The organism is Kocuria nitroreducens (assembly GCF_042879195.1).
GTDB classification, from domain to species: Bacteria; Actinomycetota; Actinomycetes; order Actinomycetales; family Micrococcaceae; genus Kocuria; species Kocuria nitroreducens.
The window spans coordinates 1-48,840 of sequence record NZ_JBHZTC010000024.1 but is presented as its reverse complement, the minus strand read 5'-3'; the positions used below and the strand labels follow the sequence as shown (position 1 = coordinate 48,840).

Below are 48,840 nucleotides of genomic sequence, written 5' to 3'. Positions count from 1 at the left end.
GAACGCCACAGGCACTCACCACCGCTGGAAGCTAGCCACCATGACTGGAAACCAGGCTGTAGGTCAGGTCAACCTGTCACCTATCGGTGCGGCAGTCCCGACTATTGAAACCATCCCATATTCAAGGCTGGCAGATTGAGTTGGCGAGACGCCCATTCATGGCCTGGGGTCACACGGCAAGCTCTATGCGCGGTTCGTTACAGGGACGTGACATACCGAAATCAATGTTCTTCACTTCTTGCTTTGGCTTGTTGCCATGCTCTGAATAATCTTACGTTGTTCCCACCTACCTCACAGGTACGACCAGTTCTACTGGTTTTGAGTTCTGTCACTGATCGGGTGCTTCCCGGTAGTGAACCACGTTTACATGGGGGAATCATGCAAAATCGTAAGAAAGTATTGGCTGCAGCGGTGATGGTTGGCGCACTCACGGCACCACCTTTGGCTACCGCATCATTCGCCGCACCGTACACACCCAACGAACAGGTCAACGAGCTTCTTGACTTTGCACCCTCCGACGAACGGGGCGAGGAGCGCCGCGGCCAGGGCAACAACAACGGCCAGGGCAACAACAACGGCCAGGGCAACAACAACGGCCAGGGCAACAACAACGGCCAGGGCAACAACAACGGCCAGGGCGAAGAGCGGACCAAGCCCACCTACACCAAGCCCACCACCACGCCCACCACCAAGCCCACCTACACCAAGCCCACCTACACCAAGCCCACCTACACCAAGCCGACCACCTCGCCCACCACCTCGCCCACCACCTCGCCCACCACCAAGCCCACCTACACCAAGCCCACCTACACCAAGCCCACCACCTCGCCCACCACCACCAAGACCAAGACCGTCAAGCCGACAACCACGGTCACCAAGCCCACCACCACCAAGACCAAGACCGTCAAGCCGACAACCACGGTCACCAAGCCCACCACCACCAAGACCAAGACCGTCAAGCCGACAACCACGGTCACCAAGCCCACCACCACCAAGACCAAGACCGTCAAGCCGACAACCACGGTCACCAAGCCCACCACCACCAAGACCAAGACCGTCAAGCCGCCCAAGGCGACATACAAGCCCGCGCCGACAAGTGACAAGACGGAAGGAGCCTTCGAGCGTCTTGTTAGCAGAGTGAAGTCCTGGTGATGGGACTGATATCACAGTCCATCTAATACTCGCTGCCTAGGGGGAGGTCCCATCCATGGATGGGACCTCCCCCTTTGGTGGTAGCTACAGCTTGTAAGCCCGGAACCATTACCGCAGAAAATTAGGAGAGTGAGCCCCGCAAGAACTTAACTTCCGCGAATAATGCAATCTGAACCGTCACGGGTTTGATGCCGCTTCCTTGTGATGAAGGATGACGACAGGGACTGATGCACCGATAGGTGACAGGTGGGGTTTCATGCCGCGAGAGTCACGGCGGGCTTCATCATGGTCTCGTACTCGATGGGGGTCAACCGCCCGAGACGGGCTTGCCGACGGCGCCGGTAGTAGGTCCGCTCGGTCCAGGTGACGATCGCGATCCGCAACTCGTCCCGAGTCGCCCAGGACGGCCGGTCGAGGACGTTCTTCGGGACTGCCCCGGCTTTCCTTGACTCTCGGGGTTGATAGGTTTCAGGCGGCTTTAAGGCCGTGATTGATGGTCTCAAACTCGACCGGTGTGAGACGACCCAGACGGCGTTGCCGGCGCCGGCGGTGGTAGGACTTCTCGATCCAGGTCACGATCGCCAGGCGCAGCTCTTCGCGAGTGGACCAGCGCTGCCGGTCCAGGACGTTCTTCTGCAGCAGGGCGAAAAACGACTGTGACGCTGGGGGCATGCCGCGACCCTGCCCATCGACCCCACGAGGTCGTGGTGGGCGAGCTCGTGGACGAATTTTCGGGCTCGAAATTGACTACCCCTGTCCGAATGAACCACGCAGCCGATCACTGATCCTCGGCGAGCCACCGCGCTGCGCAGGGCCGTGACCGCCAAGGACGCCTTCATTCGGGAGCCGATGGAGTAGCCGACGATCCGGTTGGAGTAGACGTCCTTGATCGCGCAGAGGTAGAGCTTGCCCTCATCGGTGCGATGCTCGGTCAGATCGGTGAGCCACAGCCGGTTGGGCGCGGTGGCGGTGAAGTCGCGCTCCACCAGGTCCTCGTGCACCGGTGGACCGGGGCGGCGGTTCAGCCCGCGCTTCCTGGAGTGGACGCTGAAGAGACGCTGGGCCGAGCACAGGCGCTGCACGCGGTTCTCCCCGGCGGTGATGCCGTGGTCGGGCAGCTCGTCGGCGATGAACCGGTAGCCGAAGGCGGGGTCGTCGGCGTGGATGGCAATCGCGGCGTCGATCAGGTGCGCGTCGTCCCAGTCGCGGTCGGTGACGGGCTTGGCGCGCCACTCGTAGAAGGACTGCTTGGAGAAACCGAGCACCCGGCAGGTCACCGCCACGGGGATTCCATCGGCGGCCAGGTCGAGGACCAGCGGGTACGTCTGTAATGGGTTCAGGCGGGCCCGGGGCCGGCCTGACAGGCTGATGACCAGCGTGCTGGAAGTGACTCAGGGTATCTCCGACCCGCAGTCGCGGTGTCTTGAAAATGATGTGTCCCTCCCGTGCGCTGGGCATCGGTCTGTTGCGCCCGAATGACCTGATCAGAAGATTGTCCGCCCTCCCGGCGTGACCCATTACAGAAGCGTCTTTGTGCGACCCCGGCAGACCTGCCTCACCCACCTGGAACATCCAGTACGAGGAGGTCACGGTCATGACGATCGTCGCCGAGCATTACGACTACGTCGTCGGAGTCGACACCCACGCCAGAACCCACACCTACACCGCCCTGGCCGCGGGCACCGGAGCGGTGCTCGACACGGCCGTCTTCCCCACCACGACCACCGGCACCACCCGAGCCATCAGTTGGATCCGCCGCCGCACGACCAACGGCGACGTGCTGGCCGCGGTAGAGGGCACCTCCTCCTACGGGGCCCGCCTGACCTGCGCCCTGCTGGCCGAGGACATCCCGGTAGCCGAGGTGCGCCCACCGAACCGCAACGCGCGGGCGATGCACGGCAAGTCCGACGCCATCGATGCCCAGGCGGCCACCCGCTCGGTCCTGGGCCAGGAGGTGGGCCAGCTGATCGAGCCCCGGGCCGCCGGGGCGCGGACGGCACTGCGCGTTCTGCTGGCCGCCCGGCTGCTGATGGATCATCAGCGCACCGCCAACCGCAACGCCCTCACCGCGCTGCTGCGCGGCATCGACCTCGGCATCGACGCCCGCCGGCCGCTGAAGGACGCCCAGATCGCTACCATCGCCGCCTGGCGGACCGTGCCGCACGCCCAGGCAGACGTAGTGGTCGCCCGGGCAGAGGCCAAGCGCCTGGCGATCGCCATCCGAGCCGGCACCGAGCAATTGGCCGCCAACCGCACGTCTCTGCAGACCCTGGCCGAGGAACTCGCCCCCGGCCTGCAGGAGACCCCGGGGATCGGGCCGGTCACGGCGGCGATCATCGTCTGCGCCTATTCCCACCACGGGAGGATCCGCTCCGAGGCCGCCTTCGCGGCCCTGGCCGGAGTCGCGCCCCGGCCGGCGTCCTCGGGCAATACCACTCGCCACCGGCTCAACCGCTCCGGGGACCGTCAGCTCAACCGGGCCTTCGAGACCATCGTGCGCACCCGCATCAGCTTCGACCCCGTCACCCGTGATTACGTCGCCCGCGCCCGGGCCACCGGCAAGAGCTCACGTGAGATCCGGCGCAACCTCAAGCGCTATGTCGCCCGCTCCGTTTTCCGGCAGTTGCAGGCCATCATGGGTTGACAGCACCCATAGAAGAATCATTTTGGGGGCAGCTCGCGGGCGAAGAAGGCCGCGGCCCGGCGCAGGATCTCGTTCTCCTGCTCGAGCAGTCGGTTGCGCCGCTTCAGCGCCCGCAACTTTTCGGCCTCGGCGGTGGTGACACCGGGGCGTACGCCGTCGTCGACGTCGGCCTTGCGGAGCCAGTTGTGGAGGGTGGCTTCTGAGATCCCGAAGTCGCGGGCGATCTGGGACAGCGGGGCCTCGTGCTTGCGGGCCACCGCCACCACGTCGCGGCGGAACTCCTCGGGGTAGGGCTTGGGCACGGTTTCATCCTGACCGTGAGGAGAGATCCTCACAAGTCAGGAGTCAGGTGAACCGGGGGCAGTCCCTGCAGGCATGGTTAGCCCTCTCGGAACCGCGAGCAACAACACATCAGGTTCTGGGACCAGGCGCGAAGTTCGACGACGAGTACGTCGACGCCATCGTGATGACCCCCTCCGTCCCGGCCGGCACGCCCACATTAGCGGGCTTGCACCGGAGCGCCATTCACGTGTCTCCGTAGCCCCGAGGGAGCCCGAAATCCATGTGCAGCCTGGGGAGGCAGGATCGCTGGCACTTCGGCGGGGCGTCCGGGACGGATCCTCCGACTGACGGGCCGTCGGCGGTCTTCAGCCGGGATGCGGCCTTCTACCGGCACGGCCGTCGACTACCCCACGCCCCCGGGCCACGATCCCACTGCGTGCCGTAAGTCCTCCGGCCTCGCAGTCCGCTCAAATCCATGCGTCGAACCACATCCGTTCCGACCACTGCTCGTAGGTTATGGTCTCGCCAGTCCAAATCGGCATGAAGTACAAGCTCGCAAGCAAGGTGGCGGCTGTGAAGACCCCGACCATTACAAGGCCTGCCAGGCGGTGCGCCTGCTTCCCAGAACGGCCGAGAACCAGGCCGAGCATTCCCGCGAGCATTAACATGAGGTACGGCACGAAAGGCAAAGCGTAGAAGAAGAACATCGTGCGCTCCGGGTACAGGAACCAGGGCAGATACCCGGCGGCGAACACCCCCAGCAACGCCCCAAACCGCCAGTCCCGACGGACCGCCCACAGCCACACGGACATGACGATGGCGAGGATCGCGGTCCACCACAACAGCGGGTTACCTACGTTGAGAATGGCCTGCGAGCACTCCTCTACAACGCAACCCTCAGATCCCAGCCCGGGAGCCTCGTAGTAGTAGGCCGTGGGCCGCCCCAGAATCAGCCACAGCCACGGCAACGCCTCATAGTCGTGGGGATCTCCCAGTCCGCTGTGAAAATTGTAGTTCTCCACGTGATACGTCCACAGTGAGCGCAGGGATGCCGGCAACCACAGCACTCCCTCTCCAGGGTATTCCACAGCCCAGTTGCGATAGGCCCCGTCTGGCGAAGCGAACCAGCTGGCCCATGTGGCCAGGTAGACCGCCAGGCTCGTGCCCACCACGGCGACAAACGCGGGCACCCCGTCTTTGAGCACCCCGGCGAGGACCCAGTGCCGGATCCCAGCGGTGCGGCGTGCGTTGAGATCCCACAACACCGTCAGGACTCCTAGACCGGCTACAAGAAACAAGGCGTTCCACTTTACACCGAGTGCCAGGCCACAAGCCGCCCCCGCAGCAATCCGCCACCATCGCACTCCCAGCCACGGGCCCCATTCAAACCGGCGCAACAGTTCATCCTCCGGCATGCGGGCGGCCTCCTCGGGGGGCACGCCCAGCCGCGCGGCCAACCGCCTCCGCCCGTCTGAGCGGTCCATGAGTAACAGGACGAAGGCCAGCAGCACGAAGAACATTAGGAACACGTCCAGCAATGCGAGCCGAGACTGGACCAGGTGAAGTCCGTCCACCGCAGTGAACAGGCCGGCGAGCGTCGCAACCGTCGCGGAGCGGAAGAGCAACCACCCGGCCATACAGACCAGGACAATCGACAACGTCCCGAAAAGAGCTGCGGCGAACCGCCAGCCGAAGGGGTCGACGCCGAAAAGCCATATACCGGCGGCAATCAACCACTTCCCCAGTGGTGGATGGGCAGGATTGGCTGCCTGGGGTAGCGCCTCGGGGGGCGTCCCCACCGCGAACAGCTCGTCAGGTTGTTCTTCCTCCGGTGGCCATTCGCGTTCATAACCGTGAAGGAACACCGAGTACGCGTCCTTGACGTAGTATGTCTCGTCGAAAACGATGCCATCCGGGTGGGAGAGGTGCCAAAAGCGCAACACGCCACCAAGCAACACCACCAACAACGGCGCCAGCCATATGAGGCGGGACGCTGGAGCCGCTGCCTGAAGGAGACGCGCCCGCAGGACGTCTAGGACGACGAACTCACGCAACCTAGTCACCGAAGGCAGCGGACGGGGTGCCAAGGTGAGGGCTGAGATCAGCCTCGGGGAATTCACGTTGTCAGGATAGGCGGATCCCTTCATGGAACCACAAGGCATTCCGTTTGATGAAGACGTGGCTCAAGAGATCCGTTTGCTGAACCCTAGAGTGGAGCCGTGAACACGGAACCCCAAGACGCCCTGCCCACAACTCGCGACGCCTCGCCGCACGACGCCGGATCCGACGCCGAGTTCAACGCGGGGACCGTGGTCCTGGCGGGCACCCCGATCGGCAACCTAGGCGACGCCCCGCCCCGGCTGCGGGCGGCGCTCGAGACCGCGGACGTGCTCGCCGTGGAGGACACCCGGCGGCTGCGCCGGCTCACCGCCGGGCTCGGGGTCACCACGCGCGGGCGGGTGCTCACCCACCACGAGCACAACGAGGCGGGCCGGGTCGCCGAGCTGCTCGACGCCGTCCGTGCCGGCGGCACCGTGCTGGTCCTCTCCGACGCCGGGATGCCCACCGTCTCCGACCCCGGCTACCGGCTCGCGGAAGCCGCGGCCGCCGAGGGCCTGACCGTCACCGCGATCCCCGGTCCCTCGGCGGTGCTCATGGCGCTGGCCGTGTCCGGTCTGCCCACGGACCGGTTCACGTTCGAGGGCTTCCTGCCGCGGAAGTCCTCGGAGCGCGCCGCGCGGCTGGCCGAGCTCGCCGGCGAGCGCCGCACCATGGTCTTCTACGAGGCCCCGCACCGGCTCGAGGTCATGCTCACCGCGCTGCGGGACGCGTTCGGACCCGGCCGCCGGGCGGTCGTCGCCCGGGAGCTCACCAAGCTGCACGAGGAGGTCGTGCGGGGCTCGCTCACCGAGCTCCTCGACTGGTGCGGGCAGGGGCAGGTGCGCGGGGAGATCGCCGTCGTCGTCGCCGGTGCCCCCGCCCCCGAGGCCGCACGCCCCGAGGACCTCGTGGCCGAGGTCGAGGCGCTCGTGGCCGCCGGGACCCGGCTCAAGGACGCCGCCGGCCGCGTCGCCGAGCGCACGGGCGTGGGCAAGCGGGAGCTCTACGAGACGGTGCTGGCCGCGCGCAAGGGCTAGCGGCGGGCCGATCCGGACGCCGCCTCACAGCCGGGCGCCGCCCCAGTGAGACCGAGTTGACCGAGGGCACCGGGCCGCGACACGGTGCCGAAACATGGCCCGGCCAGACTCGGACGTGCCGGGAGCCGGGCACGTGCCGCGCGGGCCCCGGCATCCTCCTGTCCGTCCAGCAACGGAGCCATGCCATGTCCTATGTGATGCCCGCCGACTTCGTCACGAAGATGATCGACGCCGGAGCGGCGAAGGCCAACATGTCCACCCGCGACACCCTGATCCGCGCGTTCATGGCCGGCGCCATCCTCGCGCTCGCCGCGGCGTTCGCGGTCACCGTGACCGTGCAGACGGGCCAGCCGCTGCTCGGGGCCGTGCTCTTCCCGGTCGGGTTCTGCCTGCTGTACCTGCTGGGCTTCGACCTCCTGACCGGCGTGTTCACCCTGGTGCCCCTGGCGCTCATCGACAGGCGGCCGGGCGTCACCGTCCGCTCGATGCTGCGCAACTGGGGCCTGGTGTTCACCGGCAACTTCGCCGGCGCGTTCGTCGTGGCCCTCCTGATGGCGATCATCTTTACCTACGGCTTCTCCCTGCCCCCGGACGAGGTCGGCCGCCAGATCGGGGAGATCGGCGAGGGCCGGACCGTCGGCTACGCCGAGTTCGGCGCCGCCGGGATGCTGACGCTGTTCGTCCGCGCCGTGCTGTGCAACTGGATGGTCTCCACCGGGGTGGTCGCCGCGATGATGTCCACCAGCGTCTCCGGCAAGGTGATCGCGATGTGGATGCCCATCATGCTGTTCTTCTACATGGGCTTCGAGCACTCGATCGTCAACATGTTCCTGTTCCCCTCCGGCCTGCTGCTCGGCGGCGACTTCTCGGTCATGGACTACCTCGTGTGGAACGAGATCCCCACCGTGCTCGGCAACCTGGTGGGCGGGCTGACCTTCGTGGGGCTCACCCTGTACGCCACCCACGCCCGCACCGGGGCTCCCCGTACCCGGCCCGCCCTGCCGGAGGATCGCGTCCCGGTCGCGTGAGCGCGGCATCCCAGCTCCTCCAGCCGCCCCGAGTCCCCCGGGCGCTCGGCGTTCGGCCGCCGGTCCTCAGCGGCGGGTCGTCACCGACCGGGGGAGCCACCGGGCGCGCCGTGCCCCGGGCCCGCCGCGCTCGGTGAGACCTGCCCGCAGCGCCGTGACGTCCTCCGGGCCGGCCTCGGGGAACCACGCCGCGGTGCCCGGCGCGTAGAGGGCCCGCTCGACGTCCCGGCCGAGCCGCCCCAGCGGCGCCGCGGCGGCCGGCACCACGGTGCCGAGCCGGTCGACGTAGGCCCTTGGCGTCTCCGCGGCGGCGCGGCCCAGCCCGTGGTCGACGCCGAGGTCCTCGACCTCCGCCCACCCCGCCAGGGCCCGCTGCGCCGTCGGGGCCCGCTCGTCGCCCAGCACCTGCATCCGGCGCCGGCGCCGCCGGGACCGGAGGAGCCGGGGGAGGGCGGTCAGCAGGCCCAGCAGCGCGGCGGCCAGGATCCCGCCCACCCAGGGCAGCCACGCGGCCGGGCCGGTGTCCTGCTCGGGCTCCGGGACCGCGGGGGCCTCCGGGGTCGGCACGGCGGTCGGCTCGGCGGAGGGCGCGTCCTCGTCGGGGCTGTCCGCCGTGCTCGCCGGGGTGGGGGCGTCGGTCGGCTCACCGGTCGGCTCACCGGTCGGCTCCGCGGTGCCCTCGCCCTCCTGCGACTGACCGTCCCCGTCCTGCGGCCCCTCGGCGGCGTAGCCGGGGAGGTCGCCGGTGCCGGGGGTCGGCTCGAAGCGCACCCACCCGGAGCCCTCGAACCACAGCTCCGGCCACGCGTGCGCGTCCCGGGGCAGGACCGCGAACGGGCCAGGGTCCGCCGCGTCCCCGAACGGATCGCCGGCGCCGGAGTCCGTGGCCGGGAGGTAGCCGACCGCCACGCGGGCGGGGATGCCGAGCTCCCGGGCCATGACGGCCATGGCCGGGGCGAAGTGCCCGGCGTAGCCCGTGCGCACGGCGAGGAACTCCTCGAGGGAGGCCATGCCGCCGGCGTCGTAGCCCTGCTCGAGCGGGGCGTCGACGTCGTAGCGGAACTCGTCCGAGCGCAGCCACTCCTGCAGGGCCAGCGCCTGGTCGAAGGCGGTGGGAGCGTTCCCCGCCTGCTCCCGGGCGGCGTCCCGCAAGGCGGCCGGGGTCTCGCCGGGCAGCTCGCGGAACGGGGCGAGCTCCGGGGAGTCCGGTGCGGCGGCGGCCTCGCGCAGCTGCGCGGAGGTGGGTTCGGGCACGATCGAGCGGACCTCGTAGGCGGTGCCCGCCGGCGGGACCTGCTCGCCGTGCACGGTGAGGTCCCGGGGGCTCCAGGCCCAGTCGCCGTTCCCGAGCCCCGCCACGTCCACGGGCGCCCACGGCAGCGGCAGCCAGCGCTCGGACCAGTCCCGCAGCTCCACGGCGGTGCTGCGCTCGGGACCGTTGCCCACCGGGTGCAGCGGGGTGGGCCCCAGGTCGTCGAGCTCGGGGTCCAGGCCGGTGGCGTCCGGGAACCACTCCGCCCCGGAGAAGTCGGCGAGGGTGAGCACCCGCAGCAGCTCGGGCTCGTCCGTGCTCGTCGTGTACTGCAGTCGTGGCAGCTGCTCCGCGGAGCGCAGGTCCTGTCCCACGGCGCGCAGCGGGCCCACCCCGGAGGCGCGCTCACCGGCCGGACCGCTGCCCTGGGGGAACGCGCCGTTGACGAAGCCGGGCACCAGGCCCGGCACGAGCAGGGTCACCGCGAGCACGCCGGCGCCCACCACGAGGGCCCGCGGCCAGCTGCCCGGGGCCGCGGCGGTGCGGGGCTCCCGCACCGCTCCGAAGCGCCGTCCGCCGCCGAGCAGGACCAGGGCGGCGAGCACGGCGGCCGCCGTCCCGGCCGCGCCCACGCTCTCCGGCAGCACCAGGGCGGGCACCACCAGCAGCGCCAGCACGCCGAGCGCGCTGACCCCCGGCAGCCGCAGCGCCACGAGCACGGTGTCCACGAACAGGGTCACGACGCCCGCCGCGAGGGCGGTGACGAACGCGAGCGCCGCGGCCTCCGGATACGGGGCGGGCCGCTCCGCGACGATCCCGGCGGCCTCCCGCCACAGCTCCGCGCCGAGGGCCATGCTCCCGGGGGTGGGCACGAGGCCGAGCAGGGCCGGTTCGCGCAGGAACAGCACCGTGAGCGCGAGAGTCAGGGCGCCGGCGCCGAACAGGGGTGCCAGCGGGCCCGGCAGCCGCAGCACCCGGGAGGTCGTGGTCGCGGCGACCACGGCGAGGGCGGTGAGCAGGGCCCCGGGGACCCAGCCCGCGCCGTCGAGGACGCCGGTCAGCGCCACGAGCGACAGCCCGACCGCCACGAGGACCGTGCCGGCCAGGCCCAGGACGGCGCGCAGGGGGCGGCGGCCCGTCCCGGGAACCTCCCTCGGCTCGGCGGTCTCCGTCGGCGGGGACGACACGGGGGCGCGGACGGCGGCGCTCACCGGAGGGCCCCGGCCGATCGGGCCCCGCTGCCCAGCTGCGCCCACGCGTCCTCGGGCGCGGCGGACGCGGGCACGACGACGACGGACCAGCCCGCCGCCTCGAGCACGCCCGCCCCGTCCGGGACCGATCCCGGGGAGGAGGTCACCAGCACCGCGCTGCCCGCGGCCGCCCGCTGCGTGCCGCGCAGGACCTGCTCTGCCGCCGCCGCGGGGAGGTCTCCGGACACCAGGAGCACGGGGTGGACCAGGCCGTCGCGGTCGAACCGGTCGGCCAGTGCGTCCCCCACGGGTCCATCGCTCGCGGTTCCAGCGGGCACCGTGCCGCCGGCCGTCCTCTCCCGGGGTGGGGGCTCGGGGCGGACCCGGGCCAGCCCGTGCCGGGCGTCCTCGGCGCCGTCGTCGGTGACGGCGGTGGCGCGGGTGCGGGCGGGAGCGGCGTCGTCGTCGTCCTCCCCGCCCCGGGGCAGGGGGCGTCCGAAGGTGTCGAGAGCGTGTACGGCGGTCTCGCGCTGGGTGAGGTGCTCGAGCACGGCGGCGCTGAAGGACACGGCCCACTCGAACTCGGCGGTGCTGGGGAGCACGCCGGCCCACAGGCGCTGCCCGGGCCAGGAGGTCTCGTCGCGGTCCAGGACCAGGGTGAGACGGCGGGTGCTGCGGGGGTCCTCCTGACGGACCATCAGCTGGCCGTGCTTGGCGGAGGCCGCCCAGTGGACCCGCCGCATCGGATCGCCGTGCCGGTACTCCCGGGTGGTGACGTTGTCCGGGCCCGGTTGCGGCTGCGCCGTCCTGGACGGGTCGGTGCCGGACTCCCGCAGCCGGTCGGCGCTGATCTCCGGCAGTTCCACGGCGTCCGGGGCCACGTGCAGGGACGTGCGCTCGGAAGCGTCGAGCAGCTCGGCGGCGAGCCCGAACGGGTCGGCGACCCGCACCGTGGCCGGCCCCAGGGCGTACACGCCGCGGCGGCGGGGGCGGACGGTGTAGGCGGCAGGCTCCCCGCCGGCCTCCACGCTCAGCTCACGGTCCCCGCCCAGCGGCTCCGGCACCGTCTCGTGCACGGCGACCGCCCCGGTGACCGTGCCGCCGCGCCGGGTCCGGTGCCGCACGCGCAGCCGCACCACGGCGGAGTCCCCGGCCGTCACGAGCGCCGGGTCCACGCCGCGCTTGAGCAGCACCCTCGGCTTCACCACGTACAGGGACAGCGCCGCGAATAGGGGAGCCCCGCCGAGGAACAGGGCCAGCGCCAGCACGTCCTTGCGGCCCAGCCAGGTGGCCAGCAGCAGGCAGAGGGCGCCCGCCCCCAGGAAGGCCCAGCCGCGCCCCGTGAACCGGGCGCGGGAGTCCACGGGCTGCTCCGCCCGCTCGCCCTCGGCCGTCCGCTCCGGCCGGCGCCTCATCGGGTCCGGGGGGTGTGCTCGGCCGGGATCCGCACCTCGTCCAGCACCGCCCGCACCAGCTCCTCGGCGGAGTCGGTGCCCGCGCGGCGGTCCAGGATCAGGCGGTGGGCGAGCACCGGCACCGCGACCGCCAGCACGTCGTCGGGCAGGACGTACTCCCGGCCGCTCAGGGCGGCCTCCGCGCGGGCCGCGGCCTGCAGCTGGAGCAGGGCCCGGGGGCTGGCGCCCAGCCGGATCTGGGGGTGCGAGCGGGTAGCCTGGCCCAGGGCCACGATGTAGGCGCGCACCGCGTCCGAGACGTGGATGCCGCGCACGTGCGCCACCAGACGGGCCGCGTCCTCGAGGGAGACCACCGGCCGCAGGCCTTCCAGCGGGGAGCCGCCGCCGTGGTCGGTGAGCATCGTCATCTCCGCCGCGGTGTCCGGGTAGCCCATCGAGATCCGGGCCGTGAACCGGTCCCGCTGCGCCTCCGGCAGCGGGAAGGTGCCGTCCATCTCCACGGGGTTCTGCGTGGCCACCACCATGAAGGGGGTCGACAGCCGGTAGGTGGTGCCGTCCGCCGTGACCTGTCCCTCCGCCATGCACTCGAGCAGCGCGGACTGGGTCTTGGCCGACGCCCGGTTGATCTCGTCCCCGATCACCACGTTGGCGAACACCGGGCCGGGCTTGAACTCGAACTCGCGTCGGGCCTGGTCGTAGACCGACACGCCCGTGATGTCCGTGGGCAGCAGGTCCGGGGTGAACTGCACGCGCGCGACCGTCCCGCCGACCGCAGTGGCCAGCGTGCGCGCCAGCATGGTCTTGCCCACGCCCGGTACGTCCTCGACCAGCAGGTGCCCCCCGGCCAGCAGCACGCTCAGGGCCGTGCGCGCCGCCTCCGGCTTGCCGTCGATCACCGTGTTGATCCGGTCCAGGATCGCCTGCGTGTACTGGGGGAAGGACTCCATGGGCTCCTCGGCTTCCTGCTCGCGTCTGCTGCTCCCAGTATGTCTGCCCGGGCCCAGCTCGTAGATTGGACCGTGCCCGCGTGTTCCCCGCTCTGTTCCCCGTCCTGTTTCCCGGCCAGTTGCCGATCTGTTCCCCGTCCTGTTCCCCGAGACCTCCTGAGGTGCCGCCCGTGACCGACCCCAACGCCACCCTCCTCGCCGCCTCCCTGTGGCCGGACCCCGCCGCCCGGCCCGCTCCCGCCCCGGGCGCGGTCCCCGCCGCCTACGAGCCCGAGCACTACGCCGTGCCCGAGGACGTCCCCGCCGGGGAGGGCACCCGCCGCCGTTCCGCCCAGGCCGACGACGGGCGCCGCCGCAACCTCGCCTACCCGCCCGCACCGGAGCCGCTGCCGCACCCGGTGGCCGACAACCACACCCACCTGGACCTGCAGGACGGCCAGGTCCAGGTCTCGGTCCGGGACGCCGCCGACGCGGCCGCCCTCGCCGGGGTGGGCGGGCTCGTGCAGGTCGGCTGCGACGTCCCCTCCTCCCGCTTCGCCGTGGCCGCCGCCCAGGCCGACCCCCGCGTGCTGGCCGCGGTGGCGCTGCACCCCAACGAGGCGCCAAAGCTCGCGGCCGCCGGGACCCTCGACGAGGCGCTCGCGGAGATCCGGGCGCTGGGGGAGCACGAGCGGGTCCGGGCCTTCGGCGAGACCGGTCTCGACTACTACCGCACCGAGGGGGAGGGGCGGGATCACCAGAAGCGGTCCTTCCGGGAGCACATCCGCTTTGCGAAGGAGACCGGCAAGGCGCTGCAGATCCACGACCGGGACGCCCACGCCGACGTCGTCGCCGTCCTGCTCGAGGAGGGCGCCCCCGAGCGCACCGTGTTCCACTGCTTCTCCGGGGACGAGGAGCTCGCGCGCACCTGCAACGAGCACGGCTGGTACATGTCCTTCTCCGGGACCGTCACCTTCAAGAACAGCCACGACCTCAAGGCTGCGCTGCGCACCGCCCGCCCGGAGCTGGTGCTCAGCGAGACCGACGCGCCGTTCCTCACCCCGCACCCCTACCGGGGCCGGCCCAACGCCAGCTACGTGGTCAACTACACGGTGCGCGGCATGGCCGGGATCCTGGAGCAGGAGCTGGCGCCCCTGTGCGAGCGCCTCTGGGCGAACACGGTCGAGGTCTACGGGCCCTTCTGACCCGCCAGGCTCCCTCTCCTCCAGAAAGTCCCCCGCCTCTCCTTCCCCCCTGACCGCCGAACCCCAGTACTCCGTCGAGCCCCCAGGGTCCGGTTACTCCGTCGAGCCCCCAGGGTCCGGCCGCTTTCTGACGCCGAGTCCCCACCTCCCGACGCCCCCACGCGTCGAGCCCCCAGGGTCCGGCCGCCCTCTGTTGTCGAGTCCCCACCTCCCGGCGCGTTCACGCGCCGAGTCCCCAATGCGTTCGCATTTCCCCAGGAAGTTCCTGGGGAAATGCGAACGCATTGGGGACTCGGCGGTACGGCGGAGGTGTGGCGGCGGTGCGATGGGAACCAGCGGCAATGCAGCAGGGAGCAACGGAGTCAGCGGGTGGATGCCGAGCGGCGCAGCGCGGCCTCGATCCGGTCGACGGTCGCGGCGGGGGTGCGTACGACGTCGTGCCACCCCACCCGGATGACGGTCCACCCCCGTTCCTGGATCTCGACCTCGCGCCGCCGTTCGTTGCGGATCACGGCGGCGGGGTCGTCGCCGTACTTGCCCTCGCCGTCGAACTCGAGAACCAATCGGTGCTCGGGCCACGCGAAGTCGGCCCGGTAGGTTCCCGTCCGACCTACGATCACCCACTGCAGCTCCGGCGCCGGCAGGACGGACTCCGCCAGCATGAGCCGGGTGAGCGTCTCACCCACGGACTCGGAGTGCGTGTCCATGGCGTCCAGCACGCGCCGGGCTCTGCGCACGCCGCGACGGCCGGCCCACTCCGGCAGGCGCTCCTCCAGCCGGGACCGCGTGACACCGAATCGGTGCCCCTGGTCCGCCAGGACCACGGCGTCGGGGAAGGGCAGCAGCCGGGCGCAGTCCAGCAGTGTTCTTTCGCCCGTGGTGGCGCGCAGGCCCTCGACTGTGACGATGTCGGCCTCCGGCAGCTGCTCCTGGTGCCTCACGACGCCGGCGTACCCGTTGTGGGTTCCCCGCCCCGGCCGGGTGAGGGTGTGCAGGCGGGCCGGGACGCGCCGGAGGTCCAGGCCGTGCACCACGGCGGCCGAGGCGAGACAGAAGATCGGCGGCACGGTGGCAGCCCGGCTGAGCGCCCGGTGCCTGAGCAGCGCCTGCTGCTCGGGTCTGAGCCGCAGATAGGCGTCCGACGTCGTGAAGTAGCCAGGGTGGACCCGGTGGAGCTCTCCGTCGCGGAGGCGGCGCCGGATCTCGTGGCCGCTGAGGCCGGTGTCGTGCAACTGGGTGAGGCTCATGAGGTCAGTCATCATGGCCCGTTGATAGCTCCGACGGAGGCCCAATGGGTCGGCCCCCGCCGTGACCGGGGAGAGAAACGCGAGTCGGACGCGCAGCCCAGCGATGTGGAGTGGAGATGGTATTTCTGCCGAATCCCCAATGCGGTCGCACATCCCCAATGCGGTCGCACATCCCCAATGCGGTCGCATGTCCCCATGCGGATTCGTGGGGACATGGCACAACATGGGGGGCTCGCCGCCCAAGGGAGCTGAAACATGGGGACTCGGTGGCACGGGGACGGGCGTGTGGGAATTCGCCGAAACCGAGGCGGCAGAGGGCGCCTGCACATGGGGCCTCGGCGCCAGCGGAGGCTCGAGTGCGGGGACTCGGCGGCAGGGGGTTCGGGTGTGGGGACTTGGCGGTAGGGGGCTCGGGTGCGGGGACTCGGCGTCGGTGCGGGCTCGGGTGTGGGGACTCAGTGGCAGGGGGTTCGGGTGTGGGGACTCGGCGGCAGCGGGCTCGGGTGGGTGGACTCGGCGAGAGAAGCGGCAGCGGGGTGGCGGGGCGGGCGGCCGATACGATGTCCCGGTGACAGAATCCACCGCGCCAGAGCCCGCCGCCCGCGCCCTGCTGGGCCCCGCGGAGATCCGGGCGCTCGCCGAGCAGCTCGGGATCCGGCCGACCAAGACGCTCGGCCAGAACTTCGTGATCGACCCCAACACGATCCGGCGGATCATCGCCGCCGCGCGGCTGGGCGAGCACGAGACCGTGCTCGAGGTGGGGCCGGGCCTGGGCTCGCTGACCCTCGGGCTGCTGGACGCCGCCGAGCGGGTCGTGGCCGTGGAGATCGACCCCCCGCTGGCGGCGCAGCTGCCTCACACGGTGGAGCGCCTGCGCCCTGGGCTCGCGGGCCGGCTGACCGTGCTCGAGCAGGACGCCATGCGCGTGGAGGAGCTGCCCGCCCAGCCGACCGCCCTGGTGGCGAACCTGCCCTACAACGTGGCCGTCCCGGTGCTGCTGCATCTGCTGGCCCGCTTCCCCTCGATCCGCCGCGGGCTGGTCATGGTGCAGGAGGAAGTCGCGGACCGGCTGGCCGCGGCGCCGGGCTCCAAGGTCTACGGGGTGCCGTCGGTCAAGGCCTCCTGGTACGCGGAGGTCACGAAGGCGGGGACCATCGGGAAGAACGTGTTCTGGCCGGCCCCGAAGATCGCCTCGGGGCTGGTGCGCTTCGTGCGCCGCGAGCAGCCGGTGGCGGACGTGGACCGGGAGCTGGTCTTCGCCGCGGTGGACGCGGCCTTCGCGCAGCGGCGCAAGACCCTGCGGGCCGCTCTGGCCGGGTGGGCCGGCTCCGCCGCGGCGGCGGGGGAGATCCTCGAGGCGGCCGGGATCGACCCGGGGGAGCGCGGCGAGAAGCTGGACGTCCACGGATTCGCCCGGATCGCGCAGGCCGGTGCCGCCGCGGGACTGACCGCCGGGGTGCGCGGCGCATGACCACGAGGCAGCTCGCGGAGCGCGCCGGTGCGCCCGGCAAGGTCAACCTGTTCTTCGCCGCGGGCCCGCCCCGCCCGGACGGCTATCACGACGTGGCGAGCCTGTACTGCGCGGTCGGCACGGGGGAGACCGTGACGGCCACGCTCACCCGGGGTGACGGCACCACCGTGGGCGTGGCGGCGGTCCCCGGCTCGCTCGTGGCCCAGCAGCTGGTCCGCGGGACGTTCTGCCTGCACGCGGTGCCGACCGACGGGTCCAACCTGGCGGTCCGAGCCGCCGAGGCCGTGCTCGCGCGCTTCCCACCGCTGGTGGGCGGTCTGCACCTGCAGATCGACAAGGCCGTCCCCGTGGCCGGCGGCATGGGCGGGGGCTCCGCGGACGCCGCGGCGGCACTGGTCGCCGTGAACCGGCTCGCCGCCCGCGTCTCGGGAAGCCCAGCGCTCGACGACGACGCGCTGCTGGAGCTCGCGGCCGGTCTCGGCGCCGACGTGCCGTTCGCGCTGACGGGCGGGGCGGCGGTCGGCACCGGGACAGGCGCCCGGCTGCGCCCGGTGGCGGTCGGAGCGCCGATGCACCTGGTCCTCGTGGCGGCGGAGGCGGGTCTGTCGACGCCCGCCGTCTACGCCGAGCTGGACCGCCTGCGGGCGGACGGCGACGTCCCGCCGCCGCGGCTGCCGGCGAGGCTCGAGGAGCGCCTGGGCACCGGCGCGGCGGACGAGCTGGCCCCTCTGCTGGCCAACGACCTGCAGCCCGCGGCCCTCTCCCTCGCGCCGGAGCTGGAGCCCGTACTGGCCGCGGGCGCGGCCGCCGGCGCCCTCGCGAGCTTCGTGTCCGGATCCGGTCCCACCGTGGCGCACCTGGTGGCGGACGCCGCCGCGGCCGAAGACCTCGCGGACGTGCTCAGGGGCCAGGGAGCGCCCGCTCTCGCGGTGCGTGCTCCCTGATCCCTGGCTTCCGGCCGCCGGCGCCTGGATCGGACCTGACCTCCCGGGTTCAGGCGGCGCCGGCGGACGATCAGCGGTGCTGCGGCCGGGCCTCCTGGGCCGGTGCAGCGTCCGTGCCCGGGCGTGCCTGGCGCTGCACGACGAACGCGGGGACCACCGCGGCGCCGCGGCCGCTGAGCCGCTCGAACCGCTCCTGGAACCGGCGCAGCCGGCCCCGGGGCTCCACGGCCAGCACCACGCCGTCCACCCGGTCGGTCAGGGCGGCGAGCTCGGCGGCACCGGCGCGCGGTGGGACCGTGGCCACGAGCAGCGAGGGCGTGGTCACGTCCATGCCCAGCCAGTCGGTGTCGGCCAGCGGGCCCACGGCGTCCGTGAGCGTGTGGGCGTCCACGACCTCCACGGTCCCGCCCCAGGAGGAGACCACGGCGTCCAGGGCCTGGACGACGACGCTGGCCTGTCCGGGCAGGGCCGAGTGCACGGCGATCCGGGAGCCGGACCGCGGCACCGCGCGGTCCTCGTCCTGGGAGAGCCGGCGCAGCAGCTCGAGCGCGCCGTCCTCGTCCTCCGCCGAGTTCAGCACCACGACGGGCGAGCCGGTGGTGTCGGCGAGCCGGTCGGGACGGCGGACGCTGCGGTCGGCCCGCTCCCGGAACGCGCCGGCGAGGGCGCCGAGGACCAGTCCGCCGACCAGGCCGCCGGCGATGAAGAGCGGGATGCCGGCGGAGGAGGGCTCCTGCGGCGGCGTGGCCTCGCTGATCACGCGGCCCGGCGTCGGGGCGATGAGGGCGAGGGCGGTGCGCTGCTCGCGCAGCTGCCGGAGGCTGGAGGAGTCGTCGTCGCTGCGCTCGAGGCCGGCGATGGACTTGTCGATGCGCTGCAGGGTGTCGTCGGCGGTGGTCTGCACGTCCTCGCCGCGGTCGGCGAGGTAGGCGGTGGCCAGGGCGTTGGCCCGCTCGGCGGCCTGGTTCGGGTCCTCGGCGGTGACCGTCACCCGGAGCACCTGGGTGTCGTCCGGGGCGGTGGTCGAGAGCCGCTCGAGCAGGTCCTCGGCCAGCGCGGGGTCGGCCTCCTCGACGGGGACGTCCTGCAGCAGGGCGGCGGCCCGCAGGGTGATGCGCTGCGACGCCATCGTGGCCATCTCCGTCTGCATCTCGACGTCGTCGTAGCCGGAGTCGCCCGTGAGCGGGTTCACCGCGCTCGGGGTGACCGTCATCGAGGCGGTCGCCTGGTAGGTCGGCGGCCACAGGAGACCCGCCACGAGGGCGGCGGCCAGCACGACGAGCCAGGTGCTGAGGATCGTGGGCCACCGGCGCAGGACACGGCGCCACGCCGGCGTCGGGTCCGACGGCTCCGGGCTGCGCGGCCGGGTCCGGACGGTGTCGTCCCGGGTTCGGCGCCGTTCGGAGCCGATGGTGTTCAGAGTCTCGCTCATGTGGATTTCCCCCTGGTGGATCGCGGGTCGTCTCGGAAGAAGCGGTCGTGCCCGGCGCCCGCCCCCCGGCGGATCGCCGACCCCGGCCTCGGGAAGCGCTGCCGGGTCCAGCCCGGCCGGCGGCGTCCTGATCCGATGTCGATCGATTGAAATGTTACAGATGCAAACTCATCGGGACCACAGGAGGTCCCTGGAACTGCGTGGTCTCTTCGGGCCACACGCCGCGGCGGCCGTCCCCCGGACGGCGGTGCGGCGCCGGAGCACGAGCACCGCCGCGGCGCCGGTCACGAGCAGGCCCGTCAGCGCGAGGTGGACGAGCAGGCCGGTGGTGGTGGTGCCGAGCACGGCGCGGAACAGCAGTCCGCTCCCGCCCGTGAGCACGGCCGCGGCCGCGGCGATGGCGCCCACCACGGACCAGCGCGGAGCGATGCCGAGCAGCCGCACGGACTGGAACAGGGCCAGTCCCGTGTCGGTGAGCACCGACGCCGCCCACGCCGTGGCCGCCCCCAAGAGGCCCCACTGCGGGATCAGCCAGAGGTTCAGCGCCACGGCCACGGCCAGGGCGGCGGACTTGTTCATCAGCTGCCACCGGCTGCGCCCGGCCATCAGCAGCAGGGACTGCACGCCGCCGGCCGAGACGGCCAGGAGCATGGCGGAGGCGATGACGAGCATCGCGGGATAGCCGGACTCGAAGCCCTCGCCGAAGAAGGACAGGACCACCGGCCCGAACAGCAGCAGGGTGAGGTAGAAGGGCCAAGCGCCGGCCACGAGCACGGCGGTGGTGCGGGTGAACACGGAGCGGGCGGTGGCGAGGTCGTCGACCGCGAGGGCCGCGCTGATGGACGGGCCCGTGACCATCCGCGCGGTGTGGTCGAGCATGGCGCCCACCCGGATGCACCGGTTGACCACGCCGTAGACGCCCGCCGCGGCGGGGCCCAGGAACGCGGCCACGAGGAGCACGTCGAGCCACTCGAGCAGCGCCTCGACCACCGCGGTCACGCCGCGGGCGGAGGAGAAGGACCAGAAGGCCCGCCGCTGCCGGCCGGTCTCCGGCGCGGGAGCGGCCCCGGGCCGGTCCCGCAGGTCCCGGAGGTGGCGGCGCAGCAGCAGGAGGGCGAGCACGGCGACCACGGCGACCGGCGCCGTCCACGCCGCCGTGAGGGCGAGCAGCCCCCCGCCGGCGACGACGACGGCGAGCACGCCGAGCACGCGCAGCGAGGGCAGCACGACGTTCTGGAGGAAGGAGAAGGTCGGCACCCGGTGCAGCCCGCGCAGGGCGCCGAAGGCGAGATTGAGCACGGCGCCCAGCACGAGGAAGGGCGCCGCCAGCAGCACGGCGGGGCCCACGCCGTCGGGCAGCACCCCGGGGAGGGCCGTGAGCACGGCCGCGGTGGCGGCGACGCCCGCGGCGAGCACGAGCACCGGCCGGCCCGCGATCCGCAGCACCGCGGGCACCGCGGAGCCCTGGCCCCGGGCGGTGAGGGCGGGGACCGCCCGCACCAGCCCGGTGTCGGCGCCGAAGGTGGACAGGGTCGTGGCGATCGCCAGCACGGCCACCACCTGGAAGAACTGGCCGGCCGCTGCCGCGCCCGAGGCGTTGGAGACCACCAGGGTGGCGGTGAAGGCGAGCCCCGCGCCGGTGACCACGAACGCGAAGGTCAGCGAGCCCGTGCGCGCCAGCGGCTGCGGGGTCACAATCCCTCCCCGTAGCGCCGGGAGCGCAGCAGCACGGCCAGGCTCAGGCTGATCAGGATGAACTGCACCGCGTCGAGGCCGTAGTAGGTGAAGAACAGGCACGCGGCCACGGGCGCGGAGTGCACGAGCAGCCCGGTGGTGGTGCGGACCTTCAGGGTCATCAGCGTGGTCCCGTGCAGGTAGGCCACGAACAGGCCCAGGCCCACGAGCCCGTAGCAGAACATCAGGGTCCAGACGTAGCCCTGGGTGCCCATCTCGATGCCGACGGTCTCGTCGTACAGGGGAGCCCCGTAGCCCAGCAGGGGCGAGTCCAGGGTGGCCAGGAAGGTGTCCCGGTACAGGTCGGAGCGCGTGCCCGTGCTGTCGCTGTACTCCTGGCGGCCCATGATCCGCTGGACGGAACCGCTGGCCACGAGCCACCCGCCGACGGCGGCCACGCCCGCGACCCCGGCCAGGGCGACCCCGATCCGGCCCCGCAGGACCATCCGGACCATCACGTACCCGAGCGCCACCGCGATGCCGAGGAACATGCCCCGGTTGGTCGTGGCCACGGCCGGGGCGAGCGAGGCCACCAGCCCGGCCACGATCAGCAGGTGCCGGGCGCGGAACCGGACGGTGGTGAGGTAGGCGAGCACCAGGGGCGTGAGGAGCACGAACCCGGAGCCCCACCCGTTGGTGTACGGGAACGGGGCGGCCGGCCGGTTGTAGGGCTCGGGCGCGCCCCAGGGCAGCTGGACCTCGGCCAGGGGCGGGAAGAAGAAGTTCTGCACGAGCGCGTTGGAGGTGATGCCCTCCGGCAGCAGCAGGCCGATCGGGGTGGTCAGCCGCGCCTCGGGGATCACGAACGTCAGCAGGCCGAGCCCCACGAGCGTCGCCCATGCGACCACGGCGGCCCGCAGGAACCGCCGGTGGTCCAGGGTCTCCCGGGCGTTCCAGTAGTAGACGACGTAGACCAGCGCGGCGAAGACGTTCACCCAGCGCAGCGCGAAGCCCATCCAGGAGCCGAGGCCCTCGATCTGCACCGAGCTCGCCGCCATCCACAGCAGGAACACCACGAGCAGCCACGCCGGCCACGGGACCGTCACCGAGCGGTGGAGCACGAGCAGGAAGAGCATGACCACGGCGAGCAGCGCCGGGGCGAACTGCAGGGCGCCGGAGGCCCAGATCAGGGGCAGCCCCCAGAACAGGACCAGCAGCGGCCAGGCGGGCAGGGCGCCGGTGCTGCGGCGGACCGGGGCCGGCCGCACCACCGAGGGGCTCAGGAGCGCCACGGCGGCCTCACACGCCTCTGCCGAAGAAGGACACGGCGTTCTGCAGCCGCTCGGCGCTGACCGCTCCGGTCGCCACGGCCAGGGCGCCCCACGCCCGCAGCTGCCCGCGGTCCCGGCGCAGCGCGGCCCGCGCCCACCGCACCGCCTCCCGGCGGTCGCCGCGGGCGGCGTGGGCGAAGGCCACCTGTCCCGCCATCAGGGCCGTGCCCCGGTCGGAGCTCTCGAACTCGGGGAACTTGCGCAGCATGTAGGTCAGGGCGCCGGCCATGTCCCCCCACTGCTGGCGGAAGAAGGAGGGCCGGTCCCAGCGCACGGTCAGCACGGTCTCGGGCACGGAGTGCACCGGGGCGTGCCGGGCCAGGCGCAGGAGCAGGTCGTAGTCCTCGCCGTAGGAGGAGGGCAGGTCCTCGTCCACGAGACCCACGGGCCCGTACAGGTCGGCGCGGCGGCAGATCAGCGCGGAGGGGTGGATCTCCATCATCCGGTCGGCCAGCAGCTCCGGGAAGGAGGCCACGGCCTGCGGGACGCGGTGGATGGTGCGCTCGTGGGAGACGATGTCGATCGCCCCGGCGATCGCCGAGGCCTCCGGGTGCCGGTGCCAGTGCGCCACCTGCCGGGTGAGCTTGCGCGGGGCCCACACGTCGTCGTCGTCGCAGAACGCGATGATCTCCCCGGTGGCCGCATGGATACCGGTGTTGCGGGCGCCCACCAGGCCCGGCGAGCGGGTGTTGGGCACGGTGAGCAGGTGCACGCCGGCCGGGACGTCGACGTCGGCGAGCGGGTCGACCTCGACGCGGTCGAAGACGACGACGACCTGCAGCGGGCCGGCGTAGTCCTGCCCGACGATCGCGCGGACCGCCTCGCGCAGCATCTCCGGCCGCCCGGCGGTGGCGATCAGGACGGACACGGACGGGTGGTCGGTGCGGAAGCCGGCGGCGGTGGTCGGGGCCGGGGCGAGGACGTCAGCGGACATGGTGGGTGCTCCTGTCGGTCGGGAGGGCGCCGGCGGCGCCGGCGTCCGGGGCGGTGTCGGCGGGCCGCGAGGTCAGCCCGAGGTACTTGCGCCGCATGGAGACCGCGCTGATCGCCGCGAGGGCGGCCAGCAGGATCGCGTAGGCGGGCAGGAAGAGCGCGGGGAGCCCCCAGAGGAGGAAGATCCAGCAGGTGACCCCCGCGTCGGTGGGCAGGTTGAGGAAGGAGCGCAGCGTCCCGCCCGCGGGCGGCCCGGCGAGGCCGCCCTTGCGCCGCAGCTGCTCGGCGAGGATCTGGCTCATGAACTGCCCGACCTCCACGAGGACGAACAGCGCGGCGAGCACCGCGAGCGCGGTGGCCGGGAACGCCTCGGGCCGCGGGTGCAGCAGGGCGGCGGCCGCCACGGCCAGGTGGAGCGCCGGGGTCCGGATCGAGTCGACCACGTGGTCGAGCCACTCCCCGGCCGGCGAGCCGGTGCCGGTGAGCCGGGCCACCTGTCCGTCGGCGGAGTCCAGGACGAAGCCGGCCGCGAGGAGCACGGCGACGACGACGCCCGTGGCCGGGGCCGGCGGGGCCGCCACGAGCACGGCCAGCCCCGCGGCGGAGAGGACCGCGCTGAGGGCGGTCACCCCGTTGGGGGTCAGCCCCGCCGCGGCGGCCCGCGCGGCGGCGTAGCGGGCCAGCGGGCGGTTCACCCACCGGGTGTACGCCGGGACCCCCTGGCCGGGCTTCTGCGCCGCGCGCAGCCCGGCCAGGGCCTCCTCGTAGCTCGGGCGCCGCCGCGGGGCGGTGGTGGAGGTGGTGCTCATCAGGCCTTCGCCTCCGTGCTGGGCACGAGCTCGAGGTCGAAGGTCGTGTCGGTGGTGTTCGTCCAGTTGGAGTGCACCTCGGCGGCGATCACGTTCTTGCCGTTGCGCAGCACGGACGCGGGGATCTCCACCACGACCGGGGCGGCCAGCGCGGTGGCCGTGCGGCGCGGCGCCAGCGCGTAGGTCCCGGGTCCCAGGTCCCCGTCCGGGAGGTTGTCGCGGACGACCTCCTTGCCGTTGACGTAGACCGCGACGGCGTCGTCGGCGCGGGTGGTGAGCGTCAGTTTCCCGTACTTCGAGGTGTCGGCCACGTCCAGGGTCCGGCGGTAGTACGTGGTGAGCGGACGCGTGCCGTCGGCCACGAGCGTGGTCCGCACCGAGGCGTCGCCCCAGCCGAGCACGGCCGAGCCCTGCTTCCACGCGGTGTCGACGAACGCCGTGCCGGCCCAGTCGTCGGCCGGCGGGTTGGCGCGGTCGTGGTGGTAACGCCAGGTGGCGCCCTCGGCGACCAGCGCGTCCGGCTCCTCGGCCGGGGGCTCCTCCGCCGCGGGCGGCGCCGGCTGCGTGCCGGGGGTGACGACCGCGGAGAGGTCGAAGGTCGCGTCGGTGGTGTTCGTCCAGTTGGAGTGCACCTCGGCGGCGATCACGTTCTTGCCGGTCTTCAGCGCCGATCCGGGCACCTCGACCACGACCGGCTCGGCCACCGCGGTGGCGGTCCGGCGCGGGGCCGTCGCGTACGTCCCGGGGCCCAGGTCGCCGTCCGGCAGGTTGTCCCGGGCGACCTCCTTGCCGTTGACGTAGACGGCCACGGCGTCGTCGGCCCGGGTCGTGAGGGTCAGCTTCGCCACTTTGGAGGCGTCGGCCACGTCCACCTCCTTGCGGTAGTACGTGGTGAGCGGGCGGGTGCCGTCGGCCACGAGCGCGGTGCTGACCGAGGAGTCTCCCCAGCCGAGCACGGCAGAGCCCTGCTTCCACGCGCCGTCGTCGAAGGCGGTGCCGGCCCAGTCCCCGGCCGGCGGGTTGGCGCGGTCGTGGTGGTACTTCCACGTCGCGCCCTCAGCGACGAGCTCGTTCGGATCGGCCGGCTCCTCGGCGGGCGGCTCCTCCGCGGGCGGCTCCTCGGCCGGGGGCTCCTCCGCCGGCGGCTCCTCCTCCGCGGGCGGCGCCGGCTGCGTGCCGGCCGTGACCACGGCGGAGAGGTCGAAGGTGGCGTCGGTGGTGTTCGTCCAGCTGGAGTGCATCTGGGCCGAGATCACGTTCTTGCCGGTCTTCAGCGCCGATCCGGGCACCTCGACCACGACCGGCTCGGCCACCGCGGTGGCGGTCCGGCGCGCGGACAGCGCCCACGGGTGGTCCTCGAGGGAGCCCTCCGCCACGTTGGAGCGGACCACTTCCTTGCCGTTGACGAAGACGGCCACACCGTCGTCGGCGCGGGTCGTGAGGGTCAGCTTGGCCACCTTGGAGGCGTCGGCGACGTCCACGGTACGGCGGAAGTGGGTGACGATCGGGCGGGTGCCGTCGGCCACGAGCGTCGTCCTCACCGCGGCGTCACCCCAGCCGAGCACGGCCGAGCCCTGCTTCCACGCGGAGTCGTCATAGTCGGTGGCAGCCCAGTTCTCACCGGGCGAGACGTCGCGGTTGTGGTGGTACTTCCACGTGGCGCCCTCGGCGATGAGGGTGCTGGTGCCGGGCTGGGGCTCGGGCTGCGGCTCCGGGGCCGGCTGCGAGCCGGCCACCACCACCGGGGTGGAGGCGGAGACGTTGCCCGCGGCGTCCGCCGCGCGCACCGCGTACCGGGCGCCGTCCACGTGCGGCACCTTGAGGCCGGTACCGGTGGCAGTGCCGATGGGCCGGTCGTTGCGCAGCACCTGGTAGGTCACGCCGGACTCGGGTGCCGCCGTCCAGGAGAGGGCGTCGGACGTGCCGTCCTGGGCGGCCTTCAGGCCCGTGGGCGCGGCCGGGGCCTTGGCGTCCCGCGGGGCGAAGCGGAGGAAGCCGCCGGACCACTGGGCGGAGCCGGAGGTGGCGACGCTGCGGTTGATGTCGCCACCGGTCCACAGGACCCCGTTGCTGTCCATGAGGGTGGCCCACACGCCCCAGCCGCCGAAGCCCTTGATCTCCGGGTTGAAGCCGGGCAGGTACTTGCCGCCGGCGGCGTCCCAGGCCCCGATGGCGTTGATCCGGTCGGCGACGGTCACGGGGAGGGTGTTGCCCCCCGCCTTGATCCACTTCGTGGCGCCGGCGTTGAACCAGTGGAAGCAGTGGCAGGCGCCGTAGACGGTGTCGTCGGTGGAGGTGATGGCCTGGATGTCCCCGCCCAGGGAGGTGATGCCCCAGGAGGTGCGCTTGAAGGTGGAGCGGTCGTAGCCGAACATCGAGTGCTCGGCGCCGCCGGCCCACACGGTGCTGCCCTGCTCGCGCACGGCGAGCTGGAAGGCCGTCTGGCCGGGGTTGGCGTAGTCCACGGCCACGGACGGCTCCCAGGTCCAGGTGTCCAGCGGGGCACCGGCGGTGGTGCGCACCGAGGCCAGGCGGAACGCCGAGGCGCCCTGGGACTGGTTGAAGTACCCGGCCGCGTAGAGCCGGTCGCCCTTCGCGGAGGCGTCGATGCTGGCCACGGTGCCGTTGAACTCGGGGTTCCAGCTCGCGTCCGGGGTGCGCGTGGAGATCTTCACGCGGGCGCCGCTGCGGGCGTAGACCCTGCCGGTGGCCTGGCCGCCGCTCAGGTGGGTGAAGGCCCCGGCGAGGTACAGGTGGTCGCCCTGCACGTCGAGCGCCCGGACCTGCAGGACGCCGTTGGTGAGGAGGTTCTCCACCTTGAGGTTCCAGGCGGTGTCGACCTTGCCGGTCGTGGCATCGAGCACCACGAAGCCGGGCGCGCTGACGCCGTTGACCGTGCTGAAGCGTCCGCCCACGGCCAGCCGGTTGTTCGGCAGCTCGGCAAGGGCCTTCACCTGGCCGTTGAAGACGGGGCGGAAGTCGGTGCGCAGCTCCCCGGAGTCGACGTCGAAGGCCGCCAGGTAGGCCTGGGCCACGCGCCCGGTGCCGCCCTGGTTGCGCTGCATCGCCTTGAAGTTGCCGCCGGTGAAGACCGTGCTCCCGATCTGCTCGAGGGCCTGCACCTCGGTGTTCATCTCGCCGTCCTGCCCGTCGGCGCGCTCCACGGCGCCCCACTTGGTGGGCTCGGCGCCGCTGTTGGGCAGGGCCCGCTGGGCGACCGCGGCGGTGCCGGAGTCGGGGATGGCCTTGCCGCTGAAGGCCTGCTGGGTGACCTTGGGTCGCAGGTACATCTGGGTGAAGGGGATGGCGCCCTTTCCGCCGGCGGCGGGCGTCCACAGGTAGGTGGTGCTCGTGTTGCTGCCGGTCACGCCGTCGCCGTAGCGGAAACCGCGCTGCCAGCTGGTCTCGGTGACGTCCTGGAAGCGCACACGGGCCGTGCCGGTGTTCGTGCCGAAGTCGTTGGTGGTGCCGGCGGTCCCGGAGGCCACGCCGGTGCCGTAGACCAGGGAGAAGGAGGTCACCGGGGTGCGGGAGCCGAACGTCCAGTTCCAGTACGGTTTGGCGGAGATCTTCATCCGCCCCTCCTGCCAGGTCGTGCCCGCGGCGTCACGGGCCCGGCGCAGCCGGATGCCGTCGTCGAGGGAGTCGGGCCGCTGCCCGTTCAGGAGCTCGTCGACCGTCTTCGAGGACAGCTGCTTGGGCGCGAAGGCCGCGGTGCCCGTGACCGTGGAGGAGACGTCCTTGGGCGTGCCCACGCCCTCGTAGTACTCCTTCCAGTCGTTGCGGCCGCGACCGACCATGACCCAGCCGCCGCCGTCGGTCACCTGGTCGCAGTAGAACTCCTCCGGCGCGGTCATGGCCGGGGTGACCAGCCAGTAGACGCCGGAGGCCGACTTCGGGTCCTTCTGCTTGATCTCCCAGCAGGACGCCGCGGCCGAGGCCGCGGACTTGCCGTCCACCGGCGGCGCCTCGGCGGCGCCCACCGGGCCGAAGGTCAGCAGCGTCGCGGCGACGGCCATCACGGTGCTGATGCTCAGCAACGCCTTGGTGCGAGCCGTGCGCGCCCGGCGCCGGCTCCGATCCGCCCGGGGCGGGGTGTTCGTGTTTCCCATGGTGTGGTTCCTCAACAGGTTCGTGCGGACGGATCAGCAGGTCGGGTCGTCGGGGAAGCCGTGCTGGACGACTTGCCAGGACTGGCCCGGTTGGCGGAAGAGGTCGTAGTTGTGCAGGGCCCGGCGGTCCTCCTTCTTGCCGCTGACGACCACGCCGTCACGGTCCACGACGGTGACCTCGGAGGAGTCCAGGCAGACCGTGACCCGCACGGCCTCGCCCTCGTCCGTGGGCAGCGGGGCGGAGACGGGATCGCCGACGACGACGGGCGCCCCGCGCTGCTCCCAGCCCTGGTGCTCGAACTCGGCCAGGGACGCGATGACCTCCTGGAGCGCGTCGCCGGAGGCGGACTCCTCGGCCGCCGCGACGGCTGCCGGGTCCAGCTCGGAGGTACCGAGCTCGGCGGAGGACTCCGGGTTGGCCGGGTCCGCCGGGGCCGGCAGCTCCGACGGGACGAAGGCCTCCTGGGCCTCGAGCACGGCCTCGATCGGCTCGACCTCCGGCGCGTCGGCGGCCACGGCTGCCGCCGAGGGCAGGTCCTTGGCGCGGACCTCCTGCGGCGTCTCCAGCTCCACCACGGTGCTGGCCTCGAGGGCGTCGGCCGCCGGGTCGTCGGTGGCGCCGGTGGCGCCGCAGCCGGTCAGGATGCCGGCGAGCAGGAGCCCGCCCAGCACCGTGCGGGCTGTACGGGCCGTGGGACCTCGAGTGCTCGATGTGCACGACAGGTCAAGGATCATGTCAGCTCCCCCCAGATCTGAACTTCCGGCGCCGATGGCCGGCGCCGCGGTGATCCGCCGCGGGTTGTGGGTCGAGGGACCCCCGCGGCGTTCCGGACGACCCCCCGTCCGGATTCATTGGATCGCATGGAGTCTAACCCCGGCGTTAACGATCGGGAACGCGATTCGATGTCCCCTTTTGTGACCCGCTTATTCAGATGCAAACGCAGGTTTCTCAGCAGTAGGGTGAGGCGATCACCGGAGTTCCCTGGAGCGAACAGGGGGTCCGGACGCAGCATGGGACGGCCGCGGCTCGGGGGAGCGCGGCGTCCGGCGAACGCAGGGGGACGTTGTGGCGGGGGAGACAGCAGGACCGGTTCCGGCAGGGGCGCGCCGGCGTCCGAGGGCGCAGCTGCCCGTGCGGCAGTTCGCGCACCTCGACGCGATGCGGGCCGCCGCGGTGATGCTCGTGGTGCTCGCGCACGCGGGGCTCGAGCTGGTGCCGGGCGGCAGCGGGGTGACGATCTTCTTCGTCATCTCCGGGTTCATCATCACGCACCTGGTGCTCAAGGAGCACCGGCGCACCGGGGGCTTCGACATCGCCGGGTTCTACCGCCGGCGGGCCCTGAAACTGGCCCCGCCGCTGCTGGTGGCCCTGGTGCTGCCCACCGCCCTGTACGCGTGGCTGGTCCGGCCGTTGAGCCTCGGGGACGTCCTGGGGCAGGTCTTCTTCTTCTTCAACTGGCGCTACACGGACTCCCAGGTGGACGTCCTGCCCGGCTCGATCGTGGTGTGGAGCCTGTCCATCGAGGAGCAGTTCTACGTGGCGTTCGCGCTGATCTGGCTGCTGCTCGTGGGCCGGAGCCGGCCGGCCACCGCGCTGGCGGTGCTGGCGGGCCTCGCCGCGGTGGCCTCGGCGGGCGCGCGGGTGGCCCTGCACCTGGGCGGGGCGAGCCCGGACCGGATCTACTTCGGCACGGACACCCGGCTCGAGGCCATCGCCATCGGGGTGCTCGCCGCCGTCTGGTACGCCCGCGTCACCGGGGGACCTGTCACCGGGGAGCCTGTCACCGGAGAGCGAGGTGTCGGGGAGAGTGCGGCCGGAGTGGGTGCTGCCGGCGCCCCGGCGTGGTGGGGCCGGGACCGGGTCCTGGTGCTGACGGTGGTGCTCTACCTGGCGTCGCTGCTGGTCCGGGACGAGTTCTTCCGGGAGACCTTCCGCTACACGGCGCAGGCGGTGGCGGCCTGCCTGGTGGTGCTCTGGGGCCTGCACGGGCCCACCGGCCGGATCGGGTCCCGGGTCCTCGCGGGGATGCGGTGGAAGCCAGTCCAGCTGCTGGGGCTGGCCAGCTACAGCATCTACCTGCTCCACCTGGGCGCCGGGCACGCGCTCACCGCACTGGTCGGGGAGATGCCGGGTCCGGCCGGGGTGGCCCTGCGCGTGGTGGTCGGCACCGCGGCCGGCATCGCCTGCTGGTGGTTCGTCGAGGAGCCCGTGGCCCGCTGGCACCACCGCCGCAGGGCCGGCCGGCGCCCCGAGTCGGCCGCCGTCCCGGTGCCCGCGGGGCAGGCGTCCGGCTGAGCTCGCACCGGCCCGTCCGCTCGGGGCGGCCGGGCCCACAGATTTCCGCCGCGCACCCACGGTGCCCGCGGCGAGCAGACCGAGAGGGACTTCCGGCGTCGTCCGGGCGGTTCACCGGGCCGGGGCTGAGGAGGTCCCGGCAGGATCCCGAGGGGGGAATGACTGACATGAGCACCGACAAGCACACGCCGCGCGTGGGGTACGCGGCCGGGGCGTTCGACCTGTTCCACGTGGGGCACCTGAACATCCTGCGCCAGGCGAAGCAGCACTGCGACCACCTGATCGCCGGGGTCGTCTCGGACGACCTGATCGAGATCACCAAGGGCCACCGGCCGGTGGTCTCCCTGCGGGAGCGGATGGAGATCGTCGAGCACATCCGCTACGTGGACCAGGTCCACGCCGAGGTGCTGCTGGACAAGCTGGACACCTGGCAGGAGCTGCGCTTCGACGTGTTCTTCAAGGGCGACGACTGGCGCGGCACCCCGAAGGGGGAGCGGCTCGAGCAGGAGTTCGCGGCGGTGGGCGTGGAGGTCGTGTACTTCCCGTACACGGTCCACACGTCCTCCACCAAGCTGCGGGCCGCCCTCGAGGTGCTCTCGCTCCCGGTGGGCTGAGGCTCAGCGCGGCGGTTCCGGGGGGCGCTGCCGCCCGGAACCCTCGCCCGCCCACGGCGGCCGCGTCTGCTGCGGCGGTCCGGAAAGGGTGTGCCCGGGGCCGGTCTGCCCCGAACCGGCCTGCCCGGAACCGGTGTGCCCGGGGCCGGCCGGTCCCGAACCGCGGGGCTGCGAGCCCGCAGCCCACGATCCGGCGTCGTGGCCCCGATCCCAGTCACGTTCCCGGTCCGCGCGCCGGCGCGCCCGGGAGCGGCGCGCGGCGTCCCAGGCCCACACCACGAGGGCGCCGACGCCGAGCAGCGCCACGAGCAGGGCGACGACGGGACCCAGGAAGGGCACGGCCCGCAGCAGCACGTAGATCAGCAGGCCGAGGGCCAGAGCGAGCACGCGCTTGCCGAAGCGCGCCGGAGCCCTGTCCCGCAGCAGGAGCCCGCCCGCGGTGCAGGCCACCACCACCGGGGCCAGCAGGGCCACGGTGAGCACCAGACCGAGGACCAGCACGAGGTCCAGGACCACGGCCGTGGTCACGACCGCGGCGGCCAGCCCGGCGAGGGTCAGCCAGCCCAGGGCGATGGCCAGCAGGATCGACACGACGAGCACGGCGAGGACGGCAACGGCCGTTCCCGCGATCGTCAGCGCACCCCATCCGAGGCTGAGCCAGGGCCGGGACCGGAGCGTACCAGCGGCCCCGGTCACGGCCCGGGGCAGCAGCCACAGGGCGAGCAGCCCGACCAGGAACAGGGTCACGAACAGGCGCAGCCCGGCGATCAGCAGCGCGAGCGGGCCGGCCGGACCGGCCGGCTCGTCCTCGACCACCACCTGCTCGTGCGTGACCTGGCCGGCGATCTCGGCCCCCGGGGTGATCGCGGCCTCCGTCCCGGACCGGTAGTACAGGTTCCCGTCGAGGCGGGCCGTGTCGGTCAGGGTCAGGCCTGGGTCGACCCGGGGCACGGCGACGCCGGTCGTGGGCGCCCACGCCGCCCCGATCTCGTCGGCGGAGCCCACGTCCGCCTGCACGTCCCCACCGATCGAGCCGGCCAGGGCGAGCGCGGCGGCCCCGGCCGTCACGTCGCCGTCGATCGTGCCGGCCAGGAGGGCCTGGTAGGCGCCGAGCAGGACGTCACCGCCGATCTCGGTGCCGGGGCGGGTCTCCAGGCTGTAACCCGCCGTGATCAGGTCGTCGGTCACCCGGGCCTGCTCGCCGAGGCGGAGCACCTGGCTCGCCACGCGGGCGTCGTCGCCCACGGTGCCCTCGATCACCACGGTCTGGGCCGCGGCCATCAGGTCCCCCTCGACCGTGCCGTTGATCGTGATCGTCCCGCCGGCCACCAGGAGGTCGCCGCGCACGGTGCCGTCGACCACCACACTGCCCCCGGTCACGTACAGGTCGTCGTCCACGACCTCGTCCTCCGCGACCACCACGTTCTCCTCGCCGCGGATCTCGGCCGCCCCGGCGGCGGAGGCGGTGAGCAGGGCACCGGCGAGCGCGAGGACCAGCAGTGTCAGCAGTGTCAGCGGTCGGAGCAGGAAGGGAACGGGCGAGGTGCGGGGCACCGGCAGGGACTCCATGCTCCCGAGTGCACGCCGGGCGCGCCGAGGGTGTCAAGGAACGGGCCAGTGTGACGGCGCTCCGCCTTGTACCCGCGCGTAGGTCAAGAGGTGGTCACGGTTGCGGATCGTTCCCGGTGGGAGCGGGAACCCGGTCCTAGCCTGAGGCTGTCGCGCGGCTGGCGCGCGGGAGGATCCGACCGGGGGTGGGTCATGACAGGACAGAGACTCGGAGCAGGCGTGTTCACGGCCGTCGTGGTGCTGGCGGGGCCGCTGCCGGCGGCGATCGCGCACGGGGACGGCGACGACCGACCGCCCGGGCCACGCGTGGTCGCGGACGGCCTGGACAACCCGCGCCAGCTCAACCGGGACCAGGACGGGAACCTGGTCGTGGCCGAGGCGGGCCGCGGCGGACCGGAGTGCGTCGACGCCCGGTGCAAGGGGCCGACCGCAGCGGTCACGCTGATCGAGGATCCCCACCGGGACGCGCCCACGGTGTCGTCCGCGGTCGAGGGGCTGCTCTCCGTGGCAGCGCCGGACGGGAACTTCGCGGAGGGGCCCGGCGGCGCGGACGCCACGGATGTGGAGGGACAGTACATCGTCGCGGGGTACGACCCGGCGGGATACGATCTCACAGTGTTCGAGGCGCGGGGCGGGTCGCTGCTCGCCGCGGGCACCGAGGAGAACGGGGAGGAGTACCTGGTCCCGTACGCCGACCTGCAGGCGGCCGAGGAGGAACTGAACCCGGACGGCGCGCAGGTCGACTCCAACCCGTACGCCGTCCTGTACGTGGACGAGGACGACGAGGTGTCACCGGACGGCTACGCGCTCGTGGCCGATGCCGGGGCCAACGCCGTCTGGAAGATCGAGCCGGACTTCTCCACCGCCACGGAGGACGCGCTGCCGGAGTACGAGATCACCGTGTTCGCCTCCTGGCCCACCACGGCGCTGCCCGACGGCTCGAACGACCCGGAGGGGCCGGTCGAGTTCGTGCCGACGTCCCTGGCCGCCGACCAGGACGGCAACGTCTACGTGGGTGGCCTGGGCGCCCTGCAGCCGGGGGAGGCCTCGGTGGTGCAGTTCTCCGCGGACGGCACCGAGCTGGACCGCTGGGACGGCTTCACCGGGATCACCGGCGTGGCCGTGGACCGCGGTCACCTGTACGTCTCGCAGCTGTTCGGGCCGACCCCCCCGCCCATGGGGGAGCCCTCGGCGGAGGGGGCCCCGGCGGAGGAGACACCGGCAGAGGAGGCGCCGGCGGAGGAGTCCCCGGCGGATGAGGCGTCGGCGGCCGCGGGCGAGTCCCCGGCGGATGAGGCGCCGCCGGCGTCGGGCGAGGTGCTGGGCCAGGTGGTGGTCCTGCACCGGCATGAGGAGGACGCAGCCCGGTACGCCATCGACGTCCCGCTGCCCGCCGGTCTGGCGACCGGTCGGCACGGCGAGGTCTACGCCTCGGTGAACAGCCTGGCCACGGCCGAGGGCATTGCAGCGGGACCGATGAACCTGTTCGGCGCAGCAGTCGGCGGCGGAGCGGTCTGGGAGCTGGACTTCTCGGACGCCTACCGCCTGGAGGCCGCGGAGGAGTAGCCCCGGCCACAGACCCGGTCGCCACGGAGCAGACCGCCGAAGGAGGAACGACGACGGCGGTGGCGCGGCGCAAGCCCCCCACCGCCGCCGTCTGGACTACAACACGTGACTGGTTGCACGGCAGGCCCCCGCAGTCTCACTCCGGTCGCGAGTTACGATCTCCCCGCAGGCTTACCGGCGGCAGGATGCGAGGGGTTCGTGGCGGAGTCGACCAGGTCTGATCCGAGGCACGACGTGGAGACCCAGGCGCCGTCAGCACCAGGGTTCCTTGCCTTCCTGGTGCGCATCCTGGAGCAACTGAGCCTCAGCGCCTGGTTTCCAGGAGCCTTGGTCAGCGCCTCCCTGGCCTTGTTGTGGACTTTTCGGGACCAGGGATCGGTGAACCTGCCTCGTGCGCTCTCCACTCTGACGGACAACACTGTCGCCGCTCTCTTGTTGACGATCCCGGTTCTCTTGCTGGCCACCTCGATCACGCAAGCCTTCTCCTACTCCGCCATTCGATTCCTGGAGGGCTATTGGTTCAGAAACGGAATCGTCGCCGTGGCGAGGTGTCGAATGATCAAGCGCCATGCGAGACGCAAGGCGGCAATCGAGCGACGCAAGAAGACCGCGGCCATGACTGCGTTGACGGCCGCGCGCAAGGACATGCTCGCTGCCGATGTGCCCCACAAGGTGCTCTATGTCTGGGAAAGAGAGGCCATGGGTCTGGCCAGTGAAGGCAGGCCCGACTTCGACGCGTGTGAGAGTGCGTTCTACGGGGCGGGTTGGCGTGCCTTCGCGTCGCCTTGGCATCTGTCGACCCTCGACAGCTGTCTTGCGGAGGAGAAATGGTATCCGGACATGAACCGGATACTCCCCACGCGTCTCGGCAACGTTCTGCGCGCCACGGAAGATGATCTCCACCCCGGGGCCGAAGGGCTCGAAGGGTTCGTTGCCGTGCGCCGGCCGTGCATGTCGTTGAACACTCGCATCCAGCACGACCAGTTCCGCACCCGGCTGGACATGTATTCCATCATGGTATTCGTCTGCGCATTTCTCGCCGCTGTGTCCCCGGTACTCCTGATCCCGGCAGACAACTACCTGCCAGCGGTCTTCATCGTCGTGGGCATCTTCGTCCTGCTCACGACCGCGAGCTATCGGGCGGCGATATTCAGCGCCCAGGGCTACTGCGCGGTCTTACGACAGATCGACACCATCACTCCGTAGACGGCTCGACGGTCATTGCCGTTCCATGATGAGGCGATGTTTCGGGCACGCGGGTGCCCGGCCCTCTGAGGCAACGACCAAGTGGCACCCGGGGATCCTGCATACGTAATGGTGCACCTGAGGTGTTGAGTTGCCGGGAACCCTGTCATCGACCATGGTGACAATGTCCCCGGTATGCAGATGCAAATCAATGCTGGCGGCTTGATCGACCGCAGATGACATGCATTTTGAGTCAGCTGACTGTCAGGAAGAACCCTTCCGCAATGCTCAGGCGGCGCCTCGCCCGGTCCGGCGGGCCGCCCGAGCGGAGGGCGCCCGTCACCGGGGCAGGGCCACCCCGGCGCAGCGGACGCGCAGCGCGGCGGCGTCCACGACCGCGTCGAAGCCGGCGAGCATGCGCGCCGCGGCGGCCGGCGCGCACCCGTAGCGGTCGTGGACCGTGGGCAGGACCGCCAGGTGCGCCACGAAGCAGGCGAGGTCGTCCACCCGGTGGCCGGGGCCCACGGTGTCGACGTCCAGCAGCCCCGTGACCGGGCCGAAGGGGCCGTCCGCTCCCGGTTGCACGAGCAGGTTGGCCTCGTAGAGGTCCCCGTGCACGGGCACCGCCGGGCCGGGGGCCGTCTCCCGGCGGGCCTCGTCGATCGCGGCGGCGATGCGTTCGATCCGTTCGCGCTCCTCCGGCAGGGCCACCGCGGCCGCGTGGCCGTAGTCCAGGACCCGCTCCGTCCAGGAAACGCGGGCGGGCAGGTCGAGCGCGGCGGCGGGCAGGGCGTCGAGCAGCGCGAGCACGTGCTCGGGGCGCAGCGCGGCGGCGCCGTCCTCCCTCACGGACACGGCCAGCGGGGTGCCCGGCAACTGCCGGAGCACCACGACGTCCTGCACCGGGTCGCCGCAGGGTACCGGCACGGGCAGCCCGGCTTCGAGCAGCATCCGGTGCCGGGCGTGCAGGGCCGCGGCCCGGCCCTGCCGCTGCACCTTGAGATAGTGCACCTGCGACTCGTGGACCGCCCGCAGCACCGCCCGCCGGGTGGGCCGGTAGGAGACCTCGGCGAGCTCCGCGGGCACGGCGGAGGAGAAGACCGGCCGGGGCCAGGGCGACCTCCAGGACGGGTCCCATGCCGGGGCCGCTGAGCACGGCCACGGCACGGAACTCCAGGTGGTTCGCGGGCGGTCTCGCGCCGCCGGGCGGTCCGTGGCCGCTCAGGGGACGATCCAGCCGTCCTCCACCGTGAAGGTGATGGTGGTGGCTGTCAGCGGACCCGGCTGGTCACTCGTGGTGGCCTGGAGCGCGTAGTGACCGTCCGACAGGCCGTGCACCACGGTCACCGGCAGGTGGTCGGTGTTGAGCCGGACCGGGATGCCGTCCCGGGCCAGCGCCCAGTGGACCTCCTGGACCGTCTCCGCCGGCACGACGATCCGCACGCCGGCGCGGCCGGCCTGCCACAGCGCGACCTCCTGGCCTCGAGGGTAGGAGGGCGTGCTGACCCCGATGAGCCGGCCGTCCTCGACGACCGCCGCGGCCTGGCCGATGCCCAGGATGGCGAGGCGGCTGTAGTCGGTGTCCATGTACCGGATCTCGTACGTGCCGTCCCCCGCGAGCGGGATCAGGGCCCGGTTCCCGTCGGTGACAGCCATGGCGCTCCCGCCTCCCGGCAGACCGTGGCTGACTTCCTGCCTGGAGGCATCGCTCAGAGCCGCCGGGTGGGTCACCACGAGCGACCCGTCGGCCGCCTGGGTGACCTCCAGCGGCAGATCCACGGCTTCGACGACCTGCACGCCCTGTCCGTGTTCCTGCACGGGGGCGGCGGGCGCGGGACGGGGGACGGGTTGCGCGGGATGCGGAGCGGCCGCGGTGGCCGGGCCGCCCGTGAACGTGGCGACGAGCGCCGCGGAACTCAGGGCGCACAGTGCGGAACGGGTACGGCGGGTCATGAGAACCTCCTGATCAGGCCCGGTTTCGTGGGCCGTCCGGTGCTGGCCCTTCCACGCTAGGCACAGGGTTTGCGGAGGTGACCTAACGTTTGCATCACGAAGCAGTCCGCCGGTCCCCGGACGGAGTGCTCAGACCAGATCCTCCGACAGCTCGAGCCAGCGCAGCTCGAGCTCCTCGATCTGGTCCTGGACCGCGGTCAGCCGGGCGGTGATCTCGCCGAGGCCGGTGTAGTCGGACTGGTCGTGTGCGGCCATCTCTGCGTGCAGCGTGTCGACCTGGGTGGACAGCTTCTCCAGCTTCCGCTCGATCGAGCCCACCTCCTTCTGCGCGGCACGGGCCTGCGCACCGGAGAGCTTCGGCCCGCCGTCCGGCGTCGTCCCGTTCGGCGACGGCGCCCCCGTCGCCGCCAGCGGGTTCGAGGCGTTCGCGGAGCCGGCGGCGGTGCCGGTGCGGGACTGGGAGGCGAGCTCCAGGTACTGCTCCACGCCCCGGGGCAGGTGCCGGAAGCGGCCGTCGATCACGGCGTACTGCTGGTCGGTGACCCGCTCCAGGAGATAGCGGTCGTGCGAGACCACCAGGAGGGTGCCCGGCCAGGTGTCGAGCAGGTCCTCCATGGCGGTGAGCATGTCGGTGTCGAGATCGTTGGAGGGCTCGTCGAGGATCAGCACGTTCGGCTCGTCGAGCAGGATCATCAGCAGCTGCAGCCGCCGCTTCTGCCCGCCGGACAGATCCTTGACCGGGGTGGCGAGCTGCTCGTTGGTGAAGCCGAGCCGCTCCAGCAGCTGGCCCGGCGTCATCTCCTTGCCGTCGGCCAGGTAGGTGGTGCGCTTCGAGGCGACCACGTCCGAGACCCGGTCCTCGGCCACGTCCTCGAGCTCGGACAGCTGCTGGGTCAGGGTCGCGATCTTCACGGTCTTCCCGCGCTTGACCCGGCCGCTCGTGGGCTGGACCTCCCCGGTGACCAGGCCCAGCAGCGTGGACTTGCCCGCGCCGTTGACGCCCAGGATGCCGGTGCGCTCACCGGGGGCGATCAGCCACGTCACGTCCCGGAGCACCTCCCGCGGCCCGTTCTCCTCGGTGGGGTAGGAGACGGAGACCTTCTCCAGGTCGACCACGTCCTTGCCCAGGCGGGAGACCGCCAGCTGGGACAGGGCCACGGTGTCGCGCGGCGGCGGGACGTCGTCGATCAGCTGGTTCGCGGCCTCGATCCGGAACTTGGGCTTGGCCGTGCGGGCGGGCGCGCCGCGGCGCAGCCACGCCAGCTCCTTCTTCATGAGGTTCTGCCGCTTCGACTCCACGGTGGCGGCCTGCCGGTCCCGCTCCACGCGCTGCAGGACGTACGCCGCGTAGCCGCCCTCGAAGGGCTCCACCGTCCGGTCGTGCACCTCCCACGTGTCGGTGCACACGGCGTCCAGGAACCACCGGTCGTGGGTGACCACGGCCAGGCCGCCCTGGTTCCTCGGCCAGCGGTTGTTGAGGTGGCGGGCCAGCCACGTGATGCCGTCCACGTCCAGGTGGTTGGTGGGCTCGTCGAGGAAGATCACGTCCCAGTCCCCGGCCAGCAGCGCGGCGAGCGCCACGCGGCGCATCTGGCCGCCCGAGAGCTCCCCGAGCTTCGCCTCCCAGTCGAGGTCCTTGACCAGTCCTCCGAGCACGTCCCGCACCTTCGCGTCCCCGGCCCACTCGTGCTCCTCGCGGTCGCCGACGACGGCGTGCCCCACGGTCAGCTCCGGCTCCAGCGCGTCGGCCTGGTCGAGCATGCCGACGCGCACGCCCGAGCGCACGGTCACGCGGCCCCCGTCCGGCCGGAGCCGTCCGGCGAGCAGCTTCATCAGCGTGGACTTGCCGTCGCCGTTGCGGCCCACGATGCCGATCCGGTCGCCCTCGTCGATGCCGAGACTGACGGCGTCGAAGACCGTCTTGGTGGGGAATTCCAGGTGCAGGTTCTCGCCGCCGAGTAGATGTGCCACCCGTCAAGGGTACTCGTGTGCCCACCCGCGCTCGGCCGTTGCGCCGAGTGCCCACCCTCCCGCGCCGTGGTGCGCCGAGTCCCCACCCTCCCGAGGCCTTATGCGCTGCCTCCCCAACCTGCTCGCCGTTCCCCACGCTGAACCATGGGGAAATGCGACGGAACTGGGGCCTCGGCGCAAGTGGCCGAGCCGCAGAGCGGAGGCCAGTCACTATCCGGCGATGCATCCCCGGGTGTAGCCGGTTCCTCATGCTGGGGATGGACGCGCCGCGAGTACATGTCTCCGCATGCTGTAGGTGGCGTCATCAGGCGCAGCAGGGGAAATCCAGCAATAGCGGAGGCACCATCATGGAAACAACACAGAAGTCCAATGCATCGACCACGTGTCCCGACGGCGAGGGAGGCCGGACATCACCGCGCAAGCGGCTCGCCGGAGTCCTGGCCGCCGGTGTCCTGGCCGGATCCACGCTCTTCGTGGGATTCGCGCCGGCCCAGGCCGTGAGCACCGGCGTGGCGGTGGATAACGGGGTCTTGAAGATCGCGGCCAGCCCCGGGAAGAACAACAACATCACCGTGACTCCCTACGTCCAGGGCGGCAAGGCCTACTACAGGGTCACGGACACTGGCGACTCCGTGGTCGCCGGCAACCAGTGCGCCAAGTTGAGCAACAGCGCCATCAGGTGTGCTGCGGCGGGCGTGGGATCCGTCCAAGTCGACTCCGGAAGTGGCAACGACACCGTGAGACTGACGTCCGTGACACGGCCCTCGCAGGTGAAGACCGGGTCCGGGAACGACGTGGTCTACGGAGGAACCAACAGGGACGTCGTGTCCGGAGAGGCCGGCAACGACACCCTGCACGGTCAGGGGGGCGACGACCGTCTGGATGGCGGGCCGGGCAACGACTACCTGCTCGGTGGTACGGGGAACGATGTCCTCGTGGGTCAGGACGGCAACGACCACCTGTACGGCGGATCCGGCAACGACTATCTGATGGGTGGTCTCGCCGACGACGTTCTCCTCGGCCAGGACGGCGACGACACCGTGTGGGGTCAAGACGGCAACGACACCCTCTACGGCGGTGCCGGCGACGACACCCTGTACGGCAACGCCGGAAACGACAAGCTCCACGGGCAGGCGGGGAAGGACAAGCACTACGGTGGCACCGGCAACGACACCCTGAACGGTGTGGACGCTGTGGCCTTCAACGACTACCTGAACGGCGAGCAGGGCTTCGACAAGTGCGAGGCCGACGGCGGTGACACCGTGCTCAATTGCGATGTGGTCAAGCGGATCAAGGCTCCCTCATCAGCGGCGTGACCCCTGCAGCGCAGCGGTGGCGGTGGTGCTCGCGCACCCGTGATGCACTGCCGCCACCGGCAGCACATCCGCCGAGCCCCCAGTCCTGGCCCAGTTCCCCATGAGCATTCCTGGGGAACTGGGCCAGGACTAGGGGCTCGGCGCGTATGGGGCGGGCGACATCCGGGGGATCGGCGGCGTGGGGCCCGCAATGTGGGGGCTCGGCGGGGTGAGGGCGGATGTGCGGACAGAAATTCCTCAGCGGCGGATCAAGCTCGGGTGAGAGCATAGGGGTCATGGAGCAGAACCCGACGGAGCGATCCTCCTCGACCGCGCGCACGCGTCCCCTGGGCACCAGGCTGGACGGGATCACGGACCTGGAGACCGCCGTCCGTGCCGTGACGGAGCACCCCGGACCCGTGGAGATCCCGGCGGGCCCCGGCCAGCTGGTCGGGCGTCACCTCGGCTCGGTGCCGCAGCGGCAGGTCGGGGAGGCCCTGCGCGGAGCGGGCGCCGACCCCCTGATGCTCCGGGCGGACATCTCGATCGACCAGGACATCCCGGACGAGGGCGTCATCGCGGTCCTCGACGACCACCTGTCCCTGGCCGCCGGTGTGGGCGCCGAGTACCTCGTGGTGCCCCGGGCGGGCATGGGCGGGCGGGGCCGCAGCGAGGACCGGATCTTCTCGATGCTCGCCGCGCTCGCCGAGGCCGCCTCGGCCCACCGGGTGCACCTGCTGCTCGAGACGGAGGGCGCCACCGCGGACGAGGTGGAGCTGGTCCAGTACCTGGAGCGTGCCCGGGAGGCGGGGAACCTGGACATGGATTCGCACTACCTGGCGTCCGTGGCCTGGAACGTGGCCGCGTCCTCCGAGGCGGGGGAGGGGCCGGCCGCCGCGTTCGAGCGCATGCGGCCGCTGCTGGACCGCGCGCCCCTGGTCGTCTCCGGGGTGGACGAGGACACGGTCGAGGACCTGTTCGCCGCCGTCCCGGAGCTGCGGGAGGCCGCCGCCACGGGCCGGATCATCGTGATCCTGGGGCGCCCCGGAGCGGCCGGGGCCTGACGCCCGAGTGGTAGGGTGACTGCCTGTGCACTGCGTGCACCACTGCCGTTCCACGGCGGTGCTCCGCCTTGGTGTAATCGGCAGCACCCCGGCCTTTGGAGCCGTGGAGTCTAGGTTCGAGTCCTAGAGGCGGAACGTCCGCACCCCGCCGGAAAGCCCGGAAGCTCGAGAGTCCCCGAGCTGAAGAGCGCACGAACCAGTGAGACGGAACAGGGCCGGAGCCGGTGAGCCCACCGGCTCCTCTCTCAGATCGACGACCGAGGAGCTGCATCCCGCCGTGAGCACCCCCCAGACCCCTGCGCACCGTCCGGGGGCGGCCGTCGGGCCCGCCGCCGTCATCGTCCTGGCCGCCGGCAAGGGCACGCGCATGAAGTCCAAGACCCCCAAGATCCTGCACCGGATCGGGGGTCGTTCCATGGTCGGGCACTGCCTGGTGGCCGCCCGGAGCCTGCACCCGCAGCGGCTGGCCGCCGTGGTGCGCTTCGAGCGGGACCTCGTGGCCCCGCACGTCCTCGAGCAGGACCCGGAGGCGCTCGTCGTGGACCAGGACGAGGTCCCCGGCACGGGCCGCGCGGTCCAGTCGGCCGTGGAGGCGCTCGACGCCCAGGAGCGGCTGGCCGGCACCGTGGTGGTCACCTACGGCGACGTCCCCCTGCTGACCCCGGAGGTCCTCCGGATGCTGGTCGCCCACCACGAGGAGCGCGGCAACGCCGTGACCGTGCTCACCGCGGACCACGAGCAGCCCGGCGGCTACGGCCGGATCCTGCGGGACGCCGACGGCTCGTTCCGCGAGATCAAGGAGGCCAAGGACGCCACCGAGGCCGAGCTCGCGGTCGCCGAGATCAACTCCGGGATCTTCGCCTTCGACGCCGACGTGCTGCGGGACAGCCTCGCGAAGGTCACCTCGGACAACGCGCAGGGCGAGATGTACCTGACCGACGTCCCGCTGCTGGCCCGCGAGGCCGGCCACGCGGTGGACGCGTTGAAGATCGAGGACCGCTGGGAGGTCGAGGGCGCCAACGACCGCGTGCAGCTCGCCCAGCTCGGCGCCCACCTCAACCGCCGGATCCTCGAGGCGCACATGCGCAACGGCGTGACGATCGTGGACCCCGCCAGCACCTGGATCGACGTGCAGGTGAGGATCGCCGCGGACGCCACGATCCTGCCGGGGACCCAGCTGCACGGGGGCACCCGGGTGGGCGAGGACGCCGTCGTCGGCCCGGACGCCACCCTCACGGACGTGGAGGTCGGCCCGGGCGCCCACGTGGTGCGCACGCACGGCTCCGGCTCCGTGATCGGACCCCGCGCGAGCGTGGGCCCCTTCGCCTATCTGCGCCCCGGCACGGTGCTCGCGGACGAGGGCAAGATCGGCACGTTCGTGGAGACCAAGAACTCCCGGATCGGCACCGGTTCGAAGGTCCCGCACCTGTCCTACGTGGGGGACGCCACCATCGGCGAGCACTCCAACATCGGCGCGGCCTCCGTCTTCGTCAACTACGACGGCGTGCGCAAGCACCGCACCGTGATCGGCGACCACGTCCGGATGGGCTCCGACAACATGTACGTGGCACCCGTGCAGGTCGGCGACGGCGCCTACTCCGGCGCGGGCACCACGATCCGCAAGGACGTGCCGCCGGGGGCCCTGGCCCTGACCGAGGGCGCGCAGCGGGTCGTCGAGAACTGGGTCGTGGAGCACCGCCCCGGCACCGCCGCGGCCGAGGCCGCGTCCCGCGCCCTGGGCAACGGCGCCGCCACGAAGGCAGCCGGGACCACCGAGCACTCCAGCGCAGGCACGGCCGCGGGCACCACGGCGCGGGGCACGGCCGGGGACACCACTGAGGAAAGCGAGTAACAATGACCGCAATCACCAACGCAGGTGCCAAGCAGCTGGTCCTGGTCTCGGGGCGGGCCCACCCGGAGCTGGCCGAGCGCATCGCCTCGGAGCTGGGCACGGAGCTGATCCCGACCGACGCCTACGACTTCGCCAACGGCGAGACCTACGTGCGGTTCGGGGAGTCGGTGCGCGGCACCGACGCCTTCCTCATCCAGTCCCACCCGGCCCCGATCAACCAGTGGATCATGGAGCAGCTGCTCATGATCGACTCCCTCAAGCGGGCGTCTGCGAAGTCGATCACCGTGGTGTCCCCGTTCTACCCCTACGCCCGGCAGGACAAGAAGCACCGCGGCCGCGAGCCCATCTCGGCCCGCCTCATCTCGGACCTGTACAAGACCGCCGGCGCCGACCGGCTGATGTCCGTGGACTTGCACACCGCGCAGATCCAGGGCTTCTTCGACGGCCCGGTGGACCACCTGATGGCCATCCCGCTGCTGGCGGAGCACGTGCGCTCCGTCGTCGACGTCGAGAACGTCACCGTGGTCTCCCCGGACACCGGGCGCGTGCGCGTGGCGGAGCAGTGGACCGAGCTGCTGGGCGGCTGCCCGCTCGCCTTCGTGCACAAGACCCGCGACATCACCAGGCCCAACCAGGCCATGTCGAAGGAGGTCGTGGGGCAGATCGAGGGCCGCACCTGTGTGCTGATCGACGACATGATCGACACGGGCGGGACGATCTCCGGCGCCGTGCAGGTGCTGCGCGAGCGGGGCGCCAAGGACGTCATCATCGCCGCGACCCACGCCGTGTTCTCCGACCCCGCCGTGGAGCGGCTGTCCACGTCCGGCGCCATCGAGGTGGTCGTCACGGACACCCTGCCCGTGCCCCCGGAGCACCAGTTCGAGAACCTCACGGTCCTCTCGATCGCCCCGCTCATCGCCCGCGCCATCCAGGAGGTCTTCGAGGACGGCTCCGTGACCAGCCTGTTCGACGGCAGGTCCTGACCTGGCCCCGGAAACGGTCGACGACGACGAACCCCCTCACAGCACGCTGTGAGGGGGTTCGTCCATTTTCAGGCCTACCCGGTACCGGGTGCAGCTGGTGACTCAGCATTTGGTGACTCAGCGGAAAGCGTCCGGCAGACAGGCGCTGTTGCATGGACCGGTTCCGGGGGAGCGGTCGTTTCGCCGAGGGCGGACAGGTCCAGCACGCTGTTGGTGCGCTCGGGCTTGTACCAGCCGATCATCTTGCCCTTCAGCGCCTGAATGAGGGAGGCATAAAGCAGGTAGGCGCGCAGGGGTTCGTAGATGATCCGGTAGACCGGCACGATCAGCAGGTGGGTCCAGGACTCCTTGACCATCCGGACAGCGATCACACAGATCACGGCGTGAATGACCAAGACGAAGCCGGCGAAGGCGGCGATGGCCTGCCAGTTGCCGGCGGCGAGGTTGAGGACGGCCATTAGCACGGTCAGGGGCAGGAACAGCAGCGGGATGACGGTGGCCAACATGGTGTAGGGCAGGGCGATCATGCCCAGGGCGCCGTAGCGGGGACGGAAGAGCATTCCGGCGTGCTTCCACAGGGCCTGGAGGTTGCCGTAGGTCCAGCGCAGGCGTTGTTTGGCCAGGCCCTTGACCGTCATGGGGGCTTCGGTCCAGGCCACCGCCTGGTTCTCCTGGACCACCGCGTACCCGAGTTTCTGCAGGGTCATGGTGAGGTCGGCGTCCTCGGCGAGGGTGTCGTGGGAGTAGCCGCCGGCGGCTTGGAGGGCGTCCTTGCGCCAGGCCGCACACGCCCCGGGGACGATGGAAATCGCCCCGGCGACGGATTCGGCCATGCGGGTGACGCAGATCCCGGAGATGTATTCCAGGGACTGCCACATGGTGAGGATCCCGGTGCGGTTGCCGACCTTCACGTGCCCGGCCACGGCCCCGACGGGGCGTTTGCCGGTGGGGTCGTAGAAGTGGCGGGCGAACATCCGCACGGTCTGGGGTTCGAAGAGGGTGTCTCCGTCGAGGGTGACGATGATCTCCCCGCGGGCGGTCATGATGCCGTGGTTGGAGGCGATGGACTTGCCGGCGTTGGGTTGGGTGAGCACCCGCAGGGTCGGCCACCGGGTGGCGTAGTTACGCAGGATGGCCAAGGTGTTGTCGGTGGAGCCGTCGTCGACGGCGATGACCTCGAGGTTGGGGTAGTCGCTGGCGGCCAGGGCGGAGAGGGTGCGTTCGACCACGGGTTCTTCGTTGTAGACGGGCAGGATCACCGAGACCAGGGGCAGGTCGGTCTCGGGGATCTCCCGCCAGACCCGACGCTTCTGCCGGCGAACCCCGATCAGGGCCAACACCACGTACAGGGCCGACATCAGGGTCAGGGACCCGATGCCGAACCAGAACAACCACGTCATGATGACGCCCGGAGCCACAGTTGCCCCCGCGATGGCGACGGCAGTGGCGTCATCGGCCATTACTGGCTCAGTATCGGCCACGGGGCGATACTCCTCCGGGAGGATCGGTTCCATGGTGGAGAAGGTGTAACCCTCCGCCTTGGCCTCGGCGATCAACTCCCGCAGGGCCTCCAGCGTGGCGGTGCGATCCCCGCCACCGTCGTGCATGAGCACGATGTGCCCCTTGCCGTCGAGTCGCGGGACCGGGACCTCCTCGCCGGGCTCATAACTCCAGTCCCGGGTGTCGAGGTCGAAGTCCACGTGCAGGTACCCCAGTTGCTGGGACTCGAAAATGGGCAGGGACTTGTTGTCCGGGTCACCCGTGGGCAGACGGAACAAGTGGGATCCGTAGCCGGCCACGGAGCGCATGGCACGATCGGTGCCGATGAGTTCTTGCCGATTGCGGAGGTCTTCGGTCCATACCGTGGTGTGGGTCATGGTGTGGTTGCCGACCATGTGCCCCTCCCGGATCACGCGCTGGAAGACCTCGGGGTTCTCGACCACGTTGGTCCCGATGCTGAAGAACGTGGCCGGCACGCCCTCGTCGGCGAGGACGTCGAGGACCTGCGGGGTGAACTCGGCGTCGGGCCCGTCATCGAAGGTGATGAACAGCTGCCGGTCGGTGAGGTGACCAAAGCGTTCCATGACGTACGGGCTGTCGCCGATGACATCCTTCTCGTCCTCGTTGACCGTGCGAAAGACCTCGTCGCTGAACGGATCCGTAAGCACGGTCTCCCCGTCGACCTCTTCGACCAAGCTGATGCGCGAGTACGGGTTGGTGGAATTGCCCAGCAGCGGAATGTTTTCGGGGTCACCGGTCGCCAGCAGCTCGCGGGGATACCCCGAGTCCTGGTTCAGGGGCACGTCCCAGGTCTGAGCCATGGCTTGTGGAAGGATCCAGGACACCAAACCGGCCACGGCCACGAGCAGCACCAACAGGGTCGCCAGGATCCGGGACCACCGCTTGCCGGTCGGATCGAAAAACACCGGCGGGGCTACAGTGCTGCCCGTCCGTTCGGCGCGTCGACGACGCGGATGCTGTCGGTCCCCCACTGGATCGGCCATAAAACGTTCATTCCCCCTGGACATCGATCCGTCCCTCTGACAGATCAGTCGTCTCGTCCCCCCGGACGAACCGACAAGCCAAGGGTGGCAGTTGCACTGTGCTATTGCATAAGTTCACATGCATACAAAAGGTCGACAGTAAAAACCTTCGTACATATATGTACGGATGTGAATCCGAGCATCTAGGCGGTGTCACGAGTACGGAACGGTAGATAATGTCCGTGAACAACCATGGTTAGGGGGACATATCATTGGGTTCTTGTCCCCACATTTGTGGGTCTTCCAATTGCTAGTGCTACGGCTGTATGACGATGATGCGGTGCGTTGCGCTACGTCGACGAGGGCTGGGTCACTCAATGCCCGCTGAGCGGGTCCGTCCGATGCTGCGCGCAAAGCGCCTCGACGGCTGATGGTCGCGCCGGTGCCGAGGAGAGAATAGTGCGGCCTCCGCGTCACGCATACCGTCCACCAGGGTCTCGTTGGGCATAACGCCAAGGGTGGCTGTCTTGGAAGTTTCCTCGATTCAGCCTCTATCATTCCCAGGGGGCGGCCACGGCCCATGTGATCGGCACGTCGGATGGGGGACAAGTCATGGGTCGGTCCGGGACGCGAGTACGGCGACACCGTCGTGCGCGGCTGGTGATACCCACGGTGCTGTGCACCGCGTTGCTCGCGGCGTGCGGGGAACCCGCTCCGACCCGCAATACTCCTTGGTTCGGCGGATACGTGAACACCACGGCCTATCCCTATTTCGACTTCGGCTCGAGTGCCGAGCTCCGTCGCCCCATTCTGGGGTTCGTGGTGGCGGATCCGGAGGAGCCGTGCACACCGTCCTGGGGCGGATACTTCACGCTCCAGGAGGCCGCCACCGAACTGAGGCTCGACCAGCAGATCACGCAGCTGCGCAACAGCGGTCAGGACGTGGTGGTGTCCTTCGGCGGTGCGGCCGAGGATGAGCTGTCCACTGCTTGCGAGGATTCCGCGGCCTTGTACGACGCCTACCGGACAGTGATCGACCGCTACGAACTCGACACCGTGGACTTTGACGTTGAGATGGACGATCTCGGTGACCGCGAGGCCAACCAGCGACGGGCAGAGGCCGTCCTCCGGTTGCAGGAGGATCGTCCGAAGAACGACCCATTGCGGGTCTGGGCGACTCTTCCCGTGGGCCCGCAGGGGCTGGATGAGGACTCCCAGGACGTAGTGGCCCAACTCTTGAACGGGGGGGTGGAACTAGCGGGGGTGAATCTGATGATCATGAACTTCGGGGAGAACGCCTCCGGCCGGGGTCAGATGGTTGAGACATCCGTGACGGCGGCACGGTCGGCCCAGTCGCAGATTAAGGAGCTCTATGCGCACGCGGGGCAGGAGCTGTCCGACGACCTGGTGTGGAACCGGATGGGCTTGACCCCGATGATCGGCCAGAACGACATCCGCGAGAATGTCGTCGACCAAAGCGCCGCTGAAGAACTGAACCGTTTCGCCCGGGAACAGGGTGTGGGGCGTCTCTCCTTCTGGTCCCTCAACCGAGACCGGTCCTGTGGCTCCGAGCAGCGAGATCTGCGGGAGGCGACCGACCTGTGTAGTGGCATTCAGCAGCAACCCGGTGACTTCACCGAGGTTCTGAGCCAAGGCTTCGAGGAATGATCCACCCTGTTACGCAGGTGTCAGGCAGGCCGAGACCCACCCGGTCCCGGGCGTAGATGGGACTGCCGCACGATTAGGTGACATCCTGACCTGACCTACAGCCTGGTTTCCAGTCATGGTGGCTAGCTTCCAGCGGTGGTGAGTGCCTGTGGCGTTC

33 protein-coding genes, 1 tRNA gene and 3 pseudogenes are annotated in these 48,840 nt (G+C 71.4%); 17 read left to right on the top strand and 20 right to left on the bottom strand.

Annotated features, from left to right (window positions below; genetic code table 11):
- The first annotated feature begins 441 nt into the window (after positions 1 to 441).
- Positions 442 to 1,152 (top strand): hypothetical protein, encoded by a 711-nt coding sequence (locus ACFYE1_RS15135; RefSeq protein ID WP_387744586.1) that lies wholly within the window; start codon positions 442 to 444, stop codon positions 1,150 to 1,152.
- A gap of 254 nt (positions 1,153 to 1,406) precedes the next feature.
- Here ACFYE1_RS15135 and ACFYE1_RS17535 read toward each other — a convergent pair.
- Positions 1,407 to 1,577, bottom strand: a pseudogene (locus ACFYE1_RS17535) (IS3 family transposase); the annotation flags it as partial.
- 43 nt (positions 1,578 to 1,620) lie between these two features.
- Positions 1,621 to 2,489 (bottom strand): annotated as a pseudogene (locus ACFYE1_RS15130) (IS3 family transposase); the annotation flags it as partial.
- Positions 2,490 to 2,746: 257 nt separating this feature from the next.
- Between ACFYE1_RS15130 and ACFYE1_RS15125 the strand changes: the two are divergent.
- The gene (locus tag ACFYE1_RS15125) at positions 2,747 to 3,796 is read left to right on the top strand and encodes an IS110 family transposase (RefSeq protein WP_387744583.1); all 1,050 of its coding nucleotides are present in this window, start codon (positions 2,747 to 2,749) and stop codon (positions 3,794 to 3,796) included.
- Positions 3,797 to 3,816: 20 nt separating this feature from the next.
- Here the strand turns inward: ACFYE1_RS15125 and ACFYE1_RS15120 are convergent.
- Both ACFYE1_RS15120 and ACFYE1_RS15115 read right to left on the bottom strand, forming a co-directional pair.
- Positions 3,817 to 4,098, bottom strand: a pseudogene (locus ACFYE1_RS15120) (transposase); the annotation flags it as partial.
- Positions 4,099 to 4,545: 447 nt separating this feature from the next.
- Positions 4,546 to 6,225 (bottom strand): dolichyl-phosphate-mannose--protein mannosyltransferase, encoded by a 1,680-nt coding sequence (locus tag ACFYE1_RS15115; protein WP_387744580.1) that lies wholly within the window; start codon positions 6,223 to 6,225, stop codon positions 4,546 to 4,548.
- Between the two features lie 72 nt (positions 6,226 to 6,297).
- Here ACFYE1_RS15115 and rsmI point away from each other — a divergent pair, with 72 nt between their 5' ends.
- Entirely contained in the window at positions 6,298 to 7,215 is a 918-nt protein-coding gene (rsmI, locus tag ACFYE1_RS15110; protein WP_387744577.1) for a 16S rRNA (cytidine(1402)-2'-O)-methyltransferase, read from the top strand.
- 185 nt (positions 7,216 to 7,400) lie between these two features.
- On the top strand, positions 7,401 to 8,243 hold the full coding sequence (locus tag ACFYE1_RS15105; protein WP_387744574.1) for a formate/nitrite transporter family protein: 843 nt from the start codon (positions 7,401 to 7,403) through the stop codon (positions 8,241 to 8,243).
- Positions 8,244 to 8,309: 66 nt separating this feature from the next.
- On the opposite strand, the gene ACFYE1_RS15100 is transcribed toward ACFYE1_RS15105, so the two are convergent.
- Genes ACFYE1_RS15100 through ACFYE1_RS15090 form a run of 3 tightly spaced genes read right to left on the bottom strand, consistent with a single transcriptional unit; the run spans position 8,310 to position 13,047 of the window.
- Positions 8,310 to 10,706: a transglutaminaseTgpA domain-containing protein gene (locus ACFYE1_RS15100; protein ID WP_387744571.1), complete on the bottom strand. Its 2,397-nt coding sequence runs from the start codon at positions 10,704 to 10,706 to the stop codon at positions 8,310 to 8,312.
- On the bottom strand, positions 10,703 to 12,100 hold the full coding sequence (locus tag ACFYE1_RS15095) for a DUF58 domain-containing protein (protein ID WP_387744568.1): 1,398 nt from the start codon (positions 12,098 to 12,100) through the stop codon (positions 10,703 to 10,705). Before ACFYE1_RS15095 ends, ACFYE1_RS15100 begins: the two co-directional genes overlap by 4 nt.
- The gene (locus ACFYE1_RS15090; protein ID WP_387744565.1) at positions 12,097 to 13,047 is read right to left on the bottom strand and encodes an AAA family ATPase; all 951 of its coding nucleotides are present in this window, start codon (positions 13,045 to 13,047) and stop codon (positions 12,097 to 12,099) included. Before ACFYE1_RS15090 ends, ACFYE1_RS15095 begins: the two co-directional genes overlap by 4 nt.
- 170 nt (positions 13,048 to 13,217) lie before the next feature.
- Between ACFYE1_RS15090 and ACFYE1_RS15085 the strand changes: the two genes are divergently transcribed.
- A complete protein-coding gene (locus tag ACFYE1_RS15085; RefSeq protein WP_387744562.1) occupies positions 13,218 to 14,231 on the top strand; it encodes a TatD family hydrolase in 1,014 nt (337 codons plus the stop codon).
- Between the two features lie 362 nt (positions 14,232 to 14,593).
- On the opposite strand, the gene ACFYE1_RS15080 is transcribed toward ACFYE1_RS15085, so the two are convergent.
- Complete coding sequence (locus ACFYE1_RS15080; protein ID WP_387744559.1) at positions 14,594 to 15,478, bottom strand: DUF559 domain-containing protein; 885 nt, start codon at positions 15,476 to 15,478, stop codon at positions 14,594 to 14,596.
- 568 nt (positions 15,479 to 16,046) lie between these two features.
- Between ACFYE1_RS15080 and rsmA the strand changes: the two genes are divergently transcribed.
- Both rsmA and ACFYE1_RS15070 read left to right on the top strand, forming a co-directional pair.
- Positions 16,047 to 16,949 (top strand): 16S rRNA (adenine(1518)-N(6)/adenine(1519)-N(6))-dimethyltransferase RsmA, encoded by a 903-nt coding sequence (gene rsmA / locus ACFYE1_RS15075; protein WP_387744557.1) that lies wholly within the window; start codon positions 16,047 to 16,049, stop codon positions 16,947 to 16,949.
- A complete protein-coding gene (locus ACFYE1_RS15070) occupies positions 16,946 to 17,893 on the top strand; it encodes a 4-(cytidine 5'-diphospho)-2-C-methyl-D-erythritol kinase (protein ID WP_387744554.1) in 948 nt (315 codons plus the stop codon). Before rsmA ends, ACFYE1_RS15070 begins: the two co-directional genes overlap by 4 nt.
- A 70-nt stretch (positions 17,894 to 17,963) precedes the next feature.
- On the opposite strand, the gene ACFYE1_RS15065 is transcribed toward ACFYE1_RS15070, so the two are convergent.
- From ACFYE1_RS15065 to ACFYE1_RS15035, 7 genes are all read right to left on the bottom strand, one after another.
- Complete coding sequence (locus tag ACFYE1_RS15065; protein WP_387744551.1) at positions 17,964 to 19,325, bottom strand: hypothetical protein; 1,362 nt, start codon at positions 19,323 to 19,325, stop codon at positions 17,964 to 17,966.
- Between the two features lie 168 nt (positions 19,326 to 19,493).
- Positions 19,494 to 21,020 (bottom strand): lipopolysaccharide biosynthesis protein, encoded by a 1,527-nt coding sequence (locus tag ACFYE1_RS15060; RefSeq protein WP_387744548.1) that lies wholly within the window; start codon positions 21,018 to 21,020, stop codon positions 19,494 to 19,496.
- Positions 21,017 to 22,291 carry an O-antigen ligase family protein gene (locus ACFYE1_RS15055; RefSeq protein ID WP_387744545.1) on the bottom strand — a complete coding sequence of 425 codons (1,275 nt, stop codon included), beginning with the start codon at positions 22,289 to 22,291 and terminating at the stop codon, positions 21,017 to 21,019. Before ACFYE1_RS15055 ends, ACFYE1_RS15060 begins: the two co-directional genes overlap by 4 nt.
- A 7-nt stretch (positions 22,292 to 22,298) precedes the next feature.
- Positions 22,299 to 23,264 carry a glycosyltransferase family 2 protein gene (locus tag ACFYE1_RS15050; protein ID WP_387744542.1) on the bottom strand — a complete coding sequence of 322 codons (966 nt, stop codon included), beginning with the start codon at positions 23,262 to 23,264 and terminating at the stop codon, positions 22,299 to 22,301.
- Complete coding sequence (locus tag ACFYE1_RS15045) at positions 23,254 to 24,072, bottom strand: CDP-alcohol phosphatidyltransferase family protein (RefSeq protein ID WP_387744539.1); 819 nt, start codon at positions 24,070 to 24,072, stop codon at positions 23,254 to 23,256. Before ACFYE1_RS15045 ends, ACFYE1_RS15050 begins: the two co-directional genes overlap by 11 nt.
- A complete protein-coding gene (locus tag ACFYE1_RS15040; protein WP_387744536.1) occupies positions 24,072 to 28,184 on the bottom strand; it encodes a fibrinogen-like YCDxxxxGGGW domain-containing protein in 4,113 nt (1,370 codons plus the stop codon). The genes ACFYE1_RS15045 and ACFYE1_RS15040 overlap by 1 nt, the downstream gene beginning before the upstream one ends.
- A 33-nt stretch (positions 28,185 to 28,217) precedes the next feature.
- Positions 28,218 to 28,919, bottom strand: coding sequence for a hypothetical protein (locus tag ACFYE1_RS15035; RefSeq protein WP_387744533.1), 702 nt, complete (start codon positions 28,917 to 28,919; stop codon positions 28,218 to 28,220).
- 397 nt (positions 28,920 to 29,316) lie between these two features.
- Here ACFYE1_RS15035 and ACFYE1_RS15030 point away from each other — a divergent pair, with 397 nt between their 5' ends.
- Together ACFYE1_RS15030 and ACFYE1_RS15025 are read left to right on the top strand one after the other, a co-directional pair.
- Positions 29,317 to 30,480, top strand: a complete 1,164-nt coding sequence (locus tag ACFYE1_RS15030) for an acyltransferase family protein (RefSeq protein ID WP_387744530.1) — start codon at positions 29,317 to 29,319, stop codon at positions 30,478 to 30,480.
- A gap of 167 nt (positions 30,481 to 30,647) precedes the next feature.
- The gene (locus ACFYE1_RS15025; RefSeq protein WP_387744527.1) at positions 30,648 to 31,094 is read left to right on the top strand and encodes an adenylyltransferase/cytidyltransferase family protein; all 447 of its coding nucleotides are present in this window, start codon (positions 30,648 to 30,650) and stop codon (positions 31,092 to 31,094) included.
- A gap of 3 nt (positions 31,095 to 31,097) precedes the next feature.
- On the opposite strand, the gene ACFYE1_RS15020 is transcribed toward ACFYE1_RS15025, so the two are convergent.
- Positions 31,098 to 32,648, bottom strand: coding sequence for a bactofilin family protein (locus tag ACFYE1_RS15020; protein WP_387744524.1), 1,551 nt, complete (start codon positions 32,646 to 32,648; stop codon positions 31,098 to 31,100).
- A 207-nt stretch (positions 32,649 to 32,855) separates the two neighbouring features.
- Here ACFYE1_RS15020 and ACFYE1_RS15015 point away from each other — a divergent pair, with 207 nt between their 5' ends.
- The gene (locus ACFYE1_RS15015) at positions 32,856 to 34,229 is read left to right on the top strand and encodes a ScyD/ScyE family protein (RefSeq protein ID WP_387744522.1); all 1,374 of its coding nucleotides are present in this window, start codon (positions 32,856 to 32,858) and stop codon (positions 34,227 to 34,229) included.
- 234 nt (positions 34,230 to 34,463) lie between these two features.
- Positions 34,464 to 35,435, top strand: coding sequence for a hypothetical protein (locus tag ACFYE1_RS15010; protein WP_387744519.1), 972 nt, complete (start codon positions 34,464 to 34,466; stop codon positions 35,433 to 35,435).
- Positions 35,436 to 35,753: 318 nt separating this feature from the next.
- Here ACFYE1_RS15010 and ACFYE1_RS15005 read toward each other — a convergent pair whose 3' ends face one another.
- The 3 genes from ACFYE1_RS15005 to ACFYE1_RS14995 form a co-directional block, all read right to left on the bottom strand.
- Positions 35,754 to 36,581, bottom strand: coding sequence for a phosphotransferase (locus tag ACFYE1_RS15005; protein ID WP_387744516.1), 828 nt, complete (start codon positions 36,579 to 36,581; stop codon positions 35,754 to 35,756).
- A 54-nt stretch (positions 36,582 to 36,635) separates the two neighbouring features.
- Positions 36,636 to 37,367, bottom strand: a complete 732-nt coding sequence (locus ACFYE1_RS15000; protein ID WP_387744513.1) for a hypothetical protein — start codon at positions 37,365 to 37,367, stop codon at positions 36,636 to 36,638.
- Between the two features lie 129 nt (positions 37,368 to 37,496).
- The gene (locus ACFYE1_RS14995; RefSeq protein ID WP_387744510.1) at positions 37,497 to 39,338 is read right to left on the bottom strand and encodes an ABC-F family ATP-binding cassette domain-containing protein; all 1,842 of its coding nucleotides are present in this window, start codon (positions 39,336 to 39,338) and stop codon (positions 37,497 to 37,499) included.
- A gap of 248 nt (positions 39,339 to 39,586) precedes the next feature.
- On the opposite strand from ACFYE1_RS14995, the gene ACFYE1_RS14990 reads away from it, so the two are divergent.
- The 5 genes from ACFYE1_RS14990 (at position 39,587) to ACFYE1_RS14970 (ending at position 44,532) form a co-directional block, all read left to right on the top strand.
- Entirely contained in the window at positions 39,587 to 40,654 is a 1,068-nt protein-coding gene (locus ACFYE1_RS14990; protein ID WP_387744507.1) for a calcium-binding protein, read from the top strand.
- Positions 40,655 to 40,929: 275 nt separating this feature from the next.
- The gene (locus ACFYE1_RS14985; protein ID WP_387744504.1) at positions 40,930 to 41,697 is read left to right on the top strand and encodes a hypothetical protein; all 768 of its coding nucleotides are present in this window, start codon (positions 40,930 to 40,932) and stop codon (positions 41,695 to 41,697) included.
- Between the two features lie 62 nt (positions 41,698 to 41,759).
- Positions 41,760 to 41,832 (top strand) — tRNA-Gln (locus ACFYE1_RS14980).
- Between the two features lie 142 nt (positions 41,833 to 41,974).
- Positions 41,975 to 43,549, top strand: a complete 1,575-nt coding sequence (gene glmU / locus ACFYE1_RS14975) for a bifunctional UDP-N-acetylglucosamine diphosphorylase/glucosamine-1-phosphate N-acetyltransferase GlmU (RefSeq protein ID WP_387744501.1) — start codon at positions 41,975 to 41,977, stop codon at positions 43,547 to 43,549.
- Positions 43,550 to 43,551: 2 nt separating this feature from the next.
- The gene (locus tag ACFYE1_RS14970; RefSeq protein WP_387744498.1) at positions 43,552 to 44,532 is read left to right on the top strand and encodes a ribose-phosphate diphosphokinase; all 981 of its coding nucleotides are present in this window, start codon (positions 43,552 to 43,554) and stop codon (positions 44,530 to 44,532) included.
- A gap of 74 nt (positions 44,533 to 44,606) precedes the next feature.
- On the opposite strand, the gene ACFYE1_RS14965 is transcribed toward ACFYE1_RS14970, so the two are convergent.
- Positions 44,607 to 46,958, bottom strand: coding sequence for a bifunctional polysaccharide deacetylase/glycosyltransferase family 2 protein (locus ACFYE1_RS14965; RefSeq protein ID WP_387744495.1), 2,352 nt, complete (start codon positions 46,956 to 46,958; stop codon positions 44,607 to 44,609).
- An 804-nt stretch (positions 46,959 to 47,762) separates the two neighbouring features.
- Here ACFYE1_RS14965 and ACFYE1_RS14960 point away from each other — a divergent pair.
- Positions 47,763 to 48,683, top strand: coding sequence for a chitinase (locus ACFYE1_RS14960; protein ID WP_387744491.1), 921 nt, complete (start codon positions 47,763 to 47,765; stop codon positions 48,681 to 48,683).
- Positions 48,684 to 48,840 lie beyond the last annotated feature (157 nt).

What these genes read in the sequence shown, in the direction of transcription:
- ACFYE1_RS14990 (WP_387744507.1), top strand. Translation starts at nt 39,587, where the DNA reads ATGCTGGGGATGGACGCGCCGCGAGTACATGTCTCCGCATGCTGTAGG.
- ACFYE1_RS14970 (WP_387744498.1), top strand. Translation starts at nt 43,552, where the DNA reads ATGACCGCAATCACCAACGCAGGTGCCAAGCAGCTGGTCCTGGTCTCG.
- ACFYE1_RS15045 (WP_387744539.1), bottom strand. Translation starts at nt 24,072, where the DNA reads ATGAGCACCACCTCCACCACCGCCCCGCGGCGGCGCCCGAGCTACGAG.
- ACFYE1_RS15065 (WP_387744551.1), bottom strand. Translation starts at nt 19,325, where the DNA reads ATGAGCGAGACTCTGAACACCATCGGCTCCGAACGGCGCCGAACCCGG.
- ACFYE1_RS15095 (WP_387744568.1), bottom strand. Translation starts at nt 12,100, where the DNA reads ATGAGGCGCCGGCCGGAGCGGACGGCCGAGGGCGAGCGGGCGGAGCAG.
- ACFYE1_RS15125 (WP_387744583.1), top strand. Translation starts at nt 2,747, where the DNA reads ATGACGATCGTCGCCGAGCATTACGACTACGTCGTCGGAGTCGACACC.
- ACFYE1_RS15080 (WP_387744559.1), bottom strand. Translation starts at nt 15,478, where the DNA reads ATGAGCCTCACCCAGTTGCACGACACCGGCCTCAGCGGCCACGAGATC.
- ACFYE1_RS15015 (WP_387744522.1), top strand. Translation starts at nt 32,856, where the DNA reads ATGACAGGACAGAGACTCGGAGCAGGCGTGTTCACGGCCGTCGTGGTG.
- ACFYE1_RS15050 (WP_387744542.1), bottom strand. Translation starts at nt 23,264, where the DNA reads ATGTCCGCTGACGTCCTCGCCCCGGCCCCGACCACCGCCGCCGGCTTC.
- ACFYE1_RS14985 (WP_387744504.1), top strand. Translation starts at nt 40,930, where the DNA reads ATGGAGCAGAACCCGACGGAGCGATCCTCCTCGACCGCGCGCACGCGT.
- ACFYE1_RS15035 (WP_387744533.1), bottom strand. Translation starts at nt 28,919, where the DNA reads ATGATCCTTGACCTGTCGTGCACATCGAGCACTCGAGGTCCCACGGCC.
- ACFYE1_RS15090 (WP_387744565.1), bottom strand. Translation starts at nt 13,047, where the DNA reads ATGGAGTCCTTCCCCCAGTACACGCAGGCGATCCTGGACCGGATCAAC.
- ACFYE1_RS15070 (WP_387744554.1), top strand. Translation starts at nt 16,946, where the DNA reads ATGACCACGAGGCAGCTCGCGGAGCGCGCCGGTGCGCCCGGCAAGGTC.
- ACFYE1_RS15115 (WP_387744580.1), bottom strand. Translation starts at nt 6,225, where the DNA reads ATGAAGGGATCCGCCTATCCTGACAACGTGAATTCCCCGAGGCTGATC.
- ACFYE1_RS15000 (WP_387744513.1), bottom strand. Translation starts at nt 37,367, where the DNA reads ATGACCCGCCGTACCCGTTCCGCACTGTGCGCCCTGAGTTCCGCGGCG.
- ACFYE1_RS15040 (WP_387744536.1), bottom strand. Translation starts at nt 28,184, where the DNA reads ATGGGAAACACGAACACCCCGCCCCGGGCGGATCGGAGCCGGCGCCGG.
- ACFYE1_RS15105 (WP_387744574.1), top strand. Translation starts at nt 7,401, where the DNA reads ATGTCCTATGTGATGCCCGCCGACTTCGTCACGAAGATGATCGACGCC.
- ACFYE1_RS15025 (WP_387744527.1), top strand. Translation starts at nt 30,648, where the DNA reads ATGAGCACCGACAAGCACACGCCGCGCGTGGGGTACGCGGCCGGGGCG.